The 57,340-nt window shown below is 65.7% G+C and carries 48 protein-coding genes, 1 tRNA gene and 1 other RNA gene (2 of these 50 only partly in view); 23 read left to right on the top strand and 27 right to left on the bottom strand.

Annotation, left to right across the window (positions count from 1 at the left end; all coding sequences use genetic code 11):
* The 13 genes from murC to LC062_RS11400 form a co-directional block, all read left to right on the top strand.
* Nucleotides 1–1,155: the 3' portion of a UDP-N-acetylmuramate--L-alanine ligase gene (murC, locus tag LC062_RS11460; RefSeq protein ID WP_224911163.1), read on the top strand. The gene continues 264 nt to the left of window position 1, outside the view; the window shows 1,155 of its 1,419 coding nt (coding positions 265–1,419); the start codon falls outside the window, past its left edge; its stop codon occupies nucleotides 1,153–1,155.
* Nucleotides 1,152–2,138, top strand: a complete 987-nt coding sequence (gene murB, locus LC062_RS11455; RefSeq protein WP_224911162.1) for a UDP-N-acetylmuramate dehydrogenase — start codon at nucleotides 1,152–1,154, stop codon at nucleotides 2,136–2,138. The genes murC and murB overlap by 4 nt, the downstream gene beginning before the upstream one ends.
* Complete coding sequence (locus LC062_RS11450) at nucleotides 2,131–3,060, top strand: D-alanine--D-alanine ligase (RefSeq protein ID WP_224911161.1); 930 nt, start codon at nucleotides 2,131–2,133, stop codon at nucleotides 3,058–3,060. Before murB ends, LC062_RS11450 begins: the two co-directional genes overlap by 8 nt.
* Nucleotides 3,048–3,959, top strand: a complete 912-nt coding sequence (locus tag LC062_RS11445; RefSeq protein WP_224911160.1) for a cell division protein FtsQ/DivIB — start codon at nucleotides 3,048–3,050, stop codon at nucleotides 3,957–3,959. The genes LC062_RS11450 and LC062_RS11445 overlap by 13 nt, the downstream gene beginning before the upstream one ends.
* Nucleotides 3,956–5,278, top strand: a complete 1,323-nt coding sequence (ftsA, locus tag LC062_RS11440) for a cell division protein FtsA (protein ID WP_318246102.1) — start codon at nucleotides 3,956–3,958, stop codon at nucleotides 5,276–5,278. Before LC062_RS11445 ends, ftsA begins: the two co-directional genes overlap by 4 nt.
* Nucleotides 5,279–5,377: 99 nt before the next feature.
* Nucleotides 5,378–7,159: a cell division protein FtsZ gene (gene ftsZ / locus LC062_RS11435; protein ID WP_224911159.1), complete on the top strand. Its 1,782-nt coding sequence runs from the start codon at nucleotides 5,378–5,380 to the stop codon at nucleotides 7,157–7,159.
* Between the two features lie 294 nt (nucleotides 7,160–7,453).
* Nucleotides 7,454–8,410: a UDP-3-O-acyl-N-acetylglucosamine deacetylase gene (gene lpxC / locus LC062_RS11430; RefSeq protein ID WP_224911158.1), complete on the top strand. Its 957-nt coding sequence runs from the start codon at nucleotides 7,454–7,456 to the stop codon at nucleotides 8,408–8,410.
* A 276-nt stretch (nucleotides 8,411–8,686) separates the two neighbouring features.
* Nucleotides 8,687–9,559 carry an outer membrane protein assembly factor BamD gene (locus LC062_RS11425; protein WP_404829712.1) on the top strand — a complete coding sequence of 291 codons (873 nt, stop codon included), beginning with the start codon at nucleotides 8,687–8,689 and terminating at the stop codon, nucleotides 9,557–9,559.
* A gap of 102 nt (nucleotides 9,560–9,661) precedes the next feature.
* Entirely contained in the window at nucleotides 9,662–11,335 is a 1,674-nt protein-coding gene (gene recN / locus LC062_RS11420; RefSeq protein ID WP_224911157.1) for a DNA repair protein RecN, read from the top strand.
* Between the two features lie 124 nt (nucleotides 11,336–11,459).
* A complete protein-coding gene (gene ligA / locus LC062_RS11415; RefSeq protein WP_224911156.1) occupies nucleotides 11,460–13,610 on the top strand; it encodes an NAD-dependent DNA ligase LigA in 2,151 nt (716 codons plus the stop codon).
* 134 nt (nucleotides 13,611–13,744) lie between these two features.
* Nucleotides 13,745–16,210, top strand: coding sequence for an ATP-dependent helicase (locus tag LC062_RS11410; protein WP_404829710.1), 2,466 nt, complete (start codon nucleotides 13,745–13,747; stop codon nucleotides 16,208–16,210).
* A 126-nt stretch (nucleotides 16,211–16,336) separates the two neighbouring features.
* Nucleotides 16,337–18,163, top strand: a complete 1,827-nt coding sequence (locus LC062_RS11405) for a cation:proton antiporter (RefSeq protein WP_224911155.1) — start codon at nucleotides 16,337–16,339, stop codon at nucleotides 18,161–18,163.
* A gap of 75 nt (nucleotides 18,164–18,238) precedes the next feature.
* The gene (locus tag LC062_RS11400; RefSeq protein ID WP_224911154.1) at nucleotides 18,239–19,129 is read left to right on the top strand and encodes a 50S ribosomal protein L11 methyltransferase; all 891 of its coding nucleotides are present in this window, start codon (nucleotides 18,239–18,241) and stop codon (nucleotides 19,127–19,129) included.
* Between the two features lie 120 nt (nucleotides 19,130–19,249).
* Here LC062_RS11400 and LC062_RS11395 read toward each other — a convergent pair whose 3' ends face one another.
* The gene (locus LC062_RS11395; RefSeq protein WP_181759284.1) at nucleotides 19,250–19,474 is read right to left on the bottom strand and encodes a hypothetical protein; all 225 of its coding nucleotides are present in this window, start codon (nucleotides 19,472–19,474) and stop codon (nucleotides 19,250–19,252) included.
* Between the two features lie 243 nt (nucleotides 19,475–19,717).
* On the opposite strand from LC062_RS11395, the gene LC062_RS11390 reads away from it, so the two are divergent.
* Nucleotides 19,718–21,532 (top strand): aminopeptidase P family protein, encoded by a 1,815-nt coding sequence (locus LC062_RS11390; RefSeq protein WP_224911153.1) that lies wholly within the window; start codon nucleotides 19,718–19,720, stop codon nucleotides 21,530–21,532.
* Between the two features lie 50 nt (nucleotides 21,533–21,582).
* On the opposite strand, the gene LC062_RS11385 is transcribed toward LC062_RS11390, so the two are convergent.
* The 5 genes from LC062_RS11385 to LC062_RS11365 all read right to left on the bottom strand — a co-directional run bounded on the left by LC062_RS11385 (nucleotide 21,583) and on the right by LC062_RS11365 (nucleotide 25,953).
* The gene (locus LC062_RS11385; protein ID WP_224911152.1) at nucleotides 21,583–21,885 is read right to left on the bottom strand and encodes an AzlD family protein; all 303 of its coding nucleotides are present in this window, start codon (nucleotides 21,883–21,885) and stop codon (nucleotides 21,583–21,585) included.
* Complete coding sequence (locus tag LC062_RS11380; protein ID WP_404829709.1) at nucleotides 21,882–22,613, bottom strand: AzlC family ABC transporter permease; 732 nt, start codon at nucleotides 22,611–22,613, stop codon at nucleotides 21,882–21,884. The genes LC062_RS11385 and LC062_RS11380 overlap by 4 nt, the downstream gene beginning before the upstream one ends.
* 66 nt (nucleotides 22,614–22,679) lie before the next feature.
* Entirely contained in the window at nucleotides 22,680–23,555 is an 876-nt protein-coding gene (locus LC062_RS11375; RefSeq protein WP_224911151.1) for an AraC family transcriptional regulator, read from the bottom strand.
* 84 nt (nucleotides 23,556–23,639) lie between these two features.
* Nucleotides 23,640–25,283 carry a chloride channel protein gene (locus LC062_RS11370; protein WP_224911150.1) on the bottom strand — a complete coding sequence of 548 codons (1,644 nt, stop codon included), beginning with the start codon at nucleotides 25,281–25,283 and terminating at the stop codon, nucleotides 23,640–23,642.
* Between the two features lie 175 nt (nucleotides 25,284–25,458).
* On the bottom strand, nucleotides 25,459–25,953 hold the full coding sequence (locus tag LC062_RS11365; protein ID WP_224911149.1) for a thioesterase family protein: 495 nt from the start codon (nucleotides 25,951–25,953) through the stop codon (nucleotides 25,459–25,461).
* Between the two features lie 201 nt (nucleotides 25,954–26,154).
* Here LC062_RS11365 and LC062_RS11360 point away from each other — a divergent pair, with 201 nt between their 5' ends.
* The gene (locus LC062_RS11360) at nucleotides 26,155–27,567 is read left to right on the top strand and encodes an FAD-binding oxidoreductase (RefSeq protein ID WP_224911148.1); all 1,413 of its coding nucleotides are present in this window, start codon (nucleotides 26,155–26,157) and stop codon (nucleotides 27,565–27,567) included.
* A gap of 16 nt (nucleotides 27,568–27,583) precedes the next feature.
* The gene (locus LC062_RS11355) at nucleotides 27,584–31,474 is read left to right on the top strand and encodes an AsmA family protein (RefSeq protein WP_318246104.1); all 3,891 of its coding nucleotides are present in this window, start codon (nucleotides 27,584–27,586) and stop codon (nucleotides 31,472–31,474) included.
* 21 nt (nucleotides 31,475–31,495) lie between these two features.
* Here the strand turns inward: LC062_RS11355 and LC062_RS11350 are convergent, their stop codons facing one another.
* The 4 genes from LC062_RS11350 to ssrA form a co-directional block, all read right to left on the bottom strand.
* Complete coding sequence (locus LC062_RS11350; RefSeq protein WP_224911146.1) at nucleotides 31,496–31,741, bottom strand: ribbon-helix-helix domain-containing protein; 246 nt, start codon at nucleotides 31,739–31,741, stop codon at nucleotides 31,496–31,498.
* 11 nt (nucleotides 31,742–31,752) lie between these two features.
* A complete protein-coding gene (locus LC062_RS11345) occupies nucleotides 31,753–31,953 on the bottom strand; it encodes a DUF4169 family protein (protein ID WP_224911145.1) in 201 nt (66 codons plus the stop codon).
* A gap of 27 nt (nucleotides 31,954–31,980) precedes the next feature.
* Entirely contained in the window at nucleotides 31,981–32,571 is a 591-nt protein-coding gene (locus LC062_RS11340) for an SspB family protein (protein ID WP_224911144.1), read from the bottom strand.
* 185 nt (nucleotides 32,572–32,756) lie between these two features.
* Nucleotides 32,757–33,159, bottom strand: a transfer-messenger RNA (tmRNA) gene (gene ssrA, locus LC062_RS11335).
* 122 nt (nucleotides 33,160–33,281) lie between these two features.
* Between ssrA and LC062_RS11330 the strand changes: the two genes are divergently transcribed.
* Nucleotides 33,282–33,800 (top strand): YHS domain-containing (seleno)protein, encoded by a 519-nt coding sequence (locus LC062_RS11330; protein WP_224911143.1) that lies wholly within the window; start codon nucleotides 33,282–33,284, stop codon nucleotides 33,798–33,800.
* Nucleotides 33,801–33,895: 95 nt separating this feature from the next.
* Complete coding sequence (locus tag LC062_RS11325; protein ID WP_224911142.1) at nucleotides 33,896–34,690, top strand: thymidylate synthase; 795 nt, start codon at nucleotides 33,896–33,898, stop codon at nucleotides 34,688–34,690.
* A gap of 57 nt (nucleotides 34,691–34,747) precedes the next feature.
* Here the strand turns inward: LC062_RS11325 and LC062_RS11320 are convergent, their stop codons facing one another.
* From LC062_RS11320 to LC062_RS11305, 4 genes are all read right to left on the bottom strand, one after another.
* Nucleotides 34,748–35,509, bottom strand: coding sequence for an ABC transporter permease (locus LC062_RS11320; protein ID WP_224911141.1), 762 nt, complete (start codon nucleotides 35,507–35,509; stop codon nucleotides 34,748–34,750).
* A complete protein-coding gene (locus LC062_RS11315) occupies nucleotides 35,506–36,432 on the bottom strand; it encodes an ABC transporter ATP-binding protein (protein WP_224911230.1) in 927 nt (308 codons plus the stop codon). The genes LC062_RS11320 and LC062_RS11315 overlap by 4 nt, the downstream gene beginning before the upstream one ends.
* A 156-nt stretch (nucleotides 36,433–36,588) precedes the next feature.
* Complete coding sequence (locus LC062_RS11310) at nucleotides 36,589–38,448, bottom strand: sensor histidine kinase (RefSeq protein WP_224911140.1); 1,860 nt, start codon at nucleotides 38,446–38,448, stop codon at nucleotides 36,589–36,591.
* A 145-nt stretch (nucleotides 38,449–38,593) separates the two neighbouring features.
* Nucleotides 38,594–39,322 carry an extensin-like domain-containing protein gene (locus LC062_RS11305; protein ID WP_224911139.1) on the bottom strand — a complete coding sequence of 243 codons (729 nt, stop codon included), beginning with the start codon at nucleotides 39,320–39,322 and terminating at the stop codon, nucleotides 38,594–38,596.
* 394 nt (nucleotides 39,323–39,716) lie between these two features.
* On the opposite strand from LC062_RS11305, the gene LC062_RS11300 reads away from it, so the two are divergent.
* Nucleotides 39,717–40,445, top strand: coding sequence for a CatB-related O-acetyltransferase (locus tag LC062_RS11300; protein WP_224911138.1), 729 nt, complete (start codon nucleotides 39,717–39,719; stop codon nucleotides 40,443–40,445).
* A gap of 225 nt (nucleotides 40,446–40,670) precedes the next feature.
* Here LC062_RS11300 and LC062_RS11295 read toward each other — a convergent pair.
* Nucleotides 40,671–40,746: transfer RNA gene (locus tag LC062_RS11295), tRNA-Lys, on the bottom strand.
* A gap of 578 nt (nucleotides 40,747–41,324) precedes the next feature.
* Here LC062_RS11295 and LC062_RS11290 point away from each other — a divergent pair.
* From LC062_RS11290 to LC062_RS11280, 3 genes are all read left to right on the top strand, one after another.
* Nucleotides 41,325–43,091 carry an acetolactate synthase 3 large subunit gene (locus LC062_RS11290; RefSeq protein ID WP_224911137.1) on the top strand — a complete coding sequence of 589 codons (1,767 nt, stop codon included), beginning with the start codon at nucleotides 41,325–41,327 and terminating at the stop codon, nucleotides 43,089–43,091.
* A gap of 17 nt (nucleotides 43,092–43,108) precedes the next feature.
* Nucleotides 43,109–43,681 carry an acetolactate synthase small subunit gene (gene ilvN / locus LC062_RS11285; RefSeq protein WP_224911136.1) on the top strand — a complete coding sequence of 191 codons (573 nt, stop codon included), beginning with the start codon at nucleotides 43,109–43,111 and terminating at the stop codon, nucleotides 43,679–43,681.
* 419 nt (nucleotides 43,682–44,100) lie between these two features.
* Nucleotides 44,101–45,648, top strand: a complete 1,548-nt coding sequence (locus LC062_RS11280) for a 2-isopropylmalate synthase (RefSeq protein WP_224911135.1) — start codon at nucleotides 44,101–44,103, stop codon at nucleotides 45,646–45,648.
* A 240-nt stretch (nucleotides 45,649–45,888) separates the two neighbouring features.
* Here LC062_RS11280 and LC062_RS11275 read toward each other — a convergent pair whose 3' ends face one another.
* A complete protein-coding gene (locus LC062_RS11275) occupies nucleotides 45,889–46,431 on the bottom strand; it encodes a GNAT family N-acetyltransferase (protein WP_224911134.1) in 543 nt (180 codons plus the stop codon).
* Between the two features lie 209 nt (nucleotides 46,432–46,640).
* Complete coding sequence (miaA, locus tag LC062_RS11270; RefSeq protein WP_224911133.1) at nucleotides 46,641–47,570, bottom strand: tRNA (adenosine(37)-N6)-dimethylallyltransferase MiaA; 930 nt, start codon at nucleotides 47,568–47,570, stop codon at nucleotides 46,641–46,643.
* Nucleotides 47,571–47,605: 35 nt separating this feature from the next.
* On the opposite strand from miaA, the gene serB reads away from it, so the two are divergent.
* Nucleotides 47,606–48,505: a phosphoserine phosphatase SerB gene (serB, locus tag LC062_RS11265; RefSeq protein ID WP_224911132.1), complete on the top strand. Its 900-nt coding sequence runs from the start codon at nucleotides 47,606–47,608 to the stop codon at nucleotides 48,503–48,505.
* Between the two features lie 136 nt (nucleotides 48,506–48,641).
* Here serB and LC062_RS11260 read toward each other — a convergent pair whose 3' ends face one another.
* The 10 genes from LC062_RS11260 to ilvC form a co-directional block, all read right to left on the bottom strand.
* Complete coding sequence (locus LC062_RS11260; protein ID WP_404829708.1) at nucleotides 48,642–50,135, bottom strand: DegQ family serine endoprotease; 1,494 nt, start codon at nucleotides 50,133–50,135, stop codon at nucleotides 48,642–48,644.
* Nucleotides 50,136–50,262: 127 nt separating this feature from the next.
* The gene (locus LC062_RS11255; RefSeq protein WP_224911131.1) at nucleotides 50,263–50,448 is read right to left on the bottom strand and encodes a DUF2065 domain-containing protein; all 186 of its coding nucleotides are present in this window, start codon (nucleotides 50,446–50,448) and stop codon (nucleotides 50,263–50,265) included.
* Nucleotides 50,445–51,368 (bottom strand): protease modulator HflC, encoded by a 924-nt coding sequence (gene hflC, locus LC062_RS11250; protein WP_224911130.1) that lies wholly within the window; start codon nucleotides 51,366–51,368, stop codon nucleotides 50,445–50,447. The genes LC062_RS11255 and hflC overlap by 4 nt, the downstream gene beginning before the upstream one ends.
* Nucleotides 51,368–52,543 carry an FtsH protease activity modulator HflK gene (hflK, locus tag LC062_RS11245; protein WP_224911129.1) on the bottom strand — a complete coding sequence of 392 codons (1,176 nt, stop codon included), beginning with the start codon at nucleotides 52,541–52,543 and terminating at the stop codon, nucleotides 51,368–51,370. Before hflK ends, hflC begins: the two co-directional genes overlap by 1 nt.
* Nucleotides 52,544–52,778: 235 nt before the next feature.
* Nucleotides 52,779–53,621 (bottom strand): S-formylglutathione hydrolase, encoded by an 843-nt coding sequence (gene fghA, locus LC062_RS11240; RefSeq protein WP_224911128.1) that lies wholly within the window; start codon nucleotides 53,619–53,621, stop codon nucleotides 52,779–52,781.
* A gap of 27 nt (nucleotides 53,622–53,648) precedes the next feature.
* Entirely contained in the window at nucleotides 53,649–54,086 is a 438-nt protein-coding gene (locus tag LC062_RS11235; protein ID WP_224911228.1) for a GNAT family N-acetyltransferase, read from the bottom strand.
* 77 nt (nucleotides 54,087–54,163) lie between these two features.
* Nucleotides 54,164–54,586, bottom strand: coding sequence for a helix-turn-helix domain-containing protein (locus LC062_RS11230; RefSeq protein ID WP_224911127.1), 423 nt, complete (start codon nucleotides 54,584–54,586; stop codon nucleotides 54,164–54,166).
* Nucleotides 54,587–54,676: 90 nt separating this feature from the next.
* Nucleotides 54,677–55,789 carry an S-(hydroxymethyl)glutathione dehydrogenase/class III alcohol dehydrogenase gene (locus LC062_RS11225; protein WP_224911126.1) on the bottom strand — a complete coding sequence of 371 codons (1,113 nt, stop codon included), beginning with the start codon at nucleotides 55,787–55,789 and terminating at the stop codon, nucleotides 54,677–54,679.
* 146 nt (nucleotides 55,790–55,935) lie between these two features.
* A complete protein-coding gene (locus tag LC062_RS11220) occupies nucleotides 55,936–56,490 on the bottom strand; it encodes a dihydrofolate reductase (protein WP_224911125.1) in 555 nt (184 codons plus the stop codon).
* A gap of 526 nt (nucleotides 56,491–57,016) precedes the next feature.
* On the bottom strand, nucleotides 57,017–57,340 hold the end of the coding sequence (gene ilvC, locus LC062_RS11215; protein ID WP_181758580.1) for a ketol-acid reductoisomerase. Its footprint extends 696 nt past the window's final position; only the last 324 of its 1,020 coding nucleotides appear in the window; its start codon lies beyond the right edge, outside the window; the stop codon is at nucleotides 57,017–57,019.

Raw genomic sequence — 57,340 nt, 5'->3', positions numbered from 1 at the left:
AAGCTGCTGCCGGTGGTGCGCCGGGCCGAGATGCTGGCCGAGCTGATGCGCTTCAAGCAGGCGATTGCTGTTGGCGGCACCCATGGCAAAACCACGACCACCTCGATCATCGCCGCGCTGCTGGATGCCGGCGGGCTGGACCCGACGGTGATCAACGGCGGCATCATCAACGCCTATGGCACCAATGCGCGCATGGGGCAGGGCGACTGGATGGTGGTTGAGGCCGATGAATCCGACGGCACCTTCGTCAAGCTGCCAGCCGATATCGCCGTGGTCACCAACATCGACCCGGAACACCTCGACCACTACGGCGACTTCGACGGCGTGCGCTCGGCGTTCCTGCAGTTTGTCGAGAACGTGCCGTTCTACGGCTTTGCGGTGATGTGCCTCGATCATCCGGAGGTGCAGGCGATGGTCGGGCGGATCGAGGACCGGCAGGTGGTCACCTATGGCCAGAACCGGCAGGCGGATGTGCGCTTCTACGACCTGCAGACCAGCGGCGGAAACTCGATCTTCTCCATCGAGATGCGCGACCGTCTGGGTGGCACCAGCGAGACCATCGAGAGCCTGTCCTTGCCGATGCCGGGCCTGCACAACGTCTCGAACGCGGTGGCGGCGGTGGCGGTTGCCTGGAAGCTGGGGCTTGATGCGGCTGAGATCCGGCAGGGGCTGGCGAGCTTTCGCGGGGTCAAGCGCCGCTTCACCCATACCGGCCAGTCCGGCGGTATCGACGTGTTCGACGACTATGCCCATCACCCGGTGGAAATCCGCGCGGTGCTGGCGGCGGCGCGCGGGGCGGCGCCGGGCAAGGTCATCGCCGTGGTGCAGCCGCATCGCTATTCGCGTCTTGCCAGCCTGTTCGATGAGTTCTCCACCTGTTTCAACGATGCCGATCACGTGATCTGCGCACCGGTGTTCGCCGCCGGAGAGGCGCCGGTCGATGGCATCGATCATCAGGCGCTGGCCAATGGAATCCGCTCCAGCGGTCATCGCGGCGTCCACACCATCGAGGGCGAGGGCGAGCTGGCAACGCGGGTCGCGGAAATCGCGGCCGCGGGGGATTACGTTGTCTGCCTTGGCGCGGGCAGCATCAGCCAGTGGGCCAATGCCTTGCCAGCCAATCTGGCGGCGGCAACCGGCGGAGGGGAGGCATGAGCTTTCCCGATCTCATCCACGATCTGGGGCTGGAAACGGGGGGCTTGCGTGGCCGGCTGACAGCGAACCAACCGCTTTCGGCGGTGACATGGTTTCGCGTCGGCGGACCGGCGCAGCTCCTGTTCCAGCCGGCGGATGTGGAGGATCTGGCGTTGTTTCTCAGCCGGTTGCCGCGCGAGGTGCCGGTGCTGCCGATCGGGCTGGGCTCGAACCTTCTGGTGCGCGATGGCGGCATTCCCGGCGTTGTCATCCGCCTTGGCGCGCGCGGTTTCGGCACCATCACGCGCGGCGAGGACGGGGTGAGCCTTCATGCCGGCGCGGCGGTGCCGGACAAGAAGCTGGCCGAGGCGGCGGCGGAAGCCGGGCTTGGCGGTTTTGCCTTTTATGCCGGCATTCCTGGGGCTATTGGCGGTGCCTTGCGGATGAACGCGGGCGCCCATGGGGCGGAGACCCGGGAGGTGGTCGTCTCGGTGGAGGCGGTGACCCGGGACGGCGAGATCATCCGCATTCCGCTGGAGGAGATGGGCTACAGCTATCGCCATTCGCAGCAGCCCGGCGACCTGATTTTCACCGGTGCCGTGTTTCGCGGCTGCCCCCGCGCGGAAGCGGAGATCCGCGAGGAGATGGCCGGGGTGGCCGCGCATCGTGAGGCGGCCCAGCCGATCCGCGAGAAGACCGGTGGCTCGACCTTCAAGAACCCGCCGGGGCATTCGGCCTGGAAGCTGGTCGACGCGGCCGGGTGCCGGGGCCTGCAGATTGGCGGCGCGCGCATGTCCGACATGCATTGCAATTTCATGATCAACACCGGCACCGCGACGGCGGACGACCTGGAGCGGCTCGGCGAGACCGTGCGCGCGCGGGTGTTGAAGCACAGCGGCATCTCCCTTGACTGGGAAATCAAGCGGCTGGGTCTGCCGGGGCCGGCAGGCGTGATCGCGCCGTTCCTGGGCACCGAGGCAACCGAAGAGGCATCCAATGGCTGACAGCAAACACGTCGCGGTCCTGATGGGCGGCTGGTCCGCCGAGCGCCCGGTCAGCCTGGCGAGCGGCAAGGACTGTGCCGCCGCGCTGGAGCGGTCCGGTTATCGGGTCACCCTGGTCGACGTGCAGCGGGATATCTCCGCGGTGCTGGAGAAGCTGAAGCCGGATGTGGTGTTCAACGCCCTGCATGGCCCCTTCGGCGAGGATGGCTGCATTCAGGGTCTTCTGGAGATCCTGGGGATTCCCTACACCCATTCCGGCGTTGCTGCTTCCGCGCTGGCCATGGACAAGCAGAAGGCCAAGGCGGTGATGAAGGCGGCGGGCATTCCGGTCGCCGAGCACAAGGTGCTGCACCGCCTCGAAGCGGCCAAGGCGCATGCGCTGCCGCCGCCCTATGTGGCCAAGCCGGTGCGCGAGGGCTCCTCCTTCGGCGTTCTGATCGTCAAGGAGAACGCCGAGCATCCGCCTCAGGAGCTTTACCGGGACGACTGGCCCTATGGCGATATGGTGATGGTGGAGCGGTACATCCCCGGCCGGGAGCTGACCTGTGCGGTGATGGGGAACGTTGCCCTTGGGGTTACCGAAGTGATGCCGCTCGGCCACGGATTTTACGATTTCGATGCAAAATACAAGCCCGGCGGTTCACAACACACGCTTCCTGCGAAAATTTCACCATTTGTTTACCAAGAAGTACAGAAACTTAGTCTCAGGGCGCATCAGGCTCTCGGGTGCCAGGGCGTTTCGCGGGCGGACTTCCGCTTCGATGAGCAGCCGTCGGGTGGCGGCGAGCTGATCTGCCTGGAAGTGAACACCCAGCCCGGCATGACGCCGACCTCCCTGGTGCCGGAAATCGCGGCCCATGCGGGGCATTCGTTCGAAGAATTGACCAGTTGGATGGTGGAGAACGCAAGTTGCGGACGGTAAAGGCAAAACGAGATGAGGACGTCGTCCTGCCGATCGAGGTGGCGCTTGCGCCGCGCGGTCGCGGCGTCGCTCGTTTGCATCGGCGTCCGCTCTGGCGTGCCATGGGCGCGCTTGAGATGCTGCCGCGCTGGAGCGGCACGGCTGGAGCCTTGCTGTTTCTCTCCGCGACCCTTGGCTATGCGCTGGTCCTCGGCGGTCATGGCCGGATGGTCAGCGAATCACTGACCTCGGCAGCGGGTTTCGAGATCGCGGCGGTCAAGCTTTCCGGTCAGCGCGAAACCACCGAGTTTGAAATTCTGGAAGCCCTGGAAATCCAGCGCGGCTCCTCGCTGGCCCTGTTCGACGCAAGCGCGGCGCGTGAGCGCCTGGCGCGTATTCCGTGGATCGAGACCGTTTCGGTGCAGAAGCTCTATCCGGGCACGCTGCAGGTCAGCATCGCCGAGCGCGAGGCCTATGCCCTGTGGCAGCGCGGCGACCGTCTGTCGGTGATCGACGCCACCGGCCAGGTGATCAGCGACGAGGTGGACGGGCGCTACGCGAACCTCCTGATGCTGATCGGTCATGGCGCGCAAAAGCGCGGTGTGGAGATCATCGATGACCTGGCGGCGGTGCCGCAGCTCAGGCCGCGTGTGCGGGCCGCTCGGCTGGTGTCCAGCCGACGCTGGGACCTGCTGCTGGAAAACGGGGTGACCGTGCGTCTGCCCGAAGACGGCGTGGCGCGGGCGCTGGCCGATGTGGCCCAGATGGATGCGGAGACCGGATTGCTGTCGCGGGACATCACGGCGGTCGATGTGCGCCTGCCCGACCGGGTGGTGGTGCGCCTGACCGACGAGGCGGCGATGCGGCGCAACGCCAAGGCCGGCCGCGCCGGCCGGCGTAGTTCGGGGGCACGCACATGACCAATCGCGCAACGCCGATCTACCTGCCGCGCATGCGGCCGCTGCCGAGCCGCCGCGCCGTGGTGGTGTCGGTGCTCGATATCGGCTCGACCAAGGTCTGCTGCCTGATCGCCAAGCTGACGCCCTGTACCGAGGGCGCGGTGCTGCCCGGGCGGACCCATTCGATCGAGGTTCTGGGCTATGGTTACCAGCGCTCGCGCGGCCTGAAGTCCGGCGTTGTCGTCGACATGGACGCGGCGGAACAGGCGATCCGGCTGTCGGTCGACGCGGCCGAGCGCATGGCTGGGGTGACGGTGGAATCCCTGATCACCAACGTGACCTGCGGCCGGCTGCACAGCGAAATCATCAGCGCCAGCGTTGGCGTTGCCAGCGACGCGGTGAGCGAGGCGGATATCCAGCGTGTGCTGGCCGCCGGCAGCGCGCACAACGTTGCCGAGGGGCGCGCGTCCATGCACGCCCTGCCGATCGGTTACACGCTGGATGGCAATCGCGGCATGCGCGATCCGCGCGGCATGATTGGCCGGCGCCTTGGCGTCGACATGCAGGTGGTGACCGCCGAGGTCGCCCCGGTGCGCAATCTGGAGCTTTGCATCAACCGGGGCCATCTGTCGGTGGAAACGATGGTGGCAACGCCCTACGCCAGCGGTCTGTCGACCCTGGTCGAGGATGAGGCGGAGCTGGGGGTTGCCTGTGTCGACATGGGCGGCGGGACCACCTCGATCTCGGTCTTCGTCGAGGGGCGGATGGTGCATCTCGATGCCATTGCCGTCGGCGGGCATCATGTGACCATGGACATTGCCCGGGCCTTGTCGACCCGGCTGGTGGATGCGGAGCGGATCAAGACCTTGCAAGGGTCGGCGCTGCCGAGCCAGTCGGACGAGCGGGACTTCATCTCCGTGCCTCCGGTTGACGCGGAGAGCGACCTGCCGAACCAGGTGCCGCGGGCCATGTTGACCCGGGTGATCCTGCCGCGGGTCGAGGAAATTCTGGAATTGGTGCGCGATCGCCTGACCGCATCCGGCTTTGCCGGGCGGGTGGGCAAGCGCATCGTGCTGACCGGCGGAGCCAGTCAGTTGACCGGTTTGGGCGATGTCGCCCGGCGGGTGCTGGGGCGCAATGTGCGCCTCGGCCGGCCGCTCGGCGTCGCCGGATTGCCGGAAGCGGCGAAAGGCCCGGCCTTCGCCGCTGCGGTCGGCCTGCTGATCTATCCGCAGGTGGCCCAGATCGAGCAGTTCGAACCAGGAACCATCCGCAGTCGCTGGAGCCTTGGCTCCAGCACACTGGCGCGGGTCGGGAACTGGCTCAGAGAGAGCTTCTGAGGCGGGGAGCCGCCTCGGGGACCGCCGGATATCCGGCGAACGAGGGAATTGAGGGAAGTGGGCATCCAGGACCGGTGCCCGAGGGGTCGCGAGGAAACTATGACCATCAATCTGAAAATGCCTGATCTTCAGGAACTGAAGCCAAGGATCACGGTCTTTGGCGTCGGTGGCGCCGGCGGCAATGCCGTCAACAACATGATCCAGGCGGGCCTGCAGGGCTGCGACTTCGTCGTTGCCAACACCGATGCCCAGGCGCTGGCCAGCAACCACGCCGAGCGGGTGGTGCAGATGGGCGTCGCCGTGACCGAGGGTCTCGGCGCCGGATCGCAGCCCGATGTCGGTGCGGCGGCCGCCGAAGAGGTGATCGACGAGATCAACGACCACCTGTCCGGCTCGCATATGGTGTTCATCACCGCCGGCATGGGTGGCGGCACCGGCACCGGTGCCGCGCCGGTGATTGCCCGCGCCGCGCGCGAGATGGGCATTCTCACGGTCGGTGTGGTCACCAAGCCGTTCCAGTTCGAGGGCGTGCGCCGCATGCGTATCGCCGAATCCGGTATTCTGGAGCTGCAGAAGGCGGTCGATACGCTGATCGTCATTCCGAACCAGAACCTGTTCCGCATCGCCAATGCGCAGACCACCTTCGCCGATGCCTTCGCGATGGCCGACCAGGTGCTCTACTCCGGTGTTGCCTGCATCACCGACCTGATGGTCAAGGAAGGTTTGATCAACCTCGACTTCGCCGATGTGCGCTCGATCATGCGCGGCATGGGCAAGGCGATGATGGGCACGGGCGAAGCGTCCGGCGAGAAGCGCGCCATGCAGGCGGCGGAAGCGGCAATCGCCAATCCGTTGCTCGACGAGACCTCGATGAAGGGCGCGCGCGGCCTTCTGATCTCGATCACCGGCGGCAACGACCTGACCCTGTTCGAGCTGGACGAGGCGGCGACCCGTATCCGCGAGGAGATCGATTCCGACGCCAACATTATACTGGGCGCGACCTTCGATGAGAGCCTTGACGGCATCATCCGGGTTTCCGTCGTTGCGACCGGCATCGACAAGGAACTCCAGGGCGAGGAGGCCTCTCCCGCCGAGATGCGCATGGCGGAACTGACCGAGCGGCTGAAGACCATCTCCGAGCCGGAGAGCCGTCCGGTTCGCGCTGCGGCTCCGGCCCGTCCGGCGCCCGCGCCGGCACCGCGTCCGGTCGCCGCCGCCAAGGCGGAGCGGATCGAGCGTGAGCTGGAGATCGCCGAGCCGGTCCAGGCCTCGACCGACCCGGAGGTCGAGATCGCCCCTTTTTCGCCGTCGCCGGACATGATGCCGGCGGATCGGCTGGAGGATCTGGACACTGATCGTCCCGCCGCGACCATTGCCGAGACCCCGGCGGTGGAACCCTACATTCCGCCGGTGGCGGAGCAGACCAGCCAGCCGACGCGGATGCCGACGATCGAGGACTTTCCCCCGGTCGCACAGCGCGAAATGCGGGCCCAGGCCCGTCCCCATGTGGAAGAGGATCATGGCGACGATCGTCGGCCGATGAGCCTTCTGCGTCGTCTTGCCAGCGGGCTGACCCGCCGTGAGGACGAGGACGAGGGCCATCATCACGCCGCAGCCGCGGAAGCCGCTCCGGCCCCGCGCCCGGTCCCGCCGCAGCCCGCGCCGCGTCCGGTTCAGGCTCCGGCTCAGGCCTCGCAGCAGGCGGCAGCTCCGGCCCGCCCGGCGGCGCCCCGTCCGGTCCAACCCCGGCAGGCGCACCCGCAGCAGGCAGGCGCTGCCGGCCAGCTCGACCTGACCGGCCGCAGCGCTCCGGCGCAGCGTCCCGTCTCCGAGGACGAGCAGCTGGAGATTCCGGCGTTCCTCCGGCGCCAGGCCAACTAGGCGCCGGTACGGGCCTCGCTCCCGCTTCCCAAGGCGACCCGGCCCCTCACCGGGTCGCCTCCCTCGGGGGGGGTGAGCGTAATTCGATATTTTTCAAAGCCTTATCGTCAGCCTTTCCGTTACATACCGTAACAAAGCTTTATTTCTGAACCCTCCCCCTCAACCTGTATGTTTGCGCTGCAGTCAAGGCTTGGTGGTGATTCTTTCGAAACACGCGCGGCCTTGGCAGATACCGGGTGTTGTGGCGTCCTCCCCGTGCCGCTTTCCGGATTTCGCATACAGGTCAGGTTCGTAATGAAAAAGTATTCCGATCGGCAGACAACACTCGCCGGATCCGTTCCGCTCAAGGGTATTGGCGTGCATTCGGGCGACCCGGCAATGGTCACCCTGCACCCGGCGGATGCCGGTTCCGGGATCGTCTTCGTCGGTCAGGATCCTGAGAGCCGCGCGGAGGTGGAACTGCCGGCCCATTGGCGGGCGGTGTCGGCAACGGCGCTGTGCACCGTGCTGGGCGATCCCAAGGCGGGCGGCGTGTCGACCGTCGAGCATCTGATGGCGGCGCTGCGCGGTCTCGGTGTCGACAATGCCATCGTCGAGATGGACGGTCCGGAAATGCCGATCATGGATGGCAGCGCGGCAGAGTTCGTCGATGCCATCGATCAGGTCGGCCTGCGTCAGCTTGCCGTGCCGCGCCGGTATGTGCGGGTGAAGTCGACGGTCCGGGTCGATCAGGGCAGCGCCTGGTGTGAACTGCGCCCCTATGACGGCTGCCGCTTCGACGTGACCATCGATTTCGACACGCCGGTGATCGGTCGGCAGAACCTTGTCCTGGACCTGACCCCGGATCGGTTCCGCCGCGAACTTGCCCGGGCGCGCACCTTCGGCTCGGTGCAGGATGTGGAGAAGCTGTGGTCGATGGGCTTTGCCCTGGGATCCTCGCTGGATAACTCCGTGGCAATCTCGGACGACCGGATCCTCAATCCGGAAGGCACGCGCTGGCCGGATGAGTTCGTGCGCCACAAGATGCTCGATGCGGTGGGCGATCTGGCGCTGGCCGGCCTGCCGATCCTGGGCGAATACCGCTCCTACAAGGGCGGGCACAGGATGAATCATGCCATTCTGGTCGAGCTGTTCGAGCGCGCCGGCGCGGGTGCCTTCGAGATTGTCGAAGCGCCGTTCGAGCGTGAGACCAGTGCGATCAAGGCGCCGGCGAAGGCAATGGCCGCCGCCGTGGGGCAGTCGCCGTCCTGAAGTGTCGGCGGCGCGCGCTTTGGCCCGGCCATAAAAAAGCACCAAATCTCTTTCACATGGCGTGACGGGCAGGGGGGTTATCCGCTAAGAAACCTCCCGTGAAACTGCGCATCGCGGAAAAAACGATGCGCGGCATGGTGATCCCGCCAGGTCGGCGTGCGGTTTTGGGGGTGTGCGTTGCGTATCCCGAACCGGGCCCGGTCTGTCGCCGTTTGCTCCGTAAGGGGGCGGCGCCGGTCCGAAATGGCCGCGATGAAGGGGGGAGTGAAGGAGAGTATGGACGTGAAGCCGGCACAGCGCAGACATCGCCCGACGACAGCCAAGGCGCGGGGCAGCCGCATTTTCACGGCGCTGGCGCTGAGCGCATCGCTGCTCGTCGGCGCCTGCTCGACCTCCTCCGACGAGGAGGATTTTGCCTCTAACGATACCCCCGCCGGCGTGCTCTTCAACGAAGGGTTGGCTCTGCGCAACGAGGGCCGGCTGAAGGACGCGCGGGTCAAGTTCGCCGAGGTGGACAAGCTCCATCCCTATTCGGAGTATTCCCGCAAGGCGCTGATCAACCTCGCCTTCATCAACTACTCCCTCGGCAAGTTCACCGAGGCGATTTCGGCCGCAAAGCGCTTCGCGACGCTCTATCCGGGCAACGAGGATACCGCCTACGCGCTCTACATCATCGGCCAGTCCTATCATAAGCAGATCCCGGACGTTCAGCGCGACCAGGACATGACGCGCCGGGCGCTGAATGCCTATAGCGAGCTGGTGCAGCGCTACCCCGATTCGGAATATGCCGAGGATGCGCGCACCAAGATCCGCATCGCCGAGGACCAGCTCGCCGGCAAGGAAATGGAAGTGGGCCGCTACTACCTCAAGCGTGGCCTGCAGATCGCGGCGATCAACCGGTTCAAGGCGGTGGTGATCAATTACCAGACCACGCGGCATGTGGAAGAGGCGCTGTTCCGCCTGACGGAGAGCTATTATTCGCTCGGCGTCATCAACGAGGCGCAGACGGCGGCAGCGGTGCTGGGGCACAATTTCCCCGACAGCCGGTGGTACAAGGACGCCTACAGTCTCCTGAAGACCGGTGGCTATTCGCCGGACGAGGATAAAGGAAGCTGGATCAGCCAGGCATTCGCGGGTATCAACCTTTAGGCGGCGATGCCGACCAGCGTGTCTCATTCGCCGTTTTCGTCTCGCATGTGCCCGTCCGCGCGCTTCCGCGCGCGGCTTCGAAACGATCCGGTTCACGACTGAATGCTCGCCGCGCTCGCCATTCGCGATATCGTCCTGATCGACCGGCTCGACCTGGCCTTCGATGATGGCATGTCCGTGCTGACCGGTGAAACGGGCGCGGGCAAGTCGATCCTGCTCGACGCCCTGGCCCTTGCGCTTGGCGGTCGGGGAGATGCCGGGCTCGTGCGCCATGGTCAGCCGCAGGGGCAGGTGACCGCCGTTTTCGACGTGCCGATGTCCCACCCGGTCCGGACGCTGCTTTCCAGCAACGATCTTGAGGCGGATGGCGATATCATCCTGCGCCGTGTGCAGTCGGAGGATGGCCGCAGCCGCGCTTTCATCAATGACAGCCCGGTGAGCGTTACCCTGCTGCGGCAGGTCGGTGGGCTGCTTGTCGAAATCCACGGTCAGAACGAGGCGCGCGCCTATACCGATCCGGGCGAGCACCGGCGGCTGCTCGACAGCTTTGGCGGTTGCGACGCAGCGCGGGAGGCGGTCGCCACGGCGTTCAAGGCGCTGCGCCGGGCGGAAAAGGACCTTGCCGGCCAGCAGGCGCGCATCGAGGCGGCGCGGCGCGAGGCCGATTACCTGCGTGCCTCGGCGGAGGAGCTGGCAAGCCTCGATCCACGACCGGGCGAGGAAGAGGAACTGGCCAGCCAGCGTCAGGCGATGATGCAGGTGGAGAAGATCGCCGGCGATCTCAGCGAGGCGTTCGACCTGCTCAACGGCACAGCCTCGCCGATTGGCGAGGTAGCCTCCCTGTGGCGCCGGCTGGAACGCAAGGTGGAACAGTCGGGAACGCTGCTGGAAGGGCCGGTGGCGGCGCTGGCCGAGGCGCTCGACCGGCTGGAGGACGCCCGCGCCGGGCTGGAAGCCGGGGTGCGGGAAACCGAATTCGACCCGCGTGTGCTGGAACAGACGGAAGAGCGGCTGTTTGCCCTGCGCGCGGCGGCACGCAAATACCAGGTGCCGGTCGGTGAGCTTGCGGATTTGCGCGCCCGCTTCGACGCGGATCTGGCGGCGCTCGATGCCGGCGAAGAGGCATTGTCCGGGCTGGAGGACGCGGCCCGGGCGGCGGCCGAGCGCTATGACGCCGGAGCGGCGGCGCTCGCCGAGCAACGCGAACAGGCGGCGCGGGCGTTGGAGCAGGCCGTGGCGCGCGAATTGCCTGATCTGAAGCTGGAGCGGGCCCGGTTCATCGTTCAGCAGAGTGTCGACCCGGCGAGCCGCACGGCAGAGGGCATCGACCAGATCGAATTCTGGGTGCAGACCAACCCGGGCACCCGGCCCGGTGCGATGATGAAGGTGGCCTCGGGCGGCGAGCTGTCGCGCTTCCTTCTGGCGCTGAAGGTGTCGCTGGCTGACAAGGGCTCGGCGCCGACGCTTGTCTTCGACGAGATCGACACCGGCGTCGGCGGTGCGGTGGCCGAGGCCATCGGCACGCGGCTTGCCCGGCTGGCCGGACAGGTGCAGGTGCTGACCGTGACCCATGCGCCGCAGGTGGCGGCGCGGGCCGGCGGGCATTTCCTGATCAGCAAGGAAGACACCGAGGATGCCCGGGTCGCGACCCGCGTCACCCGGATCGGCGAGGATCACCGGCGTGAGGAAATCGCCCGGATGCTGGCCGGTGCGCGGATCACCGACGAGGCGCGGGCCGCCGCCGACCGGCTGATGCTGGACGTGCCCGGCGCCTGATCGCCGGAGCGGGGAAAACGCCGCCTTGGCGTTTTACGCAAGGCCCGGGGCGCCGCATAATGGCCACCGCTATTCTCAGTGTCCATCGCGGCTTCATGCCGCCAAGCCGCGTCGCCCCGAGCCCATGTCCGATCAAGACCTTTCCACCTGTCCCGTTGACGCGCTGACGCCGGAGGCGGCCGCCACTGAGCTGGCGCGGCTGGCGCAGGAGATCGCCGCTCATGACCGGCGCTACCACGGCGAGGACGCGCCGACGATCTCGGACGCTGCGTATGACGCGCTGAAACGGCGCAACGATGCTATTGAGGCCCGGTTTCCCGAGCTGCGCCGCGCCGACAGCCCGTCCCTCAGGGTCGGCACGGCGCCCTCGGAAGGCTTCGGCAAGATCACCCATGCGATCCCGATGCTGTCGCTCGACAATGCGTTCAGCGATACGGATGTGCGCGACTTCCTCGGGCGGGTGCGGCGGTTCCTGAAGATCGACCCGCTGGCCGGTGTCATCGTTCTGACGGCGGAACCGAAGATCGACGGCCTGTCCCTGTCCTTGCGCTATGAGAACCGGCGGCTGGTGAGCGCGGCAACACGCGGCGACGGCACGGTCGGTGAGAATGTCACCGCCAATGCCCGCACCATCGCGGAGATCCCCCAGACCCTGCCGGAAGATGCTCCGGATGTGGTGGAGGTGCGCGGCGAGGTCTACATGGCGCATGAGGCGTTTGCCGCGCTGAATGCGCGGATGGAGGCACAGGGCGGCAAGGTGTTCGCCAATCCGCGCAACGCGGCGGCCGGATCGCTGCGCCAGCTCAATCCGGAGGTCACCCGCAACCGGCCCTTGCGCTATTTCGCCTATGCCTGGGGCGAGATGAGCGCCATTCCCTGCGACACCCAGTACGAGATGGTGCAGCGGCTCGGGCAGTGGGGCTTTTCGGTCAACGAGCGAATGCGTCGCTGCGACAGCGTCGAGGAGGCGCTCGCCGCCTATCATGCCATCGAGGAAGAACGGGCGCTGCTCGGCTATGACATCGACGGCATGGTCTACAAGGTGGACCGGCTTGACCTGCAGGCGCGGCTCGGTTTCGTTTCGCGCGCGCCGCGATGGGCGATCGCCCACAAGTTTCCGGCCGAACGGGCCTTCACCGTGCTGCGGGATATCGACATTCAGGTCGGGCGCACCGGCGCGCTGACCCCGGTGGCGAAGCTGGAGCCGGTGACGGTCGGCGGGGTGGTTGTCTCCAATGCGACCTTGCACAACGAGGATTACATCAAGGGCATCGGCCAGAGCGGCGAGCCGATCCGCGGCGGCAAGGATATCCGTATCGGCGACACGGTGGAGATCCAGCGCGCCGGCGACGTGATCCCGCAGATCGTCGATGTCGATCTGGACAAGCGGCCGGCCGATGCCGAAGCCTTCGTCTTTCCGACCGTGTGCCCGGCCTGTGGCAGCCACGCGGTGCGGGAGGACGGGGAAGCGGTGCGGCGCTGCACCGGCGGTCTGATCTGCCCGGCGCAGGCGAAGGAAAAGCTCAAGCACTTCGTCTCCCGCAATGCCTTCGACATCGACGGGCTCGGCGACAAGCAGGTGGAGTTCTTCTACGAGTTGCCGCTTGAGGATGGCGGCATCCACCAGCCGGCGGATATTTTTACACTGGAGGCGCGTGACGCCGCGTCCGAACTGAAAAAGCTTCGGAACCGCGATGGCTGGGGCGAGACCAGCGCGGCCAACCTCTTCAAGGCCATCGACGCGCGCCGTCAGGTTCCGCTCAACCGCTTCATCTATGCGCTTGGCATCCGCCATGTGGGGGAGGGCAATGCCAAGCTGCTGGCGCGGCACTACCTCACCTGGGACGCTTTTGCAGCGGCGATGAAGGCGGCCAGCGATCCGGCAAGCGAGGCTCACGCGGAACTTCTGGACATCGACGGCATCGGCGAGACCGTGGCCCGCGCCGTGATCGACTTCTTCGCCGAGGCGCACAACCGGGAGGCATTGGCGGCGCTGCTGGATGCGGTGACACCCGAGGCGATGGAAAAGGCGGAGGCGGGCGACAGTCCGGTCGCCGGCAAGACCCTGGTCTTCACCGGAACGCTGGAGCGGATGAGCCGGGACGAGGCCAAGGCCCGGGCCGAGGCGCTCGGCGCCAAGGTGTCCGGCTCGGTGTCGAAGAAGACCGATCTGGTGATCGCCGGTCCCGGCGCCGGCTCCAAGCTGAAGAAAGCGACGGATCTGGGCGTTGAGGTGATCAGCGAGGACGACTGGGTCGCGCTTTCGGGTAGCTAGGACACCCGAGCGGAGCGGGCGATAGCGGCCGATGTCGGGTGTGCCCCTGCAATTGGCGGGCCGAGTTGCTATATTGGACCAAAGAGCGAACAGATTCGCGCCCGAAACGCCGAGCAACCGAGATCCGACAGGCAATGCCCCATTCTTCCGGCGACCAGCCGCCGTTTCCGACCCGTGCTGATGCGGACACCCAGATGGGGGCGGCCGCCGTGCCGGCCCGTGGCGGCGGCAGCGGCATTGCCGCGCGCGCGCAGGCGGCAATGCGCCCGGCAATGGCGCCGGCCCCTTATCTTAATGGGCTCAATCCGGAACAACGGCTGGCGGTGGAAAGCCTCGATGGCCCAGTGCTGGTGCTGGCCGGGGCGGGCACCGGCAAGACCCGCGTCCTGACCACCCGTATCGGCCATATTCTCGCATCCGGGCGGGCCTATCCCAGCCAGATCCTGGCGGTGACCTTCACCAACAAGGCGGCGCGGGAGATGAAGGAGCGGGTCGGCCAGTTGATCGGCGAGGGCGCGGAGGGGATGCCTTGGCTCGGCACCTTCCACTCGATCTGCGTCAAGATCCTGCGCCGGCACGCGGAGCTGGTCGGGCTGAAGTCGGGCTTCTCGATCCTCGACACCGACGATCAGATCCGGCTGATCAAGCAGATCATCCAGGCGGAGGGGCTTGACGACAAGCGCTGGACCGCGCGCGCCTTCGCCAGCCTGCTCGATGGCTGGAAGAACCGGGGGCTCACCCCGGATCAGGTGCCCGAGGGCGAGGCGCGTGCCTTCGCCAATGGCCGGGGGCGGAGCCTTTACGAGCAATACCAGGAGCGCCTGTCGATCCTGAATGCCGCCGATTTCGGCGATCTGCTGCTGCATGTGATCACCCTGTTCAAGCAGAACGGCGATATCCTGAAGGAGTATCAGCGCCGCTTCGCCTACATGCTGGTGGACGAGTATCAGGACACCAACATCGCCCAGTATCTGTTCCTGCGGCTTTTGGCCCAGGGCAATACCAACATCTGCTGCGTCGGCGATGACGACCAGTCGATCTATGGCTGGCGCGGGGCGGAGGTGGACAACATCCTGCGGTTCGAGCACGACTTCCCCGGTGCCAGGGTGATCCGGCTGGAGCGCAACTACCGCTCCACCCGGCATATTCTCGCCGCCGCTTCGCATCTGATCGCCCACAACGAAGGGCGGCTCGGCAAGACGCTCTTCACCGATGTGGTCGACGAGGCGGAAGAGGACATGCCGGTCACGGTGGCCGCCGTCTGGGATTCGGAGGAAGAGGCGCGGGCGATCGGCGATGAGGTCGAGGCCCTGCAGGCCAAGGGCCACAGCCTTGAAAGCATGGCGATCCTGGTGCGCGCCTCGTTTCAGATGCGTGAGTTCGAGGACCGGTTCGTCACTCTTGGCGTCAACTACCGGGTTGTCGGCGGTCCGCGTTTTTACGAGCGCATGGAGATCCGCGATGCGATGGCCTATTTCCGCTGCGTGGTGCAGCCGGCCGACGATCTGGCCTTCGAGCGGATCGTCAACACGCCGAAGCGTGGGCTTGGCGATGCCAGCCTGAAGCTGGTGCATGCCTATGCGCGGGCCAACCGCATTCCGCTGATGCAGGCGGCGCAGGACTTGTGCCACACCGAGGAGCTGCGGCCGAAGGCGCGCAACACCTTGCGCAACCTTCTGGCGGATTTCGACCGCTGGCGCGACCAGCTCTCCGGTGGCATGTCCCATACGGATCTGGCGGAAATCGTCCTTGATGAAAGCGGTTACACGGAAATGTGGCGGGCGGATCGCTCCGCCGAGGCGCCGGGCCGGCTCGACAACCTGAAGGAGCTGATCCGCTCCATGGATGAATTCGAATCCATGGCCGGGTTCCTGGAGCATGTGTCGCTGGTGATGGACCGGGACGGGCAGGCGGAGGGCGAGAAGATCTCGCTGATGACGCTGCATTCGGCCAAGGGGCTGGAGTTCGACACCGTGTTCCTCCCCGGCTGGGAAGAGGGGCTGTTCCCGCACCAGCGGGCGGTGGATGAAAGCGGCCGGGCGGGGCTGGAGGAGGAGCGACGGCTCGCCTATGTGGGCATCACCCGCGCCCGTCGCCGCGCCAAGATCTGGTTCGCCTCCAACCGGCGTATCCACGGCATGTGGCAATCGACGATCCCCTCGCGCTTTTTGGATGAGCTGCCGGCCGATCATGTGGAGGTGCAGGAGCCCTCGCGCAGTTATGGCGGCTATGGCGGGGGCAGCTACGGCGCCAGCCGGTTCGATACCAGCGATCCGTTCCAGTCGAGCTATTCCACCCCGGGCTGGAAGCGGGCGCAGCGTGCCGCCGGCAGCGGGGCGGGTGGTGGTTCGGGCGGCGGCTTCGCCGGCCGGATGGGCAGCGACGAGCGCCGGAAGACGGGTGGTCCGCGCACCATTGAGGGCGAGCTTGTCGCCAAGTCGGTGGCGGATGAGCCCTCGGCCTTCAATCTGGGCGAGCGGGTCTTCCACCTGAAGTTCGGCTATGGCGCGATCACCGGGATCGAGGGCAACAAGCTGACCATCCAGTTCGAGAAGGCGGGGCGCAAGAAGGTGCTCGACAGTTTCGTCGAACGGCACTGACCGCAGGTTCGGGGGCGCGGTCTTCGGGCAAAACCCCATTGGCCTCGGCTTCCCATCTGTGCCAAGTGAAGGATGGGCGCGAGAACGCGCCTTGCGCGAAACAGCAGGGTATGGGGACCGTCCTTCATGGATCCAGTGGTGATCGGCGTTGCCGTGGTGGCAATGGCAGGCGTGGCCGCCCAGTGGCTCGCCTGGCGGTTTCAGCTTCCGGCCATCGTGCTTCTGCTGGTCGCCGGCGCTGTCGTCGGACCGGTCGGCGGCATCATCGAGCCGACCGCTGAATTCGACACGCTGGTCAAGCCGGTGGTGGCCATCGCGGTGGCGATCATCCTGTTCGAAGGCGGGCTGACCCTCAATTTTCACCAGATCTCGGAAACCTCCAAGGCTGTGCGCCGGCTGGTGGTGCTTGGCGCCCCGATTGCCTTTGTCCTTGGTGCGCTCAACGCCTACTACGTCGCCGGGCTGAGCCTATGGCCGGCATTGGTGTTTGGCGGCATTCTGGTGGTGACCGGCCCGACCGTGATCATCCCCCTGCTGCGCCAGGCGCAACTGGCCAAACGCCCGGCCTCGCTGCTGCGCTGGGAGGCGATCCTGGCCGATCCGCTCGGTGCGCTGATTGCCGTCTTTGTCTATGAGACGTTTCTGGTCCTCTCCGGCCAGCACCATGTGGATACCCTGCTGCTGCGCATCGTGTTTGCCCTGGCGCTTGGGGCCGGCGGCGGCTGGCTGCTCGGCCGGGCGCTGGTCTGGGCCTTCGTGCGCGGCCACGTGCCGGAGTTCCTGAAGACCCCGCTGATCCTCGCCAGCGTGCTGACCGCCTATGCCGGCTCCAATGTGCTGCTGGAGGAAAGCGGCTTGCTGACCGTCACCGTGTTCGGTCTGGCGCTCGGCAATTCGCGGATCGCGTCGCTTGGCGAGGTGAAGCGCTTCAAGGAGATCATGACGATCCTCCTGGTCTCGGCGGTGTTCATCGTGCTCACCGCCTCGCTGAAGCCGGAGGAGCTGGTGTCGGCGCTGGAGCCGCGCACCCTGGCCTTTGTCGCGGTGTTGCTGCTCATTGTACGTCCGGCCTCGGTGTGGCTATCGACGCTGGGCACCGGGCTCAGCGTCAATGAGCGGCTGCTGGTCGGCTGGATCGCACCGCGCGGCGTGGTGGCGGTCGCCGTCTCCGGTCTGTTTGCCGGGCTCCTGGCAGCGCGCGGCATTGCCGATGGCGAGCGGCTGGTGCCGCTGGCCTTTGCCGTGGTGGTGGTGACCGTGGTCGCCCATGGCTTCTCGATCGGTCCGCTGGCGCGCCGGCTCGGCCTGTCCTCCGGCGGCGCCGGCGGTCTGTTCATCGTCGGCGCCAACCGCTTCACGGTGGCGCTGGCGGAAAAGCTGAAGAGCCTTGAGGTGCCGGTGCTGGTCGCCGACCGCAACTGGGGGCGGCTGCGCGCCGCCCGTCAGGCGGGGCTTGCCACCCACTACGGCGAGGTGCTGTCGGAGGTGGCCGAGCACACCCTGTCGCTGGGGTCTTACAGCCACCTGCTCGCCGCTTCAGACAATGACGACTACAACGCGCTGGTCTGCACCAACTTCGGCCCGGAAATCGGCCGCTCGCAGGTGTTGCAGATCGGCCGTTCGGACGATGAGGCGGCGCATCAGCAACTGATGGTGACGCTTGGTGGTCGGCCGTTCCTCCCCGATGCGGGCGGGCTCTGGGCGCTGGAGACGAAGATTGCCCAGGGCTGGCGGATCAGCGCCACGGCGCTGCGCGAGGAGTTCGACTTCGCGGCGATGAAGGCCGCGCGCGCGGAAGGCGCCTTCACGGTGCTGGTGGTGACCGGCGGCGGACGGCTTATGGTCGGCCCGTTCGAGGAGGCGCGGACGCCGAAGCCGGGCGATATGGTGCTGAACATGGTGCCGCCGGAGGAGCCGCCCCGCGCTGCGCGCAATGGTGCCGTGCCGCAATAACTCAGGCCGGTGGCTGGCGCGCGGGCGCCAGAGACGCTATAGGCGGGCCCGCGTTTCACAAAGACCGGAGCCTTCATGTCCACCATTCGCGTTCGTATCGTTGCCGAGGAAATCGAGGCCAAGCGCATCGCCGATCTCCTGGCACTCGACTTCGAGGACGAAGGCAATCCGGTCACCGTGTTCGAGTCGAGCGCGGATGGTGCCCAGTGGACGGCGGAGATCCTTCTGTTCGACATGACGCCGGACGAGGCGGCGGCGCTGGTGCGCGACCGGCTCGGCGCCGATGCCTTTGCCGCTCCGGTGGATGCGGTGGAACTGGAGGACACCAACTGGGTGGCCAAGAGCCTTGAAGGCCTGTCGCCGGTCAGGGCCGGCCGGTTTTTCGTCCACGGTGCGCATGACCGCGCGCGGCGGCCGTTCAACGGGGTGCCGCTTGAGATCGAGGCGGCGCTGGCCTTCGGCACCGGCCATCACGGCACCACGGCCGGGTGCCTGATCGAACTCGACCGGCTGTTGTCGCGGCGGCGGTATTCGCGGATGCTCGATCTGGGCACCGGCACGGGCGTTCTGGCCATCGCCATGGCACGGATGACCCGGCAGAAGGTGATGGCCAGCGACATCGATCCGGTGGCGGTGACGACCGCCCGCGAGAACGCGCGCCACAACCAGGCGGGCCCCTTGCTGCGCATGGTCACCGCGGCGGGCGTCGATCGCGGCGTCTTCGGCGAACAGGGGCGGTTCGATCTGGTGGTGGCCAATATTCTGGCGCGGCCGTTGATGCAGATGGCCGCCGGGCTGTCGCGGCGGATGACGCGCAAGGCGACGCTGATCCTCTCCGGCCTCAGGGTCGAGGACGGGCCGCGCATCCTGTTTGCCTATGGCACGCAAGGGTTTCACCTGGTCCGACGGCAGGAGCGCGATGGCTGGCTGACGCTGACGCTGGTGCGCGGTCGGCGCGAGCCCTGACGCCGGGCCGCTTTCGGCCTCGCCATCGGAAAGTTCTCAGGTCCAGATACGCAAAAAGCCAGGGCTCGGCCCTGGCTTTTGGTGCATTCCTGAAAGCCGATCCGGGGATCGGCCGTTCAATCAGAAAATGCTGGTCAGCGCGCCCTGACGCTCAAGCTCGTTGCGATCGTAGCCGTAGGCGGCAAGGGTCGCATCGTCGAGCGAGAGAAGGTAGCCGTTGACGTAGCGGCGAGCCTGACGCTCACGGGCGGAAACCATCGAGTCGAATGCCTTGCGGACGAAGCTCTTGGAGGAGCTGCGCGAGGCGCCGGCAATGGCGGTAGAGGTGGTGGTGGCAATGGCCATGGTCTTTACTCCGGTGCTTGGGTTCGAAGGAAAGCTTGTCTTCCCTCAACCTGTTGAAGCGGAATATGGGCACATCGAGCCATGCGGAAAAGCGCAATAAGCGCATGGCAGTGCTGCGATTGCTGCATGTGCGAATTCATCGTTTTGCAATGCAACATATTCATGCCGTAATTTGCGCAAGCTTCCGCCTGAAAGCGACAAAACGGCTTTTCCCGAACCGGGTTTGCCGCTAGCGTTCGCCCCATGTTTCAGTCCTTCGACAGCACAGTCGACCCGTCCGTCGGTTCCGCGCGTTGCGCGGCATTGCGGCAAGAACTGGCCCGGCTCGGGCTTGATGGTTTTCTCGTGCCGCGCGGCGATGCGCATCAGGGCGAATATGTCCCGCCGGCGGACAGCCGTCTGGAGTGGCTGACCGGGTTCGCCGGCTCGGCCGGCATGGCGGTGGTGCTGGCGGAAGAGGCCGCCATCTTCGTCGATGGCCGCTACACCATTCAGGTGTGCGAGCAGGTCGATACCAGCGTCTTCGCGCCGATGCACCTCATCGAAACGCCGCCGACGGAGTGGCTGGAGGGTGTGCTGAAACCCGGCCATCGGCTGGGCTTCGATCCGATGCTGCACACGGTCGCCGCCACGCGCCGCCTGCAGAAAGCCTGTGCGGCCGCTGGCGCGGAGCTGGTGGCGGTTGCCGCCAATCCGGTCGATACGGTCTGGACCGACCGTCCGGAGCCGCCGTTGGGTGCGGTGACCCGGCATCCGGAGGCCTTTGCCGGAGAGCTGGCCAAGGCGAAGATCGCGCGGATCGCGGCAGAGGTGGGTCGCGCCCATGCGGATGCGCTGGTGATGACCCAGCCGGACGCGATTGCCTGGCTGTTCAACATCCGTGGCTCAGACGTTCCGCATGTGCCGCTGCCGCTGTCCTTTGCGGTGCTCGGTGCCGATGAGACCGCGCGGATCTTCATCGACGGGCGCAAGCTGTCGAACGCGGTGCGCGATGATCTGTCCGAACTGGCCGACATCCACGAGCCGGCGGAGCTGTTGCCCGCTCTTGCCGCACTTGGCAAGACCGGTGCGCGGGTGATGCTCGACCCGGACTGGGCCGGCGCGGCGCTTGAGACGGCAATTACCGGCGCCGGCGGCAGCATCGTGGAAGGGCCGGATCCGGTGGTGCGGGCCAAGGCGGTGAAGAACGCCGCCGAGCTGGAGGGCGCACGCCAGGCGCATCTGCGCGACGGGGCGGCCTTTGCCGCGTTTCTTGCCTGGTTCGACACGGCCATCGCCGCCGGACCACTCGACGAGATCACCGTGGCCGAGCGGCTTGAGGCCTTCCGGGCCGACACCGGCAAGCTGAAGGACATTTCCTTCGATACGATTTCCGCCGCCGGACCGAACGCGGCGATCTGTCACTACCGGGTCGACCGGCGCAGCAACCTCACCATCCCGGCGGACAGCCTGTTCCTGATCGATTCCGGTGCCCAGTATGAGGATGGCACCACCGACATCACCCGCACGATTGCCGTGGGCGATGTGGCGGAAGAGGCGCGGCGCCACTTCACGCTGGTGCTGAAGGGACATATCGGCATTGCCACCGCGCGGTTCCCCACCGGCACCAGCGGGGCGCAGATCGACGCGCTGGCGCGGTTGCCGCTGTGGCAGGCCGGGCTCGACTTCGACCATGGCACCGGCCACGGGGTCGGCTCCTATCTGTCGGTGCATGAAGGACCGCAACGTCTCGCCAAGACCGGCCATGTGCCGTTGCAGCCGGGGATGATCGTCTCCAACGAGCCGGGCTATTACCGCACCGATGGCTATGGCATCCGCATCGAGAACCTGGAGATCGTCACCCCGGCCCGGGAGATCGCTGGCGGCGACCGGCCGATGCTCGGGTTCGAAACCCTGACACTGGCGCCGATCGACCGGCGGCTGGTGGTGCTGGAGCTGCTCAGCCCGGTGGAGCGGGACTGGCTCAATGCCTATCATCGCCGGGTGCTGGCGGAGATCGGCCCGCTGGTTTCCGAAGAGGTGCGCGGCTGGCTGGAGCAGGCCACCGCGCCGCTTTGAGGCCTGTGGAGTTGACGGCGCGGCGGCGGAGATCCGCCGCGCCTGCGTCTTTACCCCAGGATCGCGCGGAACAGGGCAGCGGCAGCGACGCCCACGGCCACCACGGCGAGCATCGGCAGGCGCAGGGCGGCAATGGCGGCGACTGCGGCCGCCAGGGTTTCCGCCGGTCCGGTGGCCAGCGCGGCCGGAGTGATCACCGCCATCAGCACGGCGGCGGGCACCGCGTCGAGCGCGGTGGCAAGGCGCCGGGGCAAGGTGATCCGCGACATCAGGAACAATCCGGAAAGGCGGGTGAGGTAAGTGACCACTGCCATGCCGAGAATGGCGAGCAGGGTGAAGGGATCGACGGTCATTGGCCCTGCGCTCCGCTTTCATCGGTTTCCGCGGCGGTGACATAGGCAACCAGCACACCGGCCAGCGCGCCGGCGATTACATACCAGGCACCGCCGAGGGCCATGTAGGTGCCGGTCGCGGCCAGGGCGCTGGCGGCCAGCACCGTGCCGGTGCGCGGGCCTTTCCAGAAGCTCATGATCAGGGCGATGAAGAGAGCCGGGAAGGCGAAGTCGAGCCCGAAGCGGGTGGTATCGCCCAGGACCGCTCCGGTGATCGCACCGGCCGTCGCGGCGATCACCCAGTTGAGATAGAACGGGATGACCATGCCGGCATACCAGGCCGGTGTCAGCACCCGTGTTGCCGCGCGCTGCTCCGCCAGCGCCCAGACTTCATCCGTCAGCACGAAGAAGCCGAGCGCCCGTTGCCAGGGGCGAAAACCGCGCGCCACCTTCGGGGCGAGCGAGGCGCTCATCAGCACATGGCGCAGATTGACCAGCAGGGCGGAGACGGTCAGCGTCAGCCAGGGCGCCGGATGGCTCCAGATTTCCAGGGCGACGAACTGGGCGCCGCCGGCAAAGACGCCGGCGCTCATCAGCATCACCTCCAGCGGTGACAGGCCTTTCTGTGCGGCGAGCGCGCCGAAAATCAGTCCGATGGGCAAGGCGGCAATGATCATCGGCACGATGGTGATCATGCCATCGCGGAACTCATCGGCCGGTGAAGCGGGAAATTTCGGGGAAACGGTCATGAGAGGATCCGAAAAAAGGGTCATGGCCAGCCCGACGACCGGGCGGCGGAGAACAAATGCGAGCGGTCAGCTGTGCGCCGTGGGACGCAGGCCGCGATAAACGGCGGGGGTCACGCCGGTGCGGGCCTTGAAGGCGCGGGTCAGGTGGCTCTGGTCGGCAAAGCCGCAAGCCAGGGCCACATCGAGCGGGCGGGCACCGGTCTCCAGCGCCCGGCGCGCGGCGCGCACGCGCAGATCGGTCAGAAAGGCATGAGGCGTCTGGCCGCAGCTGCGCTTGAAGGAGCGGATCAAATGGGCGCGGCTGAGGCTTGCCACTCGCGCCAGCGTTTCCAGGTCGACGTTCTCGGCATAGTGGGCGGCGAGGTACTCGCGCACCTGGCCGATCGGTCCGGGTTCGCGGGTGCCGGTGGACGGCCCCGGCAGCTCGGCATAGCGGATCAGCAACTGCGCCAGCACAGTGTACATGCGCTCGTCGCTTTCCAGCGCGTGGCCTTCCGCCTGCATGGCGCGATGGGCGGCGATCAGCGCGCGGGCCATCAGCGGATCATGGGCGGAGGGGGTGCGGAAGGTCGGCGTGCCGCCGTCTGCCCGGCCGGTGAGGTCCTGCTGGATCGACTGCAGCAGGCGGACGCTCGGATAGGTCATGCGGTAGCGGTAGCCGTTGTCGCAAGGGGCGCCGTCATGCAGCACGTCCGGGTTGAGCATGTAGAGATCGCCCGGACCGCAGTGGGCACGGGTGCCGCGAATGGCATGGGCCTGAAGCCCCGCCTCCATGGCGCCGACCACATAGGTTTCATGGGTGTGCGGGGTGAAGGCGTGGGTGACGAAGGTGGCCGCCAGGCACTCGAGATTGTCGAAGCCGGGCGCACGCCAGAAATGGGCCCTGTCGCGCTCGCCAAGCGCCGTGCCGTCCGTTGCGGTGGATTGGGTGATGCCGTGCATGGGGGGAGTTTATCGCGGGCCGAACGGGGTTTCTTGAACAAAATTGCTCATCCGCTGAGCGGGGCTCGGATCTGAAGGCCCCACTCAGCGATGCTCCTCGACTTGCGCGTTGATCAGCTCGGAATTGAAGAAGCGCAGGGCGCGCACATGGGTGGCGTAGCCGATGATCCGGGTCGGATCGGCCTGATCCAGGACCGGAAGGCGGGCGGTGCCGCTCTCGTCGAAGGTCTTGAGCGCCGCCTCCAGCGTATCGGTTGCCTTCAAGGACGGGGCGCCGCTGTCCGGATCGAACGGCGGCGGGGGCGCCTCCGGCGAGACCGGTTCGAGGAAGTCGGAGACATGGACGATGCGCACCAGCCATTTGTGTGCGCCCTCCTGCAGCATCACCCCGCGCATTTCCAGTTGCCAGTGGAAGTAGGAACGGCCGTGCACCGCCTGGGTGAGGCCGGTGGCGATGGAAACGGCGATCAAGAGGGCGATCGACAGGGCGTAGCCACCGGTCAGCTCGAAGACGATCATGGTGGTGGAGAAGGGGGCGCCGAGCACGGCGGCGGCGACCGCGCCCATGCCGAGAATGGCGTAGAGCCCGTGCGAGGAGGCCAGTTCCGGGAAGGCCGCGGCGGCGATCAGGCCGAAGGCGCCGCCGCACATGGCGCCAAGGTAAAGGGCGGGGGAGAAGATGCCGCCGCCGAAGCGCGAGGCCAGGGTGATGGAGGTGGCGGCGGTCTTGGCGACCAGCAGCGCCAGCATGGTGGTCAGCGGCAACTGGGTCTTCAGCGCCGCGTCGGTCGCCTCGTAGCCGACGCCGAGAACTTCCGGAAAGAGCAGGGCAATTGCGCCGACGGCCAGACCGCCGGTCACCGGCCGGATCCACAGCGGCATGTGGATGTTGCGGGCGATCCAGTCGGTGCCGATCAGCGCGAACTGGAAGATGACGGCGACGGCGGCGCAGGTCAGGCCGAGCAGCGCGAAGGCGGGCACCTCCAGCAGCGAGGTGATCTGGTAATCGGGGATGACGAAGGCGACGTCCGTGCCGAACCAGAGGCGCGCCAGCAGCGTGCCCATCACCGAGGAAATGACGATGGGGACGAAGGCGGTCAGCGCGTAGTGGCCGAGAATCACCTCATGGGCGAACAGGACCCCGGCGATCGGCGCGTTGAACGAGGCGGAGACGGCGCTGGCGACGCCGCAAGCAAGCAGGATCCGGCGGGCGGCGTTGGGCAGGCGGAAGGTCTGGCAGATCGCCGTGCCGATGGTGGCTCCGAGGTGGACCACCGGGCCTTCGCGGCCGGCACTGGCGCCGCAGCCGAGCGACATCACCGTCAGCCAGGCGGAGGAAATGCCCTGCCAGAAGGGGAGGCCACGCCCGCCTTGCGCCCGCGCCTCGATCACATCGGCGACGCCGCCGGCACGCTGCTTGGGCTGGATCAGTTGCAGATAGAGGCCGACGATGAGACCGCCGGCGGTCGGCGCCAGAAGGACCATCCACCAGGGCACGTGGGCGGTCGCGCTGGCAACCGCTTCGCTGGCGGTGCCGAGCCAGGTCCATTGCACCGCGCCGATGCCAAGGCGAAACAGGATCGCGGCAATGGCGGTCAAAAGGCCGATGATGATCGACAGCAGCCAGACCAGCGGCAGCCGGGTGGTGCGAAACAGCCGGAAATTGGGTTCGATCCAGCGGCTGGCGACAGCCGGAAGACGTTTGAACTGGGCAAGGAGTTGCCGCATGGGTCGCTGGTCCGTGTCGGGCACGTCGGGCTTCGGCCAGGGCCGGAAGCGGAATGTCGATAGGCGGGGCGGAAGGACGATCTACCGGGCCATGAAGGAATCATCCCGTGAAATCGCTGCGTTGGCAACGCGCTGAGGGTTGCCGACGGCAATGGCCTGGTCCAGGTGGGCCGTGTCAGCCTGAGGGCAGGGCGATCCGCCGTCCGGACCGCGCCGGTTGGCCAAGCTGGGCATGGGCCTTGTGGGCCTCGGCGAGGCGCCCGGCGATATCCTCCGGCCAGGGCGCCACCTTGCGCGCCCCCATGTCCACATGAAGGGCCATCTGTTCGGAGGTGGCGGACAAGAACCCGTCCTCCGCGTGGTAGAGCTCCTGGTAGATGTGCACGCGCTTGTCGTCGAAACCGAGGATCCGCACTGTGGTGCGCACCGGGTCGCCTTCCTTCAACTCGCGCAGGTAGCACACATGCACCTCGGCGGTGAAATAGGAGGCGTTGCGGCTGGCCACATAGTCCGGGCCGAGGCCGAGGAGGATGCAGGTCTCGTCCAGCGCGGTGTCGAACAGTACGTTGTAATAGGCCATATTGAGGTGGCCGTTGTAGTCGAGCCACTCCCGCTTCACCGTCTGAATGGAGCTTTCGAAGGGAGCGGGAAGCACTGTCTGGTCCGGCATGGAAGGAACTCGTTCGGAAGGGGCGGGACGGGGCGGGCGGTGCGTGCGGCGGAAATCGCGCCGATGTGCCGAAGTCTTTGGCCGCGATGGCGGATTTTGCTACTGTGCATACAACCCTAGTCCGGCTCAGGCAGCAAACGCAAACGTCCTTGCCGTTTGGCTGGCGCCGGATCGCACGGACATTCGTTCCAGGAGCGCCTCATGACCCTCGTATCCCTGCAAATGCCGGTGGAACGCAACGAAACCGGCATCGCGCTGGCGGTGGCGATCCTCGCCCAGCGGTTCGGCGACCGGTTCTCAGCGGCTGCGGCGCTGCGCGAGCAGCACGGCCACACCACCACCTGGCTGCCGAATCAGGCGCCCGACGGGGTGGTGTTCGCCGAAAGCACCGAAGAGGTGGCCGAGGTGGTGAAGGTTTGTGCCGAGCACAAGGTGCCGGTGATCGCCTTCGGCACCGGCTCGTCACTGGAGGGGCACGTCAATGCGCCTGCCGGCGGTATTTCGGTCGACATGTCGCGGATGAACCGGGTGCTGCAGGTCAATGCGGACGATCTTGATTGTGTGGTCGAGGCCGGGGTGACGCGCAAGCAGCTCAACGAATACCTGCGCGACACCGGCCTGTTCTTCCCGATCGACCCGGGCGCCGATGCCAGCCTTGGCGGCATGGCGGCGACCCGCGCCTCGGGCACCAACGCGGTGCGCTATGGCACCATGAAGGATGCGGTGCTGGCGCTGACGGTGGTGATGGCCGATGGCACGGTGGTGCATACCGGCGGTCGGGCGCGCAAATCCTCCGCGGGCTACGATCTCACCCGGCTGATGGTCGGCTCGGAAGGCACCCTGGGGATCATCACCGAGGTCACCTTGCGCCTGCACGGCATTCCCGAGGCGGTTTCCGGCGGCGTTTGCCCGTTCCCGGATCTGGAAAGCGCCTGCAACGCGGTGATCACCACCATTCAGTGCGGACTGCCGGTGGCGCGGATCGAGCTGCTCGACGCGCTGCAGATTCGCGCCTGCAACGCCTATTCGAAGCTCGATCTGGTCGAAACGCCGACCCTGTTCGTCGAGTTCCACGGCTCCGAGGCGGGGGTGCGCGAGCAGAGCGAATTGTTCGGCGAGATCGCCCGGGACAATGGCGGCGGGGAATTCACCTGGGCGACCAAGGCGGAAGAGCGCAGCCGGCTGTGGAGCGCACGTCACGACGCTTATTGGGCGGCGCTGGGGCTTCGGCCCGGGGCCAAGGGGGTCTCGACCGATGTCTGCGTGCCGATTTCCCGGCTGGCCGACTGCATCAAGGCCACCATGGCCGATCTCAACGAGGCCGGTCTGATCGGTCCGCTGGTCGGCCATGTGGGCGACGGCAACTTTCACACGCTTGTGCTGGTGGATGTGGACAATCCGCAGGAAATCGCTGCGGCCGAAGGGTTCATCGAGCGGCTCAACTGGCGGGCGATCGAGATGGGCGGCACCTGCACCGGCGAACACGGCGTCGGCCAGGGCAAGATGAAATACCTGACGCGCGAGCATGGCGCCGGTCTCGATGTCATGCGAGCGGTGAAGGCGGCGCTCGACCCGGCCGGGATCCTCAACCCGGGCAAGGTCGTGCCGATGTGATGCACCGGCGCTCGCCATTCGCGGGCACGGTCAATTCTGGAGAGAGATCCTGAACTCGATCTACATCACCATTGGTGTCGCGTTGATCCTGGCGCTGCTGGCGGCGCTGGTGGGGCCGTTCTTCATCGACTGGACCGCCTATCGCACCACCTTCGAGACCTACGGCGAGCAGATGCTCGGTCACAAGGTGGCGGTGATGGGCGAGGCGCAGATGCGCCTGTTGCCAACGCCGACGCTGACCTTCTCCGATGTCAGGGTGGGCGCGCCGGAAGATCCGCTGTTGGCGGTGTCGCGTTTCGAGGTGCGGATCGAGTTGCCGCCGCTCCTCAAGGGCGAATTGCGCATCATCGACATGCATCTGGACAAGCCCGAGCTCACGCTGTCGCTGGATGAGCAGGGCCGGCTTGACTGGTTTACCGGGTTGGGGCGTCAGAGCATGCTGTCCTCGCTCGATCCGGATCAGGTGATGCTGGAACAGGTGGACATCACCGATGGCAGCGTGACGGTGATCGACGCCCGCTCGGGCCGCAGCCACCGGGTCGACGATATCGACATTCTGGTGGCGGCGCGTTCGCTGCTCGGCCCCTACAAGATCGACGGCACCGCCCGGTTCGCCGGCGAGCGGGCCACGGTGATGATGGCGACCGGCCGGCGCGACGAGGCCGGCGCGGTGCGGCTGCGCACCCGGCTGACGCCGATTTCCGTTCCGCTCGATCTGATCATGGATGGACGGCTGAGCCAGGATGGGGGACGCCCGGCCTATGAGGGCAGCTACGCCCTGACCTCGGTGACGCCGGAAGAGGAGTGGGCACAGGCGTGGAAGAGCGAGGGGACCTTCACGCTTGATGTCGCCGCGCTGAACCTGACCGAAGCTTCCCTGCGCTACGGCCCGGATGAGCGGCCGATGACGCTGGAAGGGCGGTTGGGCGTGGCCCTGACCGCGCCCTACGGGTTCGATGTCCAGGCGCGGGCCAAGCAGGTTGATCTCGACCGCATGGCCGGGCGCGGGCCGCAGGAGCCGCTGGCGGTGCCGGAGGCCGGGCGCCTTTTGCTGTCCGCCCTGCGCGCCCTGCCGCATCCTTCGATCCCGGGCCGGGTCCGTCTCGATGTGCCGGCGCTGGTCGCTGGCGGCGGTCTTGCCCAGGATATGCGGATTGACGCGGAGCGGCTGGCCAGCGGCTGGCGGCTGCGGGAGCTGTCGGGCCGGTTGCCGGGACGAAGCGAGGTGCTGTTGCGCGGCGATCTGGAATTGCAGCCGGCTCCGGCGTTCCGGGGCAGCTTTGCCGCCGCCGTGGCACAGCCCAATGCCTTTGCCGACTGGTGGCGCCACGGGGTGGCGCTCGATGCGGCCGTCGATCCCTTCGCGGTGGAAAGCCGGGTCTCGGCCTCCGAAGGCGGTTTCGCTCTGACCGATCTGACGGTGGAGCTGGGAGCGGATGCGCTGCGGGGCGCGGTCTCCTATACGGCGGCCGACTCGGGCGCGCCGGCCAAAGGGGCGGCGAAGCTGGAGGCCGATCTCGATGCGGATCGGCTGAACTCGGATCAGGTGGCGCTGCTCGCGCAGGTGTTCCTGGACGGCGAGGACGGCGTTCTGGAGAGCCTGCACGGTGCGGCAACGCAATTCGCGCTGCGCCTGTTCGCGCAGGAAGTCCGGATCGAGGACTTCACCGCGAAGACGGTAGCGCTCAGGGCCGCTTATGAGGACGACCGGCTGACAATCGACGAGTTGACGGTCTCCGACCTTGCCGGCGCGAACCTCATCGCCAGCGGTGAGGTGGAGGCCCTGTCGCAGGCGCCGTCCGGCCAGGTCAAGGCCACCGTGGACGCGCGGCGGATGTCCGGCGTGGCCGCGCTCCTCGAAACCCTCTTCCCCGAGGCGCAGGGCTTGCGTCGCTTCACCCGCCGGGCGGCGGAGTTCTCGCCGGCGAAGCTGGAGTTGGATTTCACCGGCGAGGCCAGCGGCAGTGGTGGCGGTGCGCAGTCGCGGGTGACATTGACCGCGCGCGGCAATGCCGGCGGCACCGAGGTCGATGTCAGCGCCGGACTGACCGGACGGATCGACCGTTGGGACGAGGCGAAGGTGGATTTCGAGGCGGGCTTCACGGCGGCGGATGGCGGCAGGCTTCTCGCCCAGACCGGGGTGACGGTGTTGCCGGTCGCCAGTCTCGGCGAAGCGCGGCTGGAACTGGGCGCCGGCGGTATACCCGAAGACGGACTGGATGGCTATGCCCGGCTTTACCTCGGCGGCGCCTCGCTGGAGGCGGTGGGCCGTGTCGTCTTGCCCCGGACCGGCGCGGCGCGCTACAGCGCCGATGTGGTTGCCCGGGCGGAGGATCTTTTACCGCTGACGCTGGTGACCGGGCGGTTGCCGTCCCTGTCAAGCAGCGCCGGGACGGTCGATCTCGCCATGGGCCTGAAGGGCGCGGGCGATACCTTTGAGCTGACCGGCATCAGCGGATCCGTCGCCGGTGTGCGGGTCGATGGCGCATTGCAGATGGACCTGCGCCGGGGCGTTTCCAGTGCCGAGCCGAGAGTGCGGGGACAGCTCGACCTGTCGGATCTGGATCTTGCCGGCCTCAGTGATCTGGTGCTTGGCGCGGATCAGTTTTCCGCTGCCACAAGCGGAGCCTGGCCCGAGGCGGCGTTCACCGCGCCGATCCTGCCGGCGGTCGATATTGCGGTCGACGTCACCGCGAGGACGGCGGATCTGGGTGTGGGGCCGGAAGCCTCGCAACTGACCGGGCGCCTGTCGCTGAAGAACGAGGCGCTGACGCTGGACATCAGCGAGGCCGGGTTCGCCGGCGGCCAGTTGAGCGGCAGCTATGGGCTGACCCGCTCTGGCGGACAGGCCGGTCTCACTGCGTCACTGCGGCTGGAGGGGGCGGTGCTGGAGGATCTGATCTGGCGGCGTGGCGGGCGTCCTGTGGCGACCGGCCGGTTTGATCTGGCGCTTCGCCTTGAAGGTGCCGGACGATCGGTTGCCGGGATTGTCGCCAGCCTTTCGGGCGGCGGCACGGTGAAGGTCGGTGCCGGCGAGATCCGGGGGCTCAATCCGGAGGCGTTCGGGCTGGTGATCCGGGCGGTGGACGCCGGGCTCGATGTGGATGACGCGACCGTGCGCGAGGCCTTCGCCAGCCATCTCGATACGGGGCGGCTTGGGTTCGACGCGCTGGAGGGCAGCTTTTCCGTGGCCGGTGGTGTGGTGCGGATCAGCAACGTCACCCTCGACAATGCCGACGGCGATACGGGCGCCAGTGTCTTCGGCAGCGCTCAGGTCGATCTGGAGGAGAAGACCCTGCAAAGCGATTTCGCGCTCAAGGTGGAGGCGGGCGAAGAGGCGGTGACCGGGGCGGAGCCGGAGGTCGGGCTGGTGTTTTCCGGAGATCTGGCGGCGCCGTCCCGGACCATCGATATCACCCCCTTCACAGCCTTCCTGACCTTGCGCGCCTTCGAACAGGAGGTGCGGCGGGTGGAGGAGCTGCAGGCGGAAATCACCGAGCGGGACCGGTTGATGCGCGAGTTGCGGCGGGCCCGAGAGGAAAAACGGCGACGCGAGCGGGAAGAGGCGGAGCGGGCGCTGGCGCCAGCACCGGCGCCGGCAGAGGCCAGCGATGCGGATCAGACCGCCCCGGCGGACGCCGGTGCTGCGGTGGAGACGGAAAAACCCGAGGCGCGGCAACCCGAGGCGGGCGCGGTACGTCCGCTGCCGCCCAAGCCGATTGCCGCCGATCGTGGGCGTACGCCAGACGCCCCGCAGCAGCCCGATTTCGGCAGCCGGATCCGCCGGGCGCTTGAGGCAGTCGAAACGCCCGCCAGGGCCGGGGCGGACAAGCGGCCGGGCCAGCCCATGCAATTGCTGCCACCGCTGGAGCCTCCGGTGTTCATCGACGTGACGCCGGATCGCTAAAACCGGTTCTTCCGTCTGATGTCAGGGGGCCGGGTCGCTGTCGGACCTTCGGAAATGATTGAGCGCGGCGACGCGCAGGGCCGAGGAGAGCGAAGGCGGCAGTGTCGCCGGGTCAAGCTGGCGGCCATCGTCGATCCGCGCCACCAGCATCGGCAGGCTGATCCGCTCGCTTGCGGCGATGTCTTCCAGCGCCGACCAGAACTCCGGTTCAAGCGCCAGGCTGGTGCGATGGCCATGCAAGGTCAGGGAGCGCTTGCTGAGGGACATGGGCCGTGCCGTCAAACCTCGTCCGGTGCGTCCGGGCGCTCGCGGCGCAGCCCGTCGAGCCGGACGGTTGCCCGGCTCTCTTCCAGAGCATCGCGGGCACGTTCGGCCCTGGTGCGCCCGAAGCGGGTGCGGTTTTCCGCAGCCTTCGCGGTTTTCTCCGCCCGCTTACGGGTCTTGCGAGCCTGCCGCAGATTGACAATGTCCCCTGTCATCCCGCCGCTCCTTGCCAACCCGGTGGGTCAGGTCTTCTTGCGGAAGGCGTCGAGCGAGACCACATCGGCGCCGCTGGTGTCGGTTTTCTCCGCGTTTTCGTCCGCGTCCTCTGCCTCGGTGGCCTTGGCAGCCGGAGCTGCGGCCGGTGCGCCGGCCTCGTCGTCCTTGCTCGTCGCTTGCTCGACCTCGGTCAGGGTCGCCTCCGCGCGAGCCTGGGCGCGGGCCGCATCGACCAGATCCTCGGGCAGCTCCTCGGCGGTCTTGCCGGGCTCGAATTCCAGCGCGAACTGCACGGAAGGGTCGAAGAAGCCCTTGATCGAGGAGAATGGCACGAACAGCTTTTCTGGAATGCCACCGAAGGACAGGCCCACTTCAAAGGCGTGTTCGGTGACGTTGAGGTCCCAGAACTGATGCTGAAGCACCACTGTCATTTCCTTCGGGTACCGTTCGTGCAGGCGCGAGGAGATCCGCACGCCCGGGGCATTGGTATCGAAGGCAATGTAGAAATGGTGCTCGCCGGGCAAGCCGATCCGGGCGACCTCGGTGAGGATCTTCCGGACGGCGCCGCGCAGCGCGTCCTGAATGACGATATCGTATCGGATGAGATCTTCGGCCATCGCTCGCAACTGCCGGGGGTTGAGTCGGTGTTTCGCCAAACATGGCGCGACAAGGGGCAAATGAAAAGGCTTCGATCACGCCTTTGCCGGTCTTCCGGGTTGGCGCGCCGGCGACCTCAGTGTGATTGTAGGTGAAGTTCCTGAATTTTCATGGATTTCACCGGTCCGGCACTCTGGAGGAAAGAAGTGGAGGCTTCTGTTGCCAGGTGCCTCCGGACCCCGCCTGAAGGGGCTAACCAACAGGACTTAAAGGACTACCGGCACCGCATTACGCGGCGACAGCGTTGTCCATAGCAGAGTTGTCATTTGCAACTACTGATTCGGCCCGATAACGGCGGTACCATGCCGAACGAAGAAATTACCTTTACACCCTCGTCGATCCTATTTCGCCCCCGCCAAAACCCGCCGTTCCGGGCTGTCCGCCCTGGCAATGCGCCCAGGCGACACGCCATGACACGACGGGCTTTGGTGGAGGCGCCGGGTACCGCCCCCGGGTCCGATAGGCTTATTACGTAACTCGTTTATCGTCATAGCCAGCTTGCACCGGCACCACGCAATATAAGGACTTGTCGGGGCGGAGAAAAGGGGCGGAGTGACGAATTTCCATCACCAGGGGTGCCGGCCTTGTGACTTGACGTCATTGGGCGATGTCGGTTGCCGGCGCTATGGTGACGGCGAGTGCAGGGGCCGGGGAAGGGAAAGGGAGCAGCATGCGGCAGCGGACACGGCGCGGGGTGCTGATCGGCGCGGGCGGTTTCGTTCTTCTGGCGAGTCTGGCGGCGTTCACGGGGCGGGGCTGGTTCGGCCTTGGCGGCTCAGCCGATACCGGGCCGGTGTTCACCGGGATCATCGACGGGGTGGCGGTGGGTGGCTACGATCCGGTCTCCTACTTCACCGATGGCGGGCCAAGGCCAGGGTCGCCGGAGATCGCCACCTCCTATCGCGGCGCGAGCTGGTATTTCGCCAATGCGGAAAACCGGGACCGGTTTCTGGCCGATCCGCAAGCCTATGCGCCGGCCTATGGCGGCTATTGTGCCTGGGCCGTGGCGCAAGGGAACCTGGCCAAGGGCGATCCGGCCTATTGGGATATCGTCGAGGGACGGCTTTATCTCAACTACGACCGGGCGGTTCAGATCCGCTGGCGCAAGGATATTCCCGGCTTCATCGTCAAGTCGGAGGAGAATTGGCCGGGATTGGTGGAGTGGGCGCGCGGCGGGGCAGATCGTTGAAAACGCCGGTTTGGCACATGGCGCTGCTTGCCTGATGCGGGCCGGCGGGTCACCATCGCGCAACGAGTCGATCAATCAAGGCGTGGCGATATCCCGTGCAGCAATATCTCGATCTGATGCAGCGGATCCTCGATGAGGGCAGCGAAAAAAGCGACCGGACAGGCACCGGCACCCGGTCCGTGTTCGGCCATCAGATGCGGTTCGACCTGTCGAAGGGGTTTCCGCTCGTCACCACCAAGAAACTGCATCTGAAGTCGATCATTCACGAGCTTCTGTGGTTTCTCGCCGGCGACACCAACATCCGCTATCTCAAGGAAAACGGGGTGCGGATCTGGGACGACTGGGCCGATGAAAATGGCGATCTCGGCCCGGTCTACGGCTATCAGTGGCGCTCCTGGCCGGCCTCGGGCGGCGAGAGCATCGACCAGATCGCCAATCTGCTTGAGCAGATCCGCCGCAATCCGGACAGCCGCCGGCTGATCGTTTCTGCCTGGAACCCGGCGCTGGTCGATGAGATGGCGTTGCCGCCCTGTCACGCGCTGTTTCAGTTCCACATCGCCGACGGGCGCCTGTCCTGCCAGCTTTACCAGCGCTCGGCGGATGTGTTTCTCGGCGTGCCGTTCAACATCGCTTCTTATGCTCTCCTGACCATGATGGTGGCGCAGGTCACCGGCTATGAGCCGGGCGATTTCGTGCACAGCCTGGGCGATGCGCACCTTTACCTCAACCATCTGGATCAGGCGCGCACACAAGTGGCACGCGATCCCCGGCCCCTGCCGAAAATGGTGCTCAATCCGGATGTGACGGATCTGTTCGCCTTCCGCTTCGAGGATTTCACCCTCGAAGGCTACGATCCGCATCCGCATATCAGCGCGCCGATCGCGGTGTGAGGCGGCGGCGCCCCGCCGCCGGTCAGTCGCCGGGTCGGCGGGAGCGCTTGATTTTCGTCAGGATTTCAGCCGGTAACCGGTCTTGAAGATCCAGGCGATGATGGCGATGCAAATGGCGAGGAACAGCAGCGTCATGGCCAGGCTGACGCCGACGCCCACATCCGCCATGCCATAGAAGCTCCAGCGAAAACCGCTGATCAGATAGACCACCGGATTGAACAGGGTCACCGTCTGCCACGCCGGGGGCAGCATGGAAATCGAATAGAAGCTGCCGCCCAGGAAGGCGAGCGGGGTGACGATCAGGAGCGGCACCAGTTGCAGCTGTTCGAAGTTTCCGGCCCAGATGCCGATGATGAAGCCGAACAGGGCGAAGGTGACCGAGGTCAGCACCAGGAACAGCAGCATCCAGCCCGGATGCTGGATTTCCAGCGGCACGAACAGCCCGGCGGTGGCCAGGATGATCAGCCCGACGATGATCGATTTGGTTGCCGCCGCGCCCACATAGGCGATGACGATTTCCAGATAGGAGACCGGCGCGGACAGCACCTCGTAGATGGTGCCGGTGAAGCGCGGGAAATAGATGCCGAAGGAGGCGTTCGACAGGCTCTGGGTCAGCAGCGACAGCATGATCAGCCCCGGCACGATGAAGGCGCCGTAGCTGACCCCGTCGACCTCGCTGATGCGCGAGCCGATGGCCGCGCCGAAGACGACGAAATAGAGCGATGTGGAGATCACCGGCGAGATGATGCTCTGGAACAGGGTGCGGCCGGTGCGGGCCATCTCGAAACGGTAGATGGCGTTGATGGCATAAAGGTTCATGACGGAGCCTTCACGAGATCGACGAAAATCTCTTCGAGCGAACTCTGTTTGGTGTTGAGATCGCGGAAGCGGATGCCGGCCGCGTGAATGTCCTGCAAAAGCGCGGTGATGCCGGTGCGCTCGCCCCGTGTGTCATAGGTGTAGACGAGGGCTTCGCCGCCTGATTGAAGCTCAAGCTGGTGTTCGGCCAGGGCATCGGGGATCGCGGCGATCGGCTCGGCCAGATGCAGGGTCAGTTGCTTGCGGCCCAGCTTGTGCATCAGCTCGGCCTTGTTCTCCACCAGGATGATCTCGCCCTTGTTGATCACGCCGACCCGATCGGCAAGGTCCTCCGCCTCTTCGATGTAATGGGTGGTGAGGATGATCGTCACCCCGGTTTCCTGCAGCCGCCGGACCACGCGCCACATGTCACGGCGCAACTCCACATCGACCCCGGCGGTCGGTTCGTCGAGGAACAACAGGCGTGGCTCGTGGGCCAGCGCCTTGGCGATCAGCACCCGGCGCTTCATGCCGCCGGAGAGCGTCATCAGCCGGTTGTCCTTCTTGTCCCACAGGCTGAGATCCTTGAGGACCCGTTCCACCAGATCGGGGTCCTTGCCCTTGCCGAACAGGCCGCGGCTGAAATTGACCGTGTCCCAGACGGTCTCGAATGCATCCGTGGTCAGCTCCTGCGGCACGAGGCCGATCATCGACCGGGCGGCGCGGAACTCGCGGATGATGTCATGGCCATCGACGGTTACCTTGCCGGACGAGGCGGTGACAATGCCGCAGATGATGCTGATCAAGGTGGTCTTGCCGGCGCCATTGGGGCCGAGCAAGGCGAACAGCTCGCCGCGTTCAATCTCCAGATTGACCGCCTTCAGGGCCTGGAAGCCACTGTCATAGGTCTTGGACAGGTTGGAAATGGAGAGGATCGAGGACATCTGCGCAAGGAACCCGTGCGGTGAGGGGGTGTTCATGAGGCCGCAGCACAATCGGCGAGGGGCCGACGGTGCCAACGTTCGCCGCAGCATATAGAGCCCGCTGTCGGCATCAACCGCCAATACGCAGCCGTGCGCCGGTGCCGGTGGGTTCTGGCGCTATCCGCCGACCAGCCTGTCCGTGGGGAAGGTGATCGTGCAAGACAGGCCGTTCGCGGTGCTTGCCGCTGCGATTGTGCCGGCAAGGGCGGTCTTTACCCGTTGGCGCCAAAGCTCTGCGGTGAAGCAGGTGGGGGGCTGTGTGTCCCGTTCCTGGAGATGCTCCGGTGCGTTCCGCTCCTGCCAGGTGAGGCAGACGGTGGTCTCCCGAATCTCCCAGTGCACATCGACCGAGCCGGTTGCCACGGAAAGGCTGCCATGCTGCACCGCATGGGCGAGAAGGTCGTGAAAGAACAGACCGAGTTCTTGCGCCGTGTCGGCGTTGACATGCAGCGGCGGGCCGTCGATCCGTACCATCCGTCTTGCCGTATCGCGGACCTCGCCGAGATGGGCGCGCAGCAACTGGGCAAGCTCTGCTCCATACCAGGATCGGGAGGCCAGAAGCTCCTGGGAGACGGCCAGAGCCCTGAGCCGTGCGCTAAACCCGCGCATGAAGGCGTCGAGCGTTGCGGTACTGGCGGCGGTTTGCTCCGCCAGCGAGCGGACGGTCGCCAGCATGGTCTCGGACAGGTGGTTCAGCTCGCGCATGGTCAGGCGCAGCCGGTCCTCCATCTTGCGGCGTGAGGTCAGATCCTCGGAGGTGCCGATGATGCCCGTGATGGTGCCGTCGGCGTCCCGGCAAGGGTCGATGGTGATGCGGATCGTCCGGCGGTCAAGGCCGCTGTTGATGTCGAGTTCGATGCGCTGGCGCTCTCCGGTCTGCAGGGCATTGGTCTTGATGGGGAGAATGTTGAAACAATCGGCCTCGCTGAACAACTCCGCATCGGTCTTGCCGAGATAGTCGTCGGGCGCGTGCCCGCGCTGGGTATTGTGGACATAGCGATAGCGCAGGTCCGTGTCCTGCTCGAAGACGGTGATGCGGGCGCTTTCCAGCGCCAGGTCGTAGCGGTGTTTCAACTGTTTCAGCCGGCTGTTGCAGTCGGCAAGGGTGGCCTCCTGCGCACTCTCGCGGGAGATATCCCGCAAGGTGCAGAAAACGCCGTCCGGTTCACCGGTCATATCGGTGGTGGGGCGCACCCGCAGGTTCCAGACCCGCCGCTCGCCGTCTCCCCCCTCCCGGAGCGGCCCAAGCCGGGCGATCTCGCTGCGCCCGCTTTCCAGAACCCGGCGCTTGACCGCATCGGCGGCGGCGGCAAGCGGTTCGGGCAACAGCTCGCGGTCGGTGGGTGTCCTGTGCTCCGGCAGCGCCCCGCCTTCCGGCGAGGGATGGTGGGTCCAGATGTAGTCGAGGCGTGTGTTCTGAGCGAAGGCGGTGACATTGCCACTGGCGGCAATGTCCTTGATCCGGTCGGCGGCGATGGTCAGGTCGAAGCGGCGGTAGGCGATGGTTTCCTCCAGCCCGCGGTTGATTCTCGCCAGTTGGTCGTTGGCCTTGCGCAGTTGCGCCGGGGTCGGCAATGCCAGCAAGGCAGGGATCTGCCTCCAGAAGACAACCATGGTGAAGATCGAGATCGCGGCGGTGACGGCCTTGAGGAGGCCCTGCGCGCCATAGGCCGGCACCCAGAGGGTGACCAGGCCCGCCGTATGCGTCACCCCGCAGGCGAAAATGAACAGGGAGAACAGCATGATGACCCGGCGCGACCCCTCGTCCAGATCCCGTCGTCGCCTGAGGAAACGCCACAGACCGACCGGTATGGCAAAGTAGGCCAGCGCGATCAGCGCGTCGGACACCGCGTGCATGGCGACCAGATCCGGGCGCCACAACAGGCACACCCCATGCGGAACAAAGGAGGCGGCACCGAAAAGGTAGTCGAGCAGGGAGGTCATGGGCGATCCGGTGAAGGCGTCGATGGCAGTCATGCGGCCAGGCCGCAAGGAGGCTGGCCATGGCGAACTTGAAGCGCCTCGCCGTCACGGTCGCCCCCTTGTCGCCACGTTACTCTTTCCGGTGTCCGAGGCAATATCGTTGCTCCGGGGAGGGGCTGCGGATTACGGAGATCAGTCGCTACTTGCAATAGGTGCTGCGCCGGCGCGCCAGATCCATATGAATATGGTCGTCGTGGTATTTGTCCGAGCCCGGTCCAAGGACGGTGGTGAAGGGGCCGCAGACCCCGGCCCGCAAGCGCCGCTGCAGGCGTGCGGTCCAGCGCGGGTTGAGGCGCGAGCGCGGTTCCACCGCCCAACTCGTACCGTCATCCAGCGTCAGCGCGCGCACGTCGATGGCGCGTCCGAAGGCGTGTTCGCTGAGCTTGGCACCCGGCCGCCGGTTGCGGCCCCGGCAAGCATAGGACGCGGCGACATGGATCGTCGCGATGGACCGGCCCTTCAGATCCCGCACCAACGGCGTGAAGATGTCGCGCGAGACCTCGGCGAAGCGCAGGGCGGTTTCGCAAGCAAGGGTGGCGGGCGGTGAGAGGGTGGTGTCGCCGACGCGGGACAGGGAGACCGGTGTGTCGATGCGGCACCCTTTTGCCGTGGCGACCGGCGGTAGGGGGCGAAACGCGGCGCCAAGAGCCGTGAGCCGCGCGAAGCAGCCTTGCTCCGTGGGGGCGAGCGCTTTCGGCGGGCTGATGCCGGCCGAGGAGGCGGCGACCATGGCGGGTTTGACCGGCGGCAGCGGAACCGGTCCGGGCGTAGCCCTAAGCGGGAGGGGAGCAAGCGCAAGGCAGAAGGCAATGAACGCCGCCAGCCGGGCGATCCGCCATACGGAGGCGCGGTCAGACATGCGGTGCATCAGTCTTCCTTCCGGGAGGGTGTCCAAGCACGGGCTGTAGCGATAGATATCAGGCATAACGCAGGACTTCGACCGCAAACCGGAGTTGGAGATCGTAGCATTTTCTCAGATGCCGGCATTCGCTGTCGGTGGGATCGAATGAAGGCATGATCTGGGCATCAGGCCCGACTGTCCTTCCACGCTGTTACTGCGCGGGTCCTTCGTCGAGGGAGATCCGCGCTGTAAAACCCTGTCTATACATCGAATATGAGAAGGCGAGACTGACTGTAAAACGTCTGCTGAGGCTCAGATGCGGTTTCTGCAAACGTGCGCTCGGGACTTTCGTGTATTGGTACATATTCAAGTTGACGACGTCCTTCAAGTTGTTAAAGTTTGCAACTTTAAGGAGGTTGTAATGATTGAAAATATCCCATTGAGAGAGCGTCCTTTGAAAATGGGTGCTGGGACTTTACGCGTCGAGCGACCTGCAATAATCAGTAGTATAAATTTTCGCGGTTCTTTGAATAAGATTGGTGCATTTAGCTACGGAAATGTAAATGTAATTTGCTATAATTCTGATATAGGTAGATATTGCTCTATAGCTCATGATGTTATTATTGCGCCTTTTGAGCATCCAGTTGACTGGTTTAGTACCCATCCATTTGTTTTTGGTGATACGGGCACGATGGCGCACTCGCAAGATTACATGGATATCATGGTTCCGGAGCCGTACGCGCCGAACGCATTGCGCACTACTATTGGAAATGATGTTTGGATTGGTGCGAGGGCTTTTATCAAAAGAGGTGTGAAGATTGGGGACGGTGCAATCATCGCGGCCAATAGTTCTGTTGTGCGCGATGTCCCTTCATTTTCGATTGTCGCTGGAAGTCCAGCGAGAGTGATAAAAACCAGATTTGATGAAGGGGTAATTGAGAGAATAAAAAGGTTGAATTGGTGGAATTATAAGCTCGATAGGCGTGTCCTAAAAGGAATATCATACTCTGACGTAAATAAATCCATCGATTTGATTGAACGTCATGTGAAGTGCGGCGATATAATGAAAATTGATTTTGATGAGCTTACGTTTGTTAATGGGAAAATTATGAATGAGTCACCTTTAGATCGTCTTGAAGACGCCGTTTGAGGGCGTTTCGCATTCTCTTCATCTTCTTCGGGGGTGGCTTCGGAGCGAAGATAAAGCGGATGGTTCGTTGTGAGGGGGGCAGACATGCAGACATGCAGACATGCAGTGCATTGGTCCTCCTTCCGGTGCAGCGTCCATGGGCGGGAGGTGCAAACAGACATATCCCGCGCTGCTCCTTGCCGCGCGCGTCCGGTGACCTTGTCCGTGTCTTTTGAAAGGGGGGAGTGGTGGGTGCACGGGGATTCGAACCCAGGACCGGCTGATTAAGAGTCAGCTGCTCTACCAACTGAGCTATACACCCACTCGCCGTTTCGGCGTCGCCGGGCGGTGGTGCGTTCCGCGCCGCCCGTCTGGATCGGGTATATACAAAGCTGGCCCGGTGCTTTCAAGCGAAACCTGAAATAAAATCGCTGTGATCGTGTCAGGGCTGGGGAAAACTTCGCAATGTCGCAGGAATTTGCCGGTTTCCGGCGCCTTGGAAAAAAAGCGCGGCGTGACCGGGGTCAGAGGCATGAAAAGAAGGGGCCGAAACTTTCGGCAAGCCCGGGCGCATTTTTACGAAATTTCCTGACAAGTGCGCTTGACCCTCTCCCGGGGGGCGTCTACCTTGCGCCGCACCAAGAGCAGATGTCGCGGGATTGTGTTGCGACCCTGCCAGGGTGACACCTGTTCGAAAGGCTATGGCGATGATGGGCATCGGGCTCATTCTTGTAGTAGGGAAGCGCGCTGCCGGGGGGATGTGATCCCCTTCCCGGAACGACAGCGCGCGTCAAGGCCTCCTCGGGGGCCTTTTTTATTGCCCGAAGCCACTGCGCAGGGCATGGCCGTGAACGAAGACATGAAGCGAACCGCACGTTGCGATAATCGAGGACTTTAGACATGAAGCGCGAGATGACCGGCGCCGAGATGGTGCTCCAGGCACTCAAGGACCAAGGGGTTGAGCATGTTTTTGGCTATCCCGGTGGCGCCGTGCTTCCGATTTACGACGAGATTATCCAGCAGGACGCGGTGCGGCATGTTCTGGTAAGGCACGAGCAGGGCGCCGGGCACGCGGCGGAGGGCTATGCCCGCTCCACCGGCAAGCCGGGCGTCGTCCTGGTGACCTCCGGTCCCGGTGCCACCAACATGGTCACCGCCCTGGCGGACGCGATGCTCGATTCCATTCCGATGGTCTGCATCACCGGCCAGGTCCCGACCAATCTGATCGGCAATGACGCCTTCCAGGAATGCGACACGGTGGGAATCACCCGCCCTTGCACCAAGCACAACTGGCTGGTGCGCCGGGTGGAGGATCTGCCGCGTATTCTGCACGAGGCTTTCTATGTCGCCACCACCGGCCGGCCCGGCCCGGTCGTGATCGACATTCCCAAGGATGTCCAGTTCGCCACCGGCGAATACGAAGGGCCGCGGCATGTGGCGCACAAGAGCTACCGGCCGCGCGTGAAGGGCGACATGGATGCGATCCGCCGGGCGGTGGAACTGCTCGCGCATGCGCGCCGACCGGTCTTTTACACCGGCGGCGGCGTGATCAACTCCGGCCCGGCCGCCTGCCAGCTGCTGCGCGAACTGGTCGAGCTGACCGGGGCGCCGATCACCTCGACGCTGATGGGGCTGGGTGCCTTTCCCGCGTCCGGCAAGCAGTGGCTCGGGATGCTGGGAATGCACGGCACCTATGAAGCCAACATGGCGATGCATGACTGCGATGTCATGATCAACATTGGCGCCCGGTTCGACGACCGCATCACCGGCCGGCTCGATGCGTTCTCGCCGAACTCGCTGAAGGTGCATGTCGATATCGACCCCTCGTCGATCAACAAGACGGTGACCGTCGATATTCCGATCGTCGGCGATGTTGCTCACGTGCTGGAGGACATGGTGCGGCTGTGGCGCACCGGGTCGCACCAGATCGACAAGGCGGCGCTCGATGGCTGGTGGTCGCAGATCGATGGCTGGCGCGCGCGCAACTCGCTCGCCTATCGCCCGTCGGAAGACATCATCATGCCGCAATACGCGATCCAGCGGCTCTATGAGAAGACCAAGGGGCGGGAGACCTATGTCTCGACCGAGGTCGGCCAGCACCAGATGTGGGCGGCGCAGTTCTTCGGCTTCGAGGAGCCGAACCACTGGCTCACCTCCGGCGGCCTTGGCACCATGGGCTATGGCCTGCCGGCGGCGATCGGCGCCCAGGTGGCCCATCCGGAGGCGCTGTGTGTCGATATCGCCGGCGATGCGTCGATCCTGATGAACATTCAGGAAATGTCGACCGCCGTGCAGTTCGGGTTGCCGGTCAAGGTGTTCATTCTGAACAACCAGTACATGGGCATGGTGCGCCAGTGGCAGCAGCTGCTGCACGGCAACCGGCTGTCCCATTCCTACATGGAAAGCCTGCCCGATTTCGTGAAGCTGGCCGAGGCCTATGGCGGACATGGCATCCGGGTCGACAAGCCGGCGGATCTCGACGCGGCGCTCGATGAGATGATCGCCACGCCCAAGCCGGTGATCTTCGATTGCCGCGTGGCCAATCTCACCAACTGCTTCCCGATGATTCCCTCCGGGAAGGCGCATAACGAGATGTTGTTGCCGGACGAGGCCAATGACGAAGCGATCGCCAATGCGATTTCCGCGGATGGCAAGGCACTGGTGTGAACGGGAAAGACAGACTGATGAACGCGCAGAACCTCAACGCACCGTCCGCCTATTTCATGGCCGCGGTCACCGAAACGCCCGAAAGCCATACGCTATCGGTACTGGTCGACAACGAACCGGGCGTTCTTGCCCGGGTGATCGGTCTGTTCTCCGGTCGGGGCTACAACATCGACAGCCTGACCGTGTCGGAGACCGAGCACGAGAAGCACCTGTCGCGGATCACCATCGTCACCACCGGCACGCCGCTGGTGATCGAGCAGATCCACCATCAGCTTGAGCGGCTGGTGCCGATCCACCGGGTGACCAACCTGACGGTGGAGGCGCGCGGGCGCAATTTCGAAAAGCCGCTGGAGCGGGAACTGGCGCTGATCAAGGTGGCCGGGGTTGGCGAGAAGCGGCTGGAAGCCTTGCGCCTGGCCGATGCGTTCCGGGCAACGGTGATCGACGCCACCGCCGAGCATTTCGTGTTCGAGATCACCGGCCGGACCAACAAGGTGGATCAGTTCATCTCGATCCTGAAGCCGCTCGGGCTGGTCGAGGTGTCGCGCTCCGGCGTTGCCGCCCTGCAGCGGGGTGCCGAAGGGCTCTGAGAATTTTGGCGCGGACCCTTGGGAGGCGGTCCGCGCCAATCAGCGGCCTTGCAACAGCAAGGCCGATCGGCTACCAAAGAGCCTCGTTAACGCTTCGTTCACTTGTGGGACGCAACGTTGTCGAGGTTGCCTCCGTCGCCGTGACGGAGGGTGAGACAGGATCTGGACGAGACGCATGATCGCCGCTGGCACCATCGCCGCTTTTGCGATCGACGCGCGGGCAACGCGCGGCGGATGCCTTCGTCATGGCGGTCTCCTTCTCCTTACCAGCCCCTGAGCGTCGGCTGCCCCGGATCAACGTGGGCGGGCACTCAGGGGATATGACGACACCCTCCCAAAGTATCTGACGATCGCTCCCGCGTGACAGGCTCGCACTGCGACAGCCGGCGGAGAGCTGCAAAACGGAAGGCACCGAACCCATGTCTGGTCAGGATCACGTAGCAATTTTCGACACCACCTTGCGCGATGGCGAGCAATCCCCCGGCGCGTCGATGACGCTGGAGGAGAAGCTGCAGGTCGCCGAGATTCTCGATGACATGGGCGTCGATATCATCGAAGCCGGGTTCCCGATCGCCTCCAACGGCGATTTCGAGGCGGTGTGCGAAATCGCCAAGCGCGCCGACAAGGCGGTGATCGCCGGTCTGGCGCGGGCGATCAATGCCGATATCGACCGGGCAGGCGATGCGGTGCGCTATGCGCGCCGCGGCCGTATCCATACCTTCGTTTCCACCTCGCCGATCCATCTGGAGTTCCAGATGAAGAAGACCGAGGAAGAGGTTTTGGAGATCATCACCTCGACGGTGAGCCGGGCGCGCAACCTGATCGACGATGTGGAATGGTCGGCGATGGACGCCACCCGCACGCCGATCGCGTATCTCAGCCGCTGCGTCGAGGCGGCGATTCGCGCCGGCGCCACCACGATCAACCTGCCCGACACGGTGGGCTATGCCACGCCGGACGAATATCGGGCGATGTTCGAGGCGATCCGCAACGCGGTTCCGGATGCGGACAAGGCGATCTTCTCCGTGCATTGCCACAACGACCTGGGGCTGGCGGTTGCCAACTCGCTGGCCGGTGTCGCCGGCGGCGCGCGGCAGATCGAATGCACCATCAACGGTCTGGGCGAGCGGGCCGGCAACGCGGCGCTGGAAGAGATCGTCATGGCGCTGCGGACCCGCGCTGATGTGCTGCCTTATGACTGTTCCGTCGATCCGAAATTCGTGACGCGGGCCTCCAAGCTGGTGTCGGCGGTCTCCGGTTTTCCGGTGCAGTACAACAAGGCCATCGTCGGCAAGAACGCCTTCGCCCATGAGAGCGGCATCCACCAGGACGGGATGCTGAAAAACGCCGAGACCTACGAGATCATGCGCCCGGAAGACGTCGGGGTGAAGGAAACCTCGCTGGTGATGGGCAAGCATTCCGGCCGCCACGCCTTCCGCCAGAAGCTGGAGGAGTTGGGCTACGAGATTGGCGACAATGCCTTCGAGGAGGCGTTCCGCCGCTTCAAGGATCTGGCCGACCGCAAGAAGCACATCTACGACGAGGATATCGAGGCGCTCGTGGAGAACGAGATCGCCACCCAGGGCGAGCAGATCAAGGTGATCGCCCTGACGGTGATCGCTGGCACCGGCGGGCCGCAGAAGGCGATCCTGACCATGGATGTGAATGGCCGCCACGAAACCCGGGAATGCTCCGGCGACGGGCCGGTGGATGCGACCTTCAACGCCATCAAGGAGATCGTGCCGCATGAGGCAAACCTGTCGCTCTATCAGGTCCACGCGGTGACCGAGGGGACGGACGCGCAGGCGGAAGTCTCGGTGCGGCTGGAGCAGAACGGCCGCATGGCGACCGGCAAGGGTGCGGATACCGATACGCTGGTGGCGTCGGCCCGGGCCTATGTTTCCGCGCTCAACCGGTTGATGGCACGGCAGAACCGCCCCGATCATCACGAGCTGCGCGCGGTCTGACGGCCATCGCCGCCGCAATCCGATCAAGAAGAAAGCCCCCGGTCTTGCCGGGGGCTTTTTCGTGGGCTTTCGACCGCTGACAAAGGGCAAAGGTTCATTCTGCGTCTTCCCGGGCAAGCGCCAGCGCGACCCGGGAAGACGCAGCGCCCCCTGGGTGCCTTGTCGTCACATTCCTGGCGCCCGTTTTTCGGGAGCCTCTTTCCAGGGAAGTCCTGCCATCACCCTCCTGAAGGGGCCAGGTCAGCCGGCGTTGGCGAAGCGGCGTTCCAGCGCTGGCGAGAGGATCTGCAGGCAATCGAACGCTTCCTCGTTGATCCGGGTGCGCTGGCGCAGACGGAAGCCGATGCTTTCCATCATCCGCCGTGCCGGCTCGTTGCCGCTGGCGACGAAGGCGATGAGATGGGTGAAATAGGTCCGCTCGAAGAACCATTCGACCAGCGCGGCGGTCAGTTCGGAAGCATAGCCGCGCCCCCAGTACCTGGCGATCAGGCAGATGCTGAGCGCGACCTCGGAGGTTTCCGGATAGACCGAAAAGCCGGCCCGGCCGACAAAGGTGCCGTCGTGCAGGATCACCTTCCACTGGCTGAAGCCGCGCCGCTCCTGGCCGGTGATGTAATCGGTGAGGTGGCGCTTGGCATCGGCCCGGCTGTCGATGATCTCATGGGATCCGAGATAGCGGTTTACATCGGGATCGGCGTGCAATGCGTGCAGATCGTCCAGATCCCGTGCGTTGAACGTGCGCAGCATCATCCGGTCCGTTGCAAGGATGGGGGTATCCACCATGCCGTCCTCCCTGTTGTATGTTTTTTGCTAGCGCTGCGAACGGTTTCTCCTCCCGTGCGCGCTACAGGCGATGTTACAGCCAAATCACGACAGATGTCCGACGATGTCGAGATTTTATCAGGCTGGGAAACGCTCTCCAAAAGCTGGCAAGAGGGATAGCCGAGGATTGTGCTAAAATCAGGGCGTTTCAACCGAAAGGCGATTTTTCGTTAATTTCCAGTAACCAACAGCTCGGCCAGGGGCGCGGCAAGCTGCTCCGGAGTGCTGCTGCTCGGATCGGCGCGTGGCCAGTCGCCCAATTGGCCGCGAAAGAAGGTTTCCTGCCGCTTGGCAAAGCGCCGGGTCTCGGTTTTCGACCGTTCGCAAGCGTGGTCCAGTCCGGAAAGGTCCGCAGGCAGCGCCCCAAGTTCGCGCAGGCCGATGGCCTTCATCGCCGGAAGGGCGGGGGCAAGCTGGCGGGCGCAAACACGGCGGGCTTCCTCCACCGCGCCGGCGGCGATCATGGCATCGAAACGCTCGCCGATCCGGGCATGCAGCCAGGGGCGGGGCGGGGCAAGCACCAGACGCGGTGCCTCCGGGCCCACCCGGGCCGGGCCAGCGGTCTGCTGCCAGTGCAGCAGCGACTGGCCGGTTCCCTCGATGACCTCCAGCGCGCGGATCAGCCGTTGGGTATCGCCCGGTTTCAGACGCTCTGCCATCGCCGGATCCCGCTCGGCCAGATTGGCGTGCAGCCAGCCGGCCGGGGCGCTGGCCGCAGCGCGCCATTTCTCGCGGATCTCAGGTGGGATCGGCGGCACGCTGGAGAGCCCTTGCGTCAGCGCGGTGAAGTAGAGCCCGGTGCCGCCGACGATGATTGCCGGCTGCTGGCGTTCGGCGGCCTCGTCCAGCACCGCGCCGACCTCTTCGAGCCACTGGGCGACGGAGTAGCGCCGGGCCGGGTCCACGTGGCCATAGAGGCGGTGTTCGGCCCGTGCCAGGTCCTCCGCGCCGGGGCGGGCGGTGAGGATGTCGAGGTCGGCATAGACCTGCATGGAGTCGGCGTTGACGATCATCGCGCCGAGGCGCTCGGCCAGCACCAATGCCAGCGCCGACTTGCCGCTTGCCGTCGGCCCGGCTATCAACACCACCTGTTCCGCCAATTCTCTTTCCCCTCTTTGAAGGACCTTGCCGCACGATGACCCAGGTCGCAACGATCCTTGCCGATCCGAAGACGCCGGTGCTCACCGATGATCTTGCCGCCCGGCTTGCCCGGGAGCTGCCCGATGTGGCCGGCATCGAGACACTCAATCCCGGTGTTGCGGTTGATATCGCATTCGCTGGCGGCGCTGTCGATCCGGGCGTGCATGAACAGGCGCTGCGTGCCGCGATCGGCGATGCGCCGCTTGATGTGTTTGTGCAAAACAGCGAGGGCCGGCGCAAGCGCCTGCTGATCGCCGATATGGACTCCACCATGATCGGCCAGGAATGTATCGACGAACTGGCGGCGATGGTCGGTCGCAAGGCGGAAATCGCCGCAATTACCGAACGGGCGATGCGCGGCGAGCTGGAGTTCGAGCCGGCCCTGCGCGAGCGTGCGGGGATGCTGGCCGGCCTCGATGCCTCGGTGATCGACAAGGTGATCGCGGAGAGCATCACCCTCACGCCCGGCGCGCGCACGCTGGTGTGCACTATGCGCGCCAATGGCGCCTATTGTGCGCTCGTGTCCGGCGGGTTCACCGCCTTTACGACCCGCATCGCCAGGGCCGTGGGGTTTCACGAGCATCGCGCCAATACGCTGATGATCGAAGATGACAAGCTGACCGGCAAGGTCGGCGAGCCGATTCTGGGACGGGAAGCCAAGCGGCAACGGCTCGTGGAGCTTCTGGCCGAACAGGGCCTTGCGGCCGAGGCGGCCCTTGCGGTGGGCGACGGCGCCAATGACCTGTCGATGATCGAGTTGGCGGGGCTGGGGGTTGCCTATCATGCCAAGCCGGCAGTCGGTGCGGCGGCGGATGCGCGGATCGAACATGGCGATCTGACGGCGCTGCTTTACCTGCAGGGCTATGGGGTCGAGGAGTTTGCCGAGGTCGACTGACAAGACGGGGGGCTTCGGCCGCTGGGGTCATCATGCAAAAGGCCGCCGCGCCAATGGCGCGGCGGCCTTTTTGTTGTTGCTTGCGCGTGAGGCGTTTGCCTCGGCCCGGCGGGCGCTCGCCCGCCAGGGCTTGCGATTACTTGTCGATCGGCAGCGGGATGAAGCGGACCTCGCCTTGCGCGTTCGACAGCAGCAGCAGGGCGAGCCGGCGGCCATCTTCCTCAAGCGCCTTCAGGCGGGCGGTCACATCGGCCGGCTTGCTGACCGGCTCCTGGGCTACCTCGACGATCACGTCGCCGGCGCGGATGCGCTTTTCCTCGGCGTCCGAACCGCCTTCGACCTCGGTGATGACCACGCCCTTCACATCCTCGGCGATGCTGAATTTCTCGCGCAGCTCGTCGGTGAGGGAGGAGAGGGTCATGCCAAGCACTTCAGGCATTTCCGCAGGCTTGTCGCCGGGCTTTTCGGTCCCGCCGTCCGCGCTGGCCTCGCCATCGGCCTCTTCGAGACGACCAAGGGTGACGGTCAGCATCACTTCCTTGCCCTTGCGCAAAACGGTGACCTCGACCTCCTTGCCGACCGGCGTGTCAGCCACCATGCGCGGCAGGTCGCGCATGGTCGGCACCTCTTCGCCGTTGAAATCCAGGATCACATCGCCCGCCTCAAGTCCGGCGGCCGCGGCCGGACCGCCCTCGGTGATGCCGGCGACCAGCGCGCCCTCGGCCTTGTCCATGCCAAGGCTTTCGGCGATCTCGTCGGTGACTTCCTGGATGCGCACGCCGAGCCAGCCGCGCCGGGTCTCGCCGTATTCGCGCAACTGGGCGATCACCCGGGTCGCGGTCTCGGAGGGAATGGCGAAGCCGATGCCGATCGAGCCGCCCGAGGGGGAGATGATCGCCGTGTTGATGCCGATTACCTCGCCGGCCGCGTTGAACAGCGGCCCACCGGAGTTGCCGCGATTGATCGAGGCGTCGGTCTGGATGTAGTTGTCATAGGGACCGGAATTGATGTCCCGGTTGCGGGCGGAGACGATACCGGTGGTGACGGTGCCGCCGAGGCCGAAGGGATTGCCGATGGCCATTACCCATTCCCCGACCCGCATCTTTTCCGAATCGCCAAAGGACACGGACTTGAGCGGCTTGGTCGGGGTGACCTTCAGGACCGCAAGATCGGTCTTGGGGTCGGTGCCGATCACTTCGGCGGGCAGCTTGCTGCCATCGTTGAAGTTGACGGTGATTTCGTCGGCACCCTCGATCACGTGATTGTTGGTGATGATGATGCCGTCATCTCCGGCCAGCACGAAGCCGGAGCCGAGGGACTGGACCCGGCGGGGACGGCCGTTGTCCCGGTTCTGCCGGTTGAAGAACTCATCGAAGAATTCCTGGAACGGAGAGCCTTCGGGAACCTGCGGCAGCGGCACGGAGCGCTGTGCCTTGACGTTCTGGGCGGTGGAAATGTTCACCACCGCGTCAAGCAGGGATTCGGCCAGGTCCGGAACGCTGTCCGGGCCCTGGGCGACGGCAGGTCGCATGTCGGCCACGCTCACGGCGAGCCCGACCACGCCGGCCATTGCCGCGACGGTGGCGCGGCGGGAGACGTTGCGAATGAAATCGGCGTTCAACAGGGCCATCGGCCGTCATCCTCCACTTTGCGGCGCCGGAGCCGTGTGAAGGGCCGGTGCCGCGGATCGTTCAGGGGCAGGCCGCGAGGGGGCGATAAGGGCCGCCACGCGCCCGGCCGTCTGTCAGTGTGTCATCTTAGCCTCGAACCGCCCAGACCACGAGAACGCCAATCACCAGGGCGGCCAATCCTCCGGCGCGGAGGATGGTATCCGGCAGATCGAGCATCTGCCGGATGGCCTGTTTCATGGCGCCCGGGGCCAGGGCGTAGAGGGTGCCTTCCAGCGCCAGGACCAGTCCCAGCGCGACCCACAGGTCGCTCACTGCGCGGCAGCGCCCGCCGGCGACGGGGACTGGCCGGGAGCCGACGGTTCCGCCGCGCCGCGCGGGTCGCGGAAGTAGCGGAAGAACTCCGAGTTCGGCGACAGCACCATGGAGGTATCGCCGGACTTCAGGCCGGCCGCATAGGCCTGCATGGAGCGGTAGAAGGAGAAGAACTCCGGATTCTGGCCGAAGGCCTCGGCGAAGATCCGGTTCCGCTCCGCGTCGCCGTCACCACGCACGATCTCCGAATCCCGCTTCGCTTCGGCGATCAGCACCGTTGCATCGCGATCGGCGCGCGAGCGGATGCGTTGAGCTTGCTCCTCACCCTGGGCACGGATCTCGGTCGCCTCGCGCTGACGCTCGGTCTGCATGCGGCGGAAAATCGCCTCCGAGTTGGTCTGCGGCAGGTCGGCGCGGCGGATCTTGACGTCGATCACCTCGATGCCGATCGGTGCCGCCTTCTGTGCGACATCCTTACGGATCTCAGCCATCAAATCGGCGCGCTCGTCCCGGACTACATGCAGGAAGGAAGCTCTGCCCAGTACCGAACGCATGCTTGCTTCGAGGAAGGTCGACAGACGCTGGTTCGCCTCGTTGATGTTGTTCACCCGCTGATAAAACAGCACCGGATCCGTGATGCGGTAGCGGGCAAAGGCATCCACCACCAGTCGTTTTTTGTCAGACAGGATGGGCTCAATCGGCGGCATGTTGAGGTCCAGCACGCGCTTGTCGAAATATACGACATTCTGGATGAACGGCGTCTTGAACTTGAGGCCCGGCTCACGCTCGCTCTTCTTGATCTCGCCGAACTGCAGCACCAGCGCCTGCTGGGCCGGGTTGACGATGTAGATCGACAGATAGGCGGCCAGCGCGACAACCGCGACAATGACCGCACCGATACCGAGAAAACCGTTTTTCATTACTGGTTGCCTCCACTGCGGGCGGCGCCCTGAGACTTGTTGAGCTGATCGAGCGGCAGGTAGGGGACAACGCCGCCGGCACCGCTCGCGCTCTCATCGATGATGATCTTGTTGTTGGCGCCGAGCACCTGCTCAAGGGTCTCCAGATAGAGCCGTTCGCGGGTGACATCCGGGGCCTTGGTGTATTCCTCAAGCACCTTGGTGAAGCGCTGCGCTTGACCGGTTGCCTCGGATACAGTCTGTTCGCGGTAGGCGTTGGCCGCCTCAAGCACGCGGGCCGCCTCGCCTCGGGCCTCCGGTACCACCCGGTTGGCGTAGGCTTGGGCTTCGTTCTGGATGCGCTCCTGGTCGGCGCGGGCCGCCTGCACATCGCGGAAGGCCTCGATCACCTGCTGCGGCGGATCGACCTTCTGCATCTGCACCTCGGACACCTCGACGCCGGCGCCGTAGCTGTCGAGCGCTTCCTGCATCAGGGTGCGCACAGCGTTCTCCACTTGCTCTTTGTTTTCGGCAAGGATGGAATCGATATTGTTACCTCCAACCACCTCACGCATGGAGCTTTCGGCCACGGCCTTCACCGTCGCTTCCGGGTCCTGGATGTTGAACAGGTAGTTGGAGACCCCTTCCGGGGTGTTGCGGATGCGCCATTGCACCTTGAAGTCGACGTCGACGATGTTCTCGTCGCCGGTCAGCATCAGGCTTTCCTCGGCCACATCCTGCTTTGCAATGCGACTGCCACGCACGGTTTCGCGCATGCCGACGGTCAGCTCGCGAATGCGCAGGACTTCCGGGGTGTAGACCGTTCCCAGCGGGTAGGGCCAGTTGTAGTTAAGGCCCGGCGCGGTCTGGTTGGTGACCTCGCCCAGCACCAGCTCGACGCCGACCTGGCCCTGTTCCACCCGGTAGAAGCCGGTTGCCAGCCAGATGCCGATCACCAGCACGATGGCCAGAAGGATGCCCTTGAAGCCGAGGTTGCCGCCGCTGGGCAGCACGGTCTTCAGCGTGTTCTGGCTGCGCTTCAGCAGCTCTTCCAGATCGGGCGGATTGCCGCCACCGCCACGCTGCGGGCCGCCGCCCCATGGGCCGCCGCCGCCACCACCACCGGAGCCGCTCCCCCATGGGCCGCCGCTACCGCCACCTTTCCAGCCGCCGCCGTTCTGGTTGCTCCAAGGCATCAACACATCCTTCTTCGTGAAACTCCGGCCACCGGGAGGCCGGCCAGTTGTATCTACCACGCCAACACAGGCTTCGTCGGGTTATAGGAACAATAGCCTGTGCTTTCAATGAAACCTGTCGACGCAAGGTGGCGTCTCGACCGGGGCATTTCAATGCGGCAGCGGCGGTTTGCGGCGAGAAAACGGCGCCAGGCGGTGATTTGCCGCTCTCGGGCCGCCGTCGGTTATGCCCTCGTCAGCCGGTGAGGCGTTCCGCGTGCCATTCCAGATGATCGGCCAGGAAGGTCGAGACGAAATAATAGGAATGGTCGTAGCCGCCCTGCATGCGCAGGGTCAGCGGCACGCCGGCCTTGCGGCAGGCTTCGTCAAAGGCCCAGGGGCGGAGCTGTTCGTCAAGGAAGCCGTCCGCGCTTCCCTGGTCGATCAGGATGTCGCTGTGCCAGCCGCGGCTTTGCACCAGGGCGCAGGCATCGTGATGCTGCCAGGCGGCGCGGTCGCTGCCCAGGTAGGCGGTCAGCGCTTTTTCTCCCCAGGGGCAGGTGATGGGATTGACGATCGGCGAGAAGGCCGAGACGGTGCGGAACAGCTCCGGATGCTTCATCGCCAGGGTGAGGGCGCCATGGCCGCCCATGGAATGGCCGGTGATGCCGATGGCCGTGTCCCAGACCGGCAGGGTATCGAGCAGCAGGGAGGGAAGTTCCTCGGCGATGTAGCTTTCCATGCGGAAATGCGGTGCCCAGGGGCTTTCCGTGGCATTGAGATAAAAGCCTGCGCCCTGACCGAGATCATAGGCCTGGTCGTCGGCAACGTCGCCGCCGCGCGGGCTGGTGTCCGGAGCGATGACGATCAGGCCGCAGTCGGCGGCCATGCGCTGGTAGCCGCCCTTGGTGGTGACGTTCTCCCAGGTGCATGTGAGGCCGGACAGGTAGAAAAGCGTCGGGCAAGCCTCGCCGCGCAGCGCCTGGCCGGGCAGGAAGGCGGAGAACTCCATCGGCGTTCCGGTGCTGCTGGAGGCGTGGCGGTAGACGCGCTGTTCGCCGCCAAAGGCGCGGGCGCTGGAAATCAGGTCAAGGGTCATGGTGTCGGCTCACTCCGGTCGAACACGTCAGGCGGCAGCGCGGCGCATGTCTACATGGGCGATGCCGTCCTCGTCATATACCGGCGACACCGGCGAGAAGCCATGCCGTGCGTAGAAACGTTGCAGATGGGCCTGGGCGGAGAGCAATAGCGGGTGGCCGGGGTAGCGTTGTCCGGCCCGGTCGATGGCCTCGATCATCAGCCGATCGCCGAGGCGCGCGCCGCGCCAGGCGGGAGCGACCACGATCCGGCCGATGCGCACAGGCGCGTTCGGCCCGTCCCCCTCCGGCGGCAACAGCCGCAGGCAGCCGGCAATCGCCCCGGCGTGGTTTTCGCCCGCAGGCCGCAGCACCAGGTGTTCGGCGATGGCGTCGGCGGCGTCGATTTCCTGGTAGGCGCAGGCCTGCTCCACCACGAAGACGGAGACCCGCAGCATGAACAGGGCGTGCAGCGTCGCTGGCGTCATGTCGTCGAGGCCGGCCCAGTGCGCGGTCAGCGCAGCGGGCTGGCCGGGAGCGGCTGCGTTCGGCACTGCGGCGGTGGTCACGCGGCATCGTCCTCGGGGCGCTCACGGGCCTGATCGGCGAGCCGGGCGATCTGTGCTTCCAGCCGGTCGATGGTCTCGCCGGTCCGGTCGTGGGTTTCGCGCAAGGCCTTGAGGCTGGCGGCGATCAGCGACAACTCGCTGGTGAGGGTTTCATCGGCGGGCTTGTCGCCCAGGCCGTAGAGCAGCCATGTGGGGCTGACGGCAAGGAAGCCGGCGAGCATGGTCAGTCGGTTGGCGCGCGGCTCCGAGCGGCCGGTTTCCCAGGCGTTGACGGTGACCGTCTTCACGCCGAGCCGGCGGGCAAGCTGGGCGCCGGACAGGCCCACCGCCTCGCGGGCGCGGCGGATGCGCCCGCCGATGCTGTCCCTGTCCCGCGTTTCCGACCAGATCGTGTCCGGTTCGCTGATGGTGCTGCTCATGGATGCTGCTCCTCGGTCGGCGGTTACGTGGGACTGTGCACCCCCGCCGCCCGGAAGCAGACGGCGGGGGCAATCGTTACGCCGCTGGCGTCAGTAAAGGACGACGGACCGGATCGACTTGCCCTGATGCATCAGGTCGAAGCCGGTGTTGATCTCCTCCAGCGGCATGGTGTGGGTGATCATCGGGTCGATCTCGATCTTGCCGTCCATGTACCAGTCGACGATCTTCGGCACGTCGGTGCGGCCCCGGGCGCCGCCGAAGGCGGTGCCGCGCCAGGACCGGCCGGTGACGAGCTGGAACGGGCGGGTGGAGATCTCCTGGCCGGCACCGGCGACGCCGATGATGATCGATTCGCCCCAGCCCTTGTGGGCCGATTCCAGCGCGGTGCGCATGACGCCGACATTGCCGGTGGCATCGAATGTGTAATCGGCGCCGCCCTTGGTCAGGTTGACAAGATAGGCGACCAGATCGCCTTCCACCTCGGCCGGGTTGACGAAATGGGTCATGCCGAAGCGTTCGGCCATTTCCTTCTTGGCCGGGTTGAGATCGACACCGACGATCATGTCGGCGCCGACCAGCCGGGCGCCCTGAAGGACGTTGAGACCGATGCCGCCGAGACCGAAGACGATGACCTTGGAGCCCGGCTCGACCTTGGCGGTGTTGATCACCGCGCCGATGCCGGTGGTCACGCCGCAGCCGATGTAGCAGATCTTGTCGAAGGGGGCGTCCTCACGCACCTTGGCAAGGGCGATCTCCGGCACCACCGTGAAATTGGCGAAGGTGGAGGTGCCCATGTAGTGGAAGATCGGGTCGCCATCCTTGGTGGTGAAGCGCGAGGAGCCGTCCGGCATCAGCCCGGCGCCCTGGGTGGTGCGGATCTTCTGGCACAGGTTGGTCTTGGGGTTGAGGCAGTACTCGCACTCACGGCACTCGGGCGTGTAGAGCGGGATCACGTGATCGCCGGGCTTCAGGCTGGTCACGCCCTTGCCGACCTCGCGCACGATGCCGGCGCCCTCATGGCCGAGGATCGCGGGGAAGATGCCTTCCGGGTCGGCGCCCGAGCGGGTGAATTCATCCGTGTGGCAGATGCCGGTGGCCTTGATCTCGACCAGCACCTCGAAGGCGCGCGGACCTTCCAGATTGACGGTTTCGATGCTGAGGGGTTCACCGGCCTTCCAGGCCACTGCCGCGCGTACGTCCATGAACAGCGTTCCTTCTCATGAAAAATCGGGGCGGGGGCGATGATGCGCGCCGCCGTTGGGGTGATCCTAGGAAATCGGGATGCGGTGCGAAAGGCCCAAGGCGACGCAAACAGGCGTGAAGGCGACGCGAGGGCTTGCCCGGCGGTTCAGCCAGCCCGGCGATAGGTGAGGAAGATCATCGCCGCGCTGTCCTTCGGGCCGGGCTCGGGCACCTCCCGCGCCACCTCGGACCATTGGGCCGGGTCGATGTCGGGGAAGCGGGTATCGCCCTTAGGGCTGACGTGCACCCGGGTGATTTCCAGCCGGTCGGCTTGGTCGATGGTGGCGGCGTAGATCTGGCCGCCGCCGATCACCATCACCGCGCCGGCGCCGGCGCGCCGGGCGCTCGCGGTTGCGGCGGCGAGCGCGTCTTCCAGCGACGAGACCAGGGTGATCCCGGCGATGTCGCGGGCCCAGTCGCCATCGCGGCTGACGACGATGTTTTCGCGGCCGGGCAGCGGCCGTCCGATCGACTGGAAGGTCTTGCGGCCCATCACCACCGGGCAGCCGAGGGTGATCCGCTTGAACCGTTTCAGGTCGCTGGACAGATGCCAGGGCATGGCGCCATCAACGCCAATGACGCCGTTTTCGCCAACCGCCGCGACCAGCACCAGTTCGGGCCGCGTCGTCTCGGTGGCTGCATCGCTCGGCTTGTCGGGCATGGCCGGTCCTTCCTGTCGTTCAACGAAAGCGGCCCGCCGGGGGCGGGCCGTTCAGACTTCCGACCAAGGCCGGACTTTGCGACAAAGAGCAATAGCGTTTTTCTCGTCATCCCGGGCAAGCTTTGGCGCGACCCGGGATCGGAGAGCCGAAAGACAAGCGTTTCCAGCGGGATGGAAACCGATACGCTGTGCCTCGCCGATCCCGGATCGCCGCTTTTACGGCGTCCGGGATGACGCCCCCAAGGGGGCTTTGTCGTCATGCTCGCGGCCCGCCTGAGACAGCCCGCGAGCATTGCCATCGGTCCAGCCTTGGTTGCGGTCCTTGTCGACCAGCGCGTTGGACTTGATCCTCCCGCGACCTGCCGGAGGCAGGCGCAAGAGAAAACAAGGCCGTGGATCGCGTCAGGCGAAAAGCGCCTTAGTTGCGGTCCTTGTCGACCAGCGCGTTGGACTTGATCCTCCCGCGACCTGCCGGAGGCAGGCGCAAGAGGGAAAAGGCCGTGGATCGCGTCAGGCGAAAAGCGCCTTAGTTGCGGTCCTTGTCGACCAGCGCGTTGGACTTGATCCACGGCATCATGCCGCGCAGCTTCTCGCCGACTTCCTCGATCTGGTGACGGTCGTTGAGGCGGCGGGTGGCCTTGAAGCGTGCCTGGCCGGCCTTGCATTCCTGCATCCACTCGGAGGTGAACTTGCCGGTCTGGATGTCGGTGAGGATGCGCTTCATCTCCGCCTTGGTTTCCGGCGTCACGACGCGCGGACCGGACATGTACTCACCCCATTCCGCCGTGTTGGAGATGGAGTAGTTCATGTTGGCGATGCCGCCCTCGTAGATCAGGTCGACGATCAGCTT

Source organism: Stappia indica, assembly GCF_020177335.1.
GTDB classification, from domain to species: Bacteria; Pseudomonadota; Alphaproteobacteria; order Rhizobiales; family Stappiaceae; genus Stappia; species Stappia indica_B.
This window is presented reverse-complemented; position numbering and strand designations above follow the sequence as displayed.

Bases quoted from the DNA above. Each gene is read 5' to 3' on its own strand.
- LC062_RS11405 (WP_224911155.1), top strand. From the start codon at position 16,337: ATGGATCCAGTGGTGATCGGCGTTGCCGTGGTGGCAATGGCAGGCGTG.
- LC062_RS11330 (WP_224911143.1), top strand. From the start codon at position 33,282: ATGCGGCAGCGGACACGGCGCGGGGTGCTGATCGGCGCGGGCGGTTTC.
- LC062_RS11375 (WP_224911151.1), bottom strand. From the start codon at position 23,555: ATGCACGGCATCACCCAATCCACCGCAACGGACGGCACGGCGCTTGGC.
- LC062_RS11390 (WP_224911153.1), top strand. From the start codon at position 19,718: ATGTTTCAGTCCTTCGACAGCACAGTCGACCCGTCCGTCGGTTCCGCG.
- LC062_RS11395 (WP_181759284.1), bottom strand. From the start codon at position 19,474: ATGGCCATTGCCACCACCACCTCTACCGCCATTGCCGGCGCCTCGCGC.
- serB (WP_224911132.1), top strand. From the start codon at position 47,606: ATGACCCAGGTCGCAACGATCCTTGCCGATCCGAAGACGCCGGTGCTC.
- LC062_RS11340 (WP_224911144.1), bottom strand. From the start codon at position 32,571: ATGGCCGAAGATCTCATCCGATACGATATCGTCATTCAGGACGCGCTG.
- LC062_RS11425 (WP_404829712.1), top strand. From the start codon at position 8,687: ATGGACGTGAAGCCGGCACAGCGCAGACATCGCCCGACGACAGCCAAG.
- LC062_RS11290 (WP_224911137.1), top strand. From the start codon at position 41,325: ATGAAGCGCGAGATGACCGGCGCCGAGATGGTGCTCCAGGCACTCAAG.
- ftsA (WP_318246102.1), top strand. From the start codon at position 3,956: ATGACCAATCGCGCAACGCCGATCTACCTGCCGCGCATGCGGCCGCTG.
- LC062_RS11380 (WP_404829709.1), bottom strand. From the start codon at position 22,613: ATGACCGTTTCCCCGAAATTTCCCGCTTCACCGGCCGATGAGTTCCGC.
- LC062_RS11235 (WP_224911228.1), bottom strand. From the start codon at position 54,086: ATGACGCCAGCGACGCTGCACGCCCTGTTCATGCTGCGGGTCTCCGTC.
- LC062_RS11370 (WP_224911150.1), bottom strand. From the start codon at position 25,283: ATGCGGCAACTCCTTGCCCAGTTCAAACGTCTTCCGGCTGTCGCCAGC.
- LC062_RS11220 (WP_224911125.1), bottom strand. From the start codon at position 56,490: ATGCCCGACAAGCCGAGCGATGCAGCCACCGAGACGACGCGGCCCGAA.
- LC062_RS11305 (WP_224911139.1), bottom strand. From the start codon at position 39,322: ATGCACCGCATGTCTGACCGCGCCTCCGTATGGCGGATCGCCCGGCTG.
- LC062_RS11315 (WP_224911230.1), bottom strand. From the start codon at position 36,432: ATGTCCTCGATCCTCTCCATTTCCAACCTGTCCAAGACCTATGACAGT.
- lpxC (WP_224911158.1), top strand. From the start codon at position 7,454: ATGAAAAAGTATTCCGATCGGCAGACAACACTCGCCGGATCCGTTCCG.
- ilvN (WP_224911136.1), top strand. From the start codon at position 43,109: ATGAACGCGCAGAACCTCAACGCACCGTCCGCCTATTTCATGGCCGCG.
- LC062_RS11410 (WP_404829710.1), top strand. From the start codon at position 13,745: ATGCCCCATTCTTCCGGCGACCAGCCGCCGTTTCCGACCCGTGCTGAT.
- LC062_RS11280 (WP_224911135.1), top strand. From the start codon at position 44,101: ATGTCTGGTCAGGATCACGTAGCAATTTTCGACACCACCTTGCGCGAT.
- LC062_RS11310 (WP_224911140.1), bottom strand. From the start codon at position 38,448: ATGACTGCCATCGACGCCTTCACCGGATCGCCCATGACCTCCCTGCTC.
- LC062_RS11385 (WP_224911152.1), bottom strand. From the start codon at position 21,885: ATGACCGTCGATCCCTTCACCCTGCTCGCCATTCTCGGCATGGCAGTG.
- LC062_RS11350 (WP_224911146.1), bottom strand. From the start codon at position 31,741: ATGTCCCTCAGCAAGCGCTCCCTGACCTTGCATGGCCATCGCACCAGC.
- LC062_RS11400 (WP_224911154.1), top strand. From the start codon at position 18,239: ATGTCCACCATTCGCGTTCGTATCGTTGCCGAGGAAATCGAGGCCAAG.
- fghA (WP_224911128.1), bottom strand. From the start codon at position 53,621: ATGACCCTTGACCTGATTTCCAGCGCCCGCGCCTTTGGCGGCGAACAG.
- LC062_RS11450 (WP_224911161.1), top strand. From the start codon at position 2,131: ATGGCTGACAGCAAACACGTCGCGGTCCTGATGGGCGGCTGGTCCGCC.
- LC062_RS11300 (WP_224911138.1), top strand. From the start codon at position 39,717: ATGATTGAAAATATCCCATTGAGAGAGCGTCCTTTGAAAATGGGTGCT.
- LC062_RS11225 (WP_224911126.1), bottom strand. From the start codon at position 55,789: ATGGACGTACGCGCGGCAGTGGCCTGGAAGGCCGGTGAACCCCTCAGC.
- ligA (WP_224911156.1), top strand. From the start codon at position 11,460: ATGTCCGATCAAGACCTTTCCACCTGTCCCGTTGACGCGCTGACGCCG.
- LC062_RS11320 (WP_224911141.1), bottom strand. From the start codon at position 35,509: ATGAACCTTTATGCCATCAACGCCATCTACCGTTTCGAGATGGCCCGC.
- LC062_RS11275 (WP_224911134.1), bottom strand. From the start codon at position 46,431: ATGGTGGATACCCCCATCCTTGCAACGGACCGGATGATGCTGCGCACG.
- LC062_RS11260 (WP_404829708.1), bottom strand. From the start codon at position 50,135: ATGGCCCTGTTGAACGCCGATTTCATTCGCAACGTCTCCCGCCGCGCC.
- LC062_RS11230 (WP_224911127.1), bottom strand. From the start codon at position 54,586: ATGAGCAGCACCATCAGCGAACCGGACACGATCTGGTCGGAAACGCGG.
- hflK (WP_224911129.1), bottom strand. From the start codon at position 52,543: ATGCCTTGGAGCAACCAGAACGGCGGCGGCTGGAAAGGTGGCGGTAGC.
- LC062_RS11365 (WP_224911149.1), bottom strand. From the start codon at position 25,953: ATGCCGGACCAGACAGTGCTTCCCGCTCCCTTCGAAAGCTCCATTCAG.
- hflC (WP_224911130.1), bottom strand. From the start codon at position 51,368: ATGAAAAACGGTTTTCTCGGTATCGGTGCGGTCATTGTCGCGGTTGTC.
- LC062_RS11345 (WP_224911145.1), bottom strand. From the start codon at position 31,953: ATGACAGGGGACATTGTCAATCTGCGGCAGGCTCGCAAGACCCGTAAG.
- LC062_RS11360 (WP_224911148.1), top strand. From the start codon at position 26,155: ATGACCCTCGTATCCCTGCAAATGCCGGTGGAACGCAACGAAACCGGC.
- recN (WP_224911157.1), top strand. From the start codon at position 9,662: ATGCTCGCCGCGCTCGCCATTCGCGATATCGTCCTGATCGACCGGCTC.
- ftsZ (WP_224911159.1), top strand. From the start codon at position 5,378: ATGACCATCAATCTGAAAATGCCTGATCTTCAGGAACTGAAGCCAAGG.
- murB (WP_224911162.1), top strand. From the start codon at position 1,152: ATGAGCTTTCCCGATCTCATCCACGATCTGGGGCTGGAAACGGGGGGC.